The 57,671-nt window shown below is 36.8% G+C and carries 52 protein-coding genes (1 of these 52 running past the window's edge); 38 read left to right on the top strand and 14 right to left on the bottom strand.

Annotated elements, in window-relative coordinates; all coding sequences use genetic code 11:
* The 5 genes from DSM03_RS17295 to DSM03_RS17275 all read right to left on the bottom strand — a co-directional run.
* Window positions 1–167, bottom strand: partial view of a hypothetical protein gene (locus DSM03_RS17295; protein WP_128763411.1) — the 5' end (the start) only. 1,060 nt of this gene lie to the left of the window's left edge; 167 of the gene's 1,227 nt are visible here — the first part of the coding sequence; the start codon lies at window positions 165–167; its stop codon lies off the left edge, out of view.
* Between the two features lie 42 nt (window positions 168–209).
* Window positions 210–683, bottom strand: coding sequence for a DUF4625 domain-containing protein (locus DSM03_RS17290; RefSeq protein WP_128763410.1), 474 nt, complete (start codon window positions 681–683; stop codon window positions 210–212).
* 63 nt (window positions 684–746) lie between these two features.
* Entirely contained in the window at window positions 747–1,523 is a 777-nt protein-coding gene (locus DSM03_RS17285) for a DUF4625 domain-containing protein (protein WP_128763409.1), read from the bottom strand.
* 38 nt (window positions 1,524–1,561) lie between these two features.
* Window positions 1,562–3,925: a TonB-dependent receptor gene (locus tag DSM03_RS17280; protein WP_236643963.1), complete on the bottom strand. Its 2,364-nt coding sequence runs from the start codon at window positions 3,923–3,925 to the stop codon at window positions 1,562–1,564.
* Between the two features lie 196 nt (window positions 3,926–4,121).
* On the bottom strand, window positions 4,122–4,421 hold the full coding sequence (locus tag DSM03_RS17275) for a hypothetical protein (protein WP_128763408.1): 300 nt from the start codon (window positions 4,419–4,421) through the stop codon (window positions 4,122–4,124).
* An 872-nt stretch (window positions 4,422–5,293) separates the two neighbouring features.
* Between DSM03_RS17275 and DSM03_RS17270 the strand changes: the two genes are divergently transcribed.
* The 7 genes from DSM03_RS17270 (at window position 5,294) to DSM03_RS17240 (ending at window position 10,980) form a co-directional block, all read left to right on the top strand.
* Window positions 5,294–6,139 carry an alpha/beta fold hydrolase gene (locus DSM03_RS17270; RefSeq protein WP_128763407.1) on the top strand — a complete coding sequence of 282 codons (846 nt, stop codon included), beginning with the start codon at window positions 5,294–5,296 and terminating at the stop codon, window positions 6,137–6,139.
* Entirely contained in the window at window positions 6,139–6,615 is a 477-nt protein-coding gene (locus DSM03_RS17265; protein WP_128763406.1) for an RNA polymerase sigma factor, read from the top strand. The genes DSM03_RS17270 and DSM03_RS17265 overlap by 1 nt, the downstream gene beginning before the upstream one ends.
* Window positions 6,599–7,195 carry a hypothetical protein gene (locus tag DSM03_RS17260; RefSeq protein WP_128763405.1) on the top strand — a complete coding sequence of 199 codons (597 nt, stop codon included), beginning with the start codon at window positions 6,599–6,601 and terminating at the stop codon, window positions 7,193–7,195. The genes DSM03_RS17265 and DSM03_RS17260 overlap by 17 nt, the downstream gene beginning before the upstream one ends.
* Before the next feature lie 609 nt (window positions 7,196–7,804).
* Window positions 7,805–7,972 (top strand): BLUF domain-containing protein, encoded by a 168-nt coding sequence (locus DSM03_RS19315; protein ID WP_128763422.1) that lies wholly within the window; start codon window positions 7,805–7,807, stop codon window positions 7,970–7,972.
* A 442-nt stretch (window positions 7,973–8,414) separates the two neighbouring features.
* The gene (locus DSM03_RS17250) at window positions 8,415–8,900 is read left to right on the top strand and encodes an RNA polymerase sigma factor (RefSeq protein WP_128763404.1); all 486 of its coding nucleotides are present in this window, start codon (window positions 8,415–8,417) and stop codon (window positions 8,898–8,900) included.
* Window positions 8,901–8,906: 6 nt separating this feature from the next.
* Entirely contained in the window at window positions 8,907–9,500 is a 594-nt protein-coding gene (locus DSM03_RS17245) for a hypothetical protein (protein ID WP_128763403.1), read from the top strand.
* Between the two features lie 76 nt (window positions 9,501–9,576).
* Window positions 9,577–10,980, top strand: coding sequence for an alpha/beta hydrolase family protein (locus DSM03_RS17240; protein WP_128763402.1), 1,404 nt, complete (start codon window positions 9,577–9,579; stop codon window positions 10,978–10,980).
* 372 nt (window positions 10,981–11,352) lie between these two features.
* Here DSM03_RS17240 and DSM03_RS19155 read toward each other — a convergent pair whose 3' ends face one another.
* Both DSM03_RS19155 and DSM03_RS19150 read right to left on the bottom strand, forming a co-directional pair.
* Window positions 11,353–11,772 carry a DMT family transporter gene (locus tag DSM03_RS19155; protein ID WP_236638952.1) on the bottom strand — a complete coding sequence of 140 codons (420 nt, stop codon included), beginning with the start codon at window positions 11,770–11,772 and terminating at the stop codon, window positions 11,353–11,355.
* A gap of 36 nt (window positions 11,773–11,808) precedes the next feature.
* A complete protein-coding gene (locus DSM03_RS19150) occupies window positions 11,809–12,249 on the bottom strand; it encodes an EamA family transporter (RefSeq protein WP_236638951.1) in 441 nt (146 codons plus the stop codon).
* 837 nt (window positions 12,250–13,086) lie between these two features.
* Here DSM03_RS19150 and DSM03_RS17230 point away from each other — a divergent pair.
* From DSM03_RS17230 to DSM03_RS17220, 3 genes are all read left to right on the top strand, one after another.
* Window positions 13,087–13,617, top strand: coding sequence for a DUF1003 domain-containing protein (locus DSM03_RS17230; protein ID WP_128762870.1), 531 nt, complete (start codon window positions 13,087–13,089; stop codon window positions 13,615–13,617).
* Between the two features lie 588 nt (window positions 13,618–14,205).
* The gene (locus DSM03_RS17225; protein WP_128762869.1) at window positions 14,206–14,769 is read left to right on the top strand and encodes a Crp/Fnr family transcriptional regulator; all 564 of its coding nucleotides are present in this window, start codon (window positions 14,206–14,208) and stop codon (window positions 14,767–14,769) included.
* A gap of 164 nt (window positions 14,770–14,933) precedes the next feature.
* On the top strand, window positions 14,934–15,323 hold the full coding sequence (locus DSM03_RS17220) for a RidA family protein (protein ID WP_201740474.1): 390 nt from the start codon (window positions 14,934–14,936) through the stop codon (window positions 15,321–15,323).
* 335 nt (window positions 15,324–15,658) lie between these two features.
* Here DSM03_RS17220 and DSM03_RS17215 read toward each other — a convergent pair whose 3' ends face one another.
* The 5 genes from DSM03_RS17215 to DSM03_RS17195 form a co-directional block, all read right to left on the bottom strand.
* Window positions 15,659–16,582: a helix-turn-helix domain-containing protein gene (locus DSM03_RS17215; protein WP_201740468.1), complete on the bottom strand. Its 924-nt coding sequence runs from the start codon at window positions 16,580–16,582 to the stop codon at window positions 15,659–15,661.
* A gap of 37 nt (window positions 16,583–16,619) precedes the next feature.
* Complete coding sequence (locus DSM03_RS17210; RefSeq protein WP_236638950.1) at window positions 16,620–16,901, bottom strand: DUF3861 family protein; 282 nt, start codon at window positions 16,899–16,901, stop codon at window positions 16,620–16,622.
* A 10-nt stretch (window positions 16,902–16,911) separates the two neighbouring features.
* Window positions 16,912–17,685 carry an SDR family NAD(P)-dependent oxidoreductase gene (locus DSM03_RS17205; protein ID WP_128762867.1) on the bottom strand — a complete coding sequence of 258 codons (774 nt, stop codon included), beginning with the start codon at window positions 17,683–17,685 and terminating at the stop codon, window positions 16,912–16,914.
* A 96-nt stretch (window positions 17,686–17,781) separates the two neighbouring features.
* The gene (locus tag DSM03_RS17200) at window positions 17,782–18,300 is read right to left on the bottom strand and encodes a YybH family protein (protein ID WP_128762866.1); all 519 of its coding nucleotides are present in this window, start codon (window positions 18,298–18,300) and stop codon (window positions 17,782–17,784) included.
* A gap of 60 nt (window positions 18,301–18,360) precedes the next feature.
* Window positions 18,361–19,188: an alpha/beta hydrolase gene (locus DSM03_RS17195; protein ID WP_201740467.1), complete on the bottom strand. Its 828-nt coding sequence runs from the start codon at window positions 19,186–19,188 to the stop codon at window positions 18,361–18,363.
* Window positions 19,189–20,059: 871 nt separating this feature from the next.
* Between DSM03_RS17195 and DSM03_RS17190 the strand changes: the two genes are divergently transcribed.
* From DSM03_RS17190 to DSM03_RS17180, 3 genes are all read left to right on the top strand, one after another.
* On the top strand, window positions 20,060–20,437 hold the full coding sequence (locus DSM03_RS17190; RefSeq protein ID WP_128762864.1) for an IS110 family transposase: 378 nt from the start codon (window positions 20,060–20,062) through the stop codon (window positions 20,435–20,437).
* A gap of 92 nt (window positions 20,438–20,529) precedes the next feature.
* The gene (locus tag DSM03_RS17185) at window positions 20,530–20,865 is read left to right on the top strand and encodes a hypothetical protein (RefSeq protein ID WP_128762863.1); all 336 of its coding nucleotides are present in this window, start codon (window positions 20,530–20,532) and stop codon (window positions 20,863–20,865) included.
* A 30-nt stretch (window positions 20,866–20,895) separates the two neighbouring features.
* Window positions 20,896–21,423, top strand: a complete 528-nt coding sequence (locus tag DSM03_RS17180; RefSeq protein WP_338068114.1) for a transposase — start codon at window positions 20,896–20,898, stop codon at window positions 21,421–21,423.
* 153 nt (window positions 21,424–21,576) lie between these two features.
* Here DSM03_RS17180 and DSM03_RS17175 read toward each other — a convergent pair whose 3' ends face one another.
* Together DSM03_RS17175 and DSM03_RS17170 are read right to left on the bottom strand one after the other, a co-directional pair.
* Window positions 21,577–22,494: a helix-turn-helix domain-containing protein gene (locus DSM03_RS17175; protein ID WP_128762861.1), complete on the bottom strand. Its 918-nt coding sequence runs from the start codon at window positions 22,492–22,494 to the stop codon at window positions 21,577–21,579.
* A 15-nt stretch (window positions 22,495–22,509) separates the two neighbouring features.
* Window positions 22,510–23,292 (bottom strand): SDR family oxidoreductase, encoded by a 783-nt coding sequence (locus DSM03_RS17170; RefSeq protein WP_128762860.1) that lies wholly within the window; start codon window positions 23,290–23,292, stop codon window positions 22,510–22,512.
* 279 nt (window positions 23,293–23,571) lie between these two features.
* Between DSM03_RS17170 and DSM03_RS17165 the strand changes: the two genes are divergently transcribed.
* The 25 genes from DSM03_RS17165 (at window position 23,572) to DSM03_RS17040 (ending at window position 57,419) form a co-directional block, all read left to right on the top strand.
* Complete coding sequence (locus tag DSM03_RS17165; RefSeq protein WP_128762859.1) at window positions 23,572–24,417, top strand: SDR family oxidoreductase; 846 nt, start codon at window positions 23,572–23,574, stop codon at window positions 24,415–24,417.
* A gap of 11 nt (window positions 24,418–24,428) precedes the next feature.
* On the top strand, window positions 24,429–24,677 hold the full coding sequence (locus DSM03_RS17160) for an Atu4866 domain-containing protein (protein WP_128762858.1): 249 nt from the start codon (window positions 24,429–24,431) through the stop codon (window positions 24,675–24,677).
* Between the two features lie 16 nt (window positions 24,678–24,693).
* On the top strand, window positions 24,694–25,608 hold the full coding sequence (locus DSM03_RS17155; protein ID WP_128762857.1) for a helix-turn-helix domain-containing protein: 915 nt from the start codon (window positions 24,694–24,696) through the stop codon (window positions 25,606–25,608).
* Between the two features lie 254 nt (window positions 25,609–25,862).
* Window positions 25,863–27,077: a DNA polymerase IV gene (dinB, locus tag DSM03_RS17150; RefSeq protein WP_128762856.1), complete on the top strand. Its 1,215-nt coding sequence runs from the start codon at window positions 25,863–25,865 to the stop codon at window positions 27,075–27,077.
* A gap of 27 nt (window positions 27,078–27,104) precedes the next feature.
* Window positions 27,105–30,092, top strand: coding sequence for a DNA polymerase III subunit alpha (locus DSM03_RS17145; protein WP_128762855.1), 2,988 nt, complete (start codon window positions 27,105–27,107; stop codon window positions 30,090–30,092).
* A gap of 455 nt (window positions 30,093–30,547) precedes the next feature.
* Entirely contained in the window at window positions 30,548–31,339 is a 792-nt protein-coding gene (locus DSM03_RS17140; RefSeq protein ID WP_201740466.1) for a helix-turn-helix domain-containing protein, read from the top strand.
* 81 nt (window positions 31,340–31,420) lie between these two features.
* Window positions 31,421–32,251 (top strand): SDR family NAD(P)-dependent oxidoreductase, encoded by an 831-nt coding sequence (locus tag DSM03_RS17135; RefSeq protein ID WP_128763401.1) that lies wholly within the window; start codon window positions 31,421–31,423, stop codon window positions 32,249–32,251.
* Window positions 32,252–33,149: 898 nt separating this feature from the next.
* Window positions 33,150–33,710, top strand: coding sequence for a Crp/Fnr family transcriptional regulator (locus DSM03_RS17125; RefSeq protein ID WP_128762852.1), 561 nt, complete (start codon window positions 33,150–33,152; stop codon window positions 33,708–33,710).
* A gap of 76 nt (window positions 33,711–33,786) precedes the next feature.
* Complete coding sequence (locus DSM03_RS17120; RefSeq protein ID WP_128762851.1) at window positions 33,787–34,530, top strand: SDR family oxidoreductase; 744 nt, start codon at window positions 33,787–33,789, stop codon at window positions 34,528–34,530.
* 264 nt (window positions 34,531–34,794) lie between these two features.
* The gene (locus DSM03_RS17115) at window positions 34,795–35,532 is read left to right on the top strand and encodes an SDR family oxidoreductase (RefSeq protein WP_128762850.1); all 738 of its coding nucleotides are present in this window, start codon (window positions 34,795–34,797) and stop codon (window positions 35,530–35,532) included.
* Window positions 35,533–35,564: 32 nt separating this feature from the next.
* A complete protein-coding gene (locus DSM03_RS17110) occupies window positions 35,565–36,476 on the top strand; it encodes a helix-turn-helix domain-containing protein (protein WP_128762849.1) in 912 nt (303 codons plus the stop codon).
* 262 nt (window positions 36,477–36,738) lie between these two features.
* Window positions 36,739–37,671, top strand: a complete 933-nt coding sequence (locus DSM03_RS17105) for an AraC family transcriptional regulator (protein ID WP_128762848.1) — start codon at window positions 36,739–36,741, stop codon at window positions 37,669–37,671.
* A gap of 96 nt (window positions 37,672–37,767) precedes the next feature.
* On the top strand, window positions 37,768–38,610 hold the full coding sequence (locus DSM03_RS17100; RefSeq protein ID WP_128762847.1) for an oxidoreductase: 843 nt from the start codon (window positions 37,768–37,770) through the stop codon (window positions 38,608–38,610).
* 83 nt (window positions 38,611–38,693) lie between these two features.
* On the top strand, window positions 38,694–39,128 hold the full coding sequence (locus DSM03_RS17095) for a tautomerase family protein (protein WP_128762846.1): 435 nt from the start codon (window positions 38,694–38,696) through the stop codon (window positions 39,126–39,128).
* Window positions 39,129–39,622: 494 nt separating this feature from the next.
* Window positions 39,623–40,192, top strand: coding sequence for an RNA polymerase sigma-70 factor (locus DSM03_RS17090; RefSeq protein WP_128762845.1), 570 nt, complete (start codon window positions 39,623–39,625; stop codon window positions 40,190–40,192).
* Between the two features lie 175 nt (window positions 40,193–40,367).
* The gene (locus DSM03_RS17085; RefSeq protein ID WP_128762844.1) at window positions 40,368–41,504 is read left to right on the top strand and encodes a FecR family protein; all 1,137 of its coding nucleotides are present in this window, start codon (window positions 40,368–40,370) and stop codon (window positions 41,502–41,504) included.
* Between the two features lie 158 nt (window positions 41,505–41,662).
* On the top strand, window positions 41,663–45,004 hold the full coding sequence (locus tag DSM03_RS17080; RefSeq protein ID WP_161567117.1) for a SusC/RagA family TonB-linked outer membrane protein: 3,342 nt from the start codon (window positions 41,663–41,665) through the stop codon (window positions 45,002–45,004).
* A gap of 2 nt (window positions 45,005–45,006) precedes the next feature.
* On the top strand, window positions 45,007–46,485 hold the full coding sequence (locus DSM03_RS17075; RefSeq protein ID WP_128762842.1) for a RagB/SusD family nutrient uptake outer membrane protein: 1,479 nt from the start codon (window positions 45,007–45,009) through the stop codon (window positions 46,483–46,485).
* A gap of 34 nt (window positions 46,486–46,519) precedes the next feature.
* Entirely contained in the window at window positions 46,520–47,254 is a 735-nt protein-coding gene (locus DSM03_RS17070) for a DUF4843 domain-containing protein (RefSeq protein WP_128762841.1), read from the top strand.
* A gap of 39 nt (window positions 47,255–47,293) precedes the next feature.
* Entirely contained in the window at window positions 47,294–48,763 is a 1,470-nt protein-coding gene (locus tag DSM03_RS17065; protein ID WP_128762840.1) for a PKD-like family lipoprotein, read from the top strand.
* Between the two features lie 188 nt (window positions 48,764–48,951).
* Window positions 48,952–50,109 (top strand): TlpA disulfide reductase family protein, encoded by a 1,158-nt coding sequence (locus DSM03_RS17060; protein WP_128762839.1) that lies wholly within the window; start codon window positions 48,952–48,954, stop codon window positions 50,107–50,109.
* Between the two features lie 269 nt (window positions 50,110–50,378).
* A complete protein-coding gene (locus tag DSM03_RS17055) occupies window positions 50,379–51,809 on the top strand; it encodes a redoxin domain-containing protein (protein ID WP_128762838.1) in 1,431 nt (476 codons plus the stop codon).
* 94 nt (window positions 51,810–51,903) lie between these two features.
* Window positions 51,904–52,350, top strand: a complete 447-nt coding sequence (locus DSM03_RS17050; RefSeq protein ID WP_128762837.1) for a protein-disulfide reductase DsbD domain-containing protein — start codon at window positions 51,904–51,906, stop codon at window positions 52,348–52,350.
* Between the two features lie 11 nt (window positions 52,351–52,361).
* A complete protein-coding gene (locus tag DSM03_RS17045; protein WP_128762836.1) occupies window positions 52,362–54,311 on the top strand; it encodes a protein-disulfide reductase DsbD family protein in 1,950 nt (649 codons plus the stop codon).
* 312 nt (window positions 54,312–54,623) lie between these two features.
* Window positions 54,624–57,419 (top strand): M16 family metallopeptidase, encoded by a 2,796-nt coding sequence (locus tag DSM03_RS17040; RefSeq protein WP_128762835.1) that lies wholly within the window; start codon window positions 54,624–54,626, stop codon window positions 57,417–57,419.
* The last annotated feature ends 252 nt before the right edge of the window (window positions 57,420–57,671 follow it).

Raw genomic sequence — 57,671 nt, 5'->3', positions numbered from 1 at the left:
TTGAGTGCCGTCGAATTCGCATCAGAAACTAATAGGGATACATTCCCGTGATATTCGGGATTGTGATTTTCTTGGTCCTCCTGGTTCATATCATCGTCATTTGAGCAGGATACTGCTGATATAAAAAGGAATAAAAGGACTAAAAATTTTAATTGTTTGGTTTTCATAGTGTTGAATTGATTAAAGGTATGTGTTTATAGAGTGGTGAATTACTCAATGATTTTAATATCACTAGAAGTTCTGCTTTGCCATCCGGTTTCATCTGTTACGGAGTATGAACAGTGGTAATCGCCTGTGTCAATATCATTAGGTATGCTTACCGAGATCTCGATCTCATATTCAGTTTGCCCGCTTAGGCTAAAGTTTTCCATATAAATAAGCGGATTTATAGCTTGCTTGATTTCTTCAAGATCACATTGTGCGCCTTGATCATCATGCGTATGATGGTCAAAGTTGTGGTGCAGATTAAGACTGTATGCGGCAAGGGCAACATTATCTGTTATCTTCGCTTTAAAGGTGTAGATCTCACCACGCTTTAAGGTGGCGCATGCCTGCGGAAAACCTTCAGCATAGTTAATGGTGATCGTAGGTTTAATCTCATCTGTAGTAGTGTCGCTGTCAGAGGAACATGCACTGGTAAGCAATGCGATAAAAGCTACTGTGGCGATTATAATTCTTCTCATTTTTTTTATTTGGCTTAAAGCCAGATGCCTACACATCGCAGGCATCTGGCTATTATTATAAGATTATGCTGTTACGTCAATATGCGTGTCGATCTCCTGCGTATTACCCTCTTCATCTTCAATAGTGATAAGCATGTGGTATTCACCTACTGGCGCAGTAGCAGGAACATCAATATGCTCGTGAAATTCTACTGAAGTTTCCTCATGAAGACCTTCTTCAAATTCCTGCTCAAAATCCCATTCTACTTCACCGGCACCTACAGTCAATCCGTGTGCGTGGATGTCAACCACTACGTGATGCACGCCATGTATTGCTTCGATCATAAATTCAGCGTGAAAATCATTACCACGCGCTACACTTTCGTCTATGGAAATATCGCTAATTGAGATCGGGTCCTCTATATGAATATGACCTTCTACTTCGGTGCTGTTTCCATTGGCATCAGTTACCGTCAAAGTGATGTGGTATTCACCAGCTGGTGCAGTTGCAGGAACATCTATATGCTCATGAAAAGTAGGATTAATGGCCTGATATTCGGCATCATCCCAGATTTGCTCAAAATCCCATTCTTCTTCACCTTCACCTACTTCAAGGTCGTGTGCATGAATGTCAAGAGCAATGCTGCTTACCGTTGCTTCAGCAACAATCTCTGCTTCTAAGTGAATGTCAGATCCTTTATAAGCTACCTGCTCATCACCGTGTGAGCTTCCTTCTCCAAACTCAAAGTTTGAGATAACAGGAGCTTCTTCTACGACAAGTTCATTGTCGTCATCGCTACACGAGCTCAAAGTGATGCCCGATAGTACAAAAAAGGCTAAGTGTTTAATGTTTAGTTTCATAAAATTTAGATTTAGTGTTTATTAATTAATAAAAGAGTTTAAAAAGGCATGGTTAATGAAACCGATAGGTTTCTACCGGCTTCAGGGACATCGATGAGCCTGTAAAAGCTGGTATGATCGTAATATTCGGTATTGAACACATTGTTGAGTTTTATTCGCAACAAGGTGGGGTTGTTTTGATTATTAAACAGGTTGAGCTTACTCATCACGGCTAGGTTGAGCATTTGGTAACCCGCTGTGATCTCTTCCGGAGGAACAATGTCTGTTTGTGCTGCTGCGACGCGTAAATCTGCATTAAGATTCACATCTTTAAAAAGACTCCAATTGCCCAGATTATAATTTGCGGAAAGCATTCCGATTAATGGCGGAGAAAACGGAATCGTAAATCCCTCTTTAGGACCGCTGGTTTGTCTTGAGTACACATATTCTGCGGTGGCGTCTAAACGAAAATCTTCCGTTACCTGCATTCCTGCAGCGACTTCACCACCGGTTCTGAATACCTTGGCTTGTGTGTATTCATAGATCTGAAGCGTTTCAAAATAGTTTGAAGTAGGGTTGAGGTAGATGTAATTTTCAAAGTAGTTGAGAAACGGACTTACTCCAAAATTGAACCTGCCACTCGTATGAGTCACTTCGGCGTCTAATTGGTATGAGGCTTCAGGCTCTAGGTCAAGATTTCCGCGCTCGTAGCGATACATATGGTAATTCACCCCGTCTGAAGCAAGTTCGTGCGCAAGTGGCATTCTAAAACTCTTGCCAGCATTCAGTTTATAGGTGGTATTTCCGTGGATATAGCTAATGCCAACCGAACCGCTAAAACTTCCAAAATCAAGCGTTCTGTTTTCTGCGCGTTGCAAATACACGTTAGAAGTTGATCCATCAGGATTATTGCGTGGAGAGCGGTACCAGTCGTAATGTGATTTGGTATTTACGCGGCCTGCGTCAAAACGCAACCCGCCTTGCAGGTGCAGGTCTTCAGTAAGTTCAAAATGATCAAACAAATAGGCGCCGGCAGTATAACGGTCGTATGCAGGGATCAAAAATCCCCAACCGCCAATGTTGTTGTTTTGCAATTCGGTATTGATACCTGCGGAAAGCGTATGCTTTTCAATTTTAAAAATATCCTTAACATTTAGCGAATACGTGTTCTTGGTAAATACGCGTTCTCTGCTGTTGGGCGGCGTAGGCATATACCCGTGCGGCACCGGTTCTGAATGTTCTTCCCGCTGATTGTTTTGATAGCCCAGATCAAAATGCAACGTATGCTCATCTAGATTTACCGTGGTATTATTAGTGACTTTAAGGTGATTTACCTGGTGAAAAGGTAGATCAATATCCCGGTTTGAGGCGTCATAATCAATTCTTGAAGAACGTACCTCAAGTCCATGTGCGTTGGCGAAAAATCCATTTTTTGCATTGACATTGCTTACAAAGGTTTCAGACCTGAAATTGGCGCTCACATATCCAAAGCTGAAACTTCCATTTGCTTCGCGACCCGCGGTATTTCTTAAATCGTTGTCATATAACTTAAAAACATAATTCTCATAATTGATGCGGTCAGTAGGCACTTTAAAGTCAGCATAATCACGATAGGTGAGCCGTGCACGATAATACCATTTTTTCTTTCTGCCTTGCACGCCTGCTGAGACTGCGAGAAGGTCGTTATTGGTTTCCCCCAGAATATTGACTTCTCCACCAAACGAATTGATCGCAGGTGCTTTTGAAGGTTGAATATCAACGACACCCGCAATGGCATCAGAGCCATACATTAAAGAGGCCGGACCTTTTATAATGCGAATATCCTGAATACCGTATTGGTCAATTTCGAGTCCATGATCGCTGCCCCATTGTTGCGCCTCGTGCTTGATCCCGTTTTGAACCACACTAACCCGATTAAATCCTAATCCCCTGATCGTAGGTTTAGATTGCCCGGAGCCAATAGTCATCGTGCTTACCCCAGGAATTTTTCTAAGTGTTTGCATCAGGCTGTTTTCGCGATTGGCATTAAGAAATGCTTCATCTACCGATACTGAAACCGTTGCCGATTCCTTTTGGAGGCGCATATTGGTTTTTCCGTTTACAGAAACCTCGTCAAGAGCGGTGCTGCTGGGTTTAAGTTTGATGACCAGCGGTGCATTCCGGGAAGCGATAAGGGTAAATTTTGCAGAAGCGTAACCCAAATGCGAAACCTCAAAAACCTGCGATTTTTCAGGTAATTTCAGTTGAAACTCGCCTAAATCATTGGTAACAGCATAGGAATCAGTTCCTAGAATTGTGACTCCCGAAAGTGGCTTTAAGGAAACTGAATCTACAACAGAACCTTCTATAATTGAAGTTTGTTGGGCAATAGCGCATACGCTCAAGTTCAGGACAAGAGACAGCATTAACAATCTAATAACCATAAGGTTTTACAAAAAAGTAGTAAGTAGAAAAATGTTTTTTACAAGAGCCTTACTAGAGAGTAAAGCTTATTTGGTAGAATTGCAGGGGTCAGCCGAAGACATATTAATACATACGTTAATTCTTTTAACGGCTAAATCAAATGAAATACATACGATTGCTTTGGAGGGCCTAGCCCTGCAATAATGAAATGAAAATCTAAATCTGTGGAGGAGGCCGCGAGAATAGATGGTAGGAGTGTGAACTTCCTTTGTAAACTATAGTTCGGTTTACGTGCTGCCTTTCTAGAAATACAGGATAGCAGGCTTCAGGAACAAATTCAGCTGCTTTTTGTAGAATTATTGCAGTCTGCTGCTCGGTAACCCAGACGTGGCAAATAGCACAGTCGTCATTTACATCGGTATCGTCATGCGTAAATACGTGAAGACCGGCCAATTTCGTAGTGAGAAAAAAGGCCAAGAATAAAAGCGAAATACTCTGTTTTATTCGTGCGGTCATCATTTATTGTTAACTTGTAAAAATGGCTGAGAGCAATTTGATGTTGCTTAAATTGGTAATAAAGCAACAATGTTGCAAACATATAATTTCTATTTTTGTTTAAGCAACATTGTTGCAATAAATTTTACTGATAAGAAAGGCCGTAGCTATAAAGCAATTTTAAAGAGTATAAATTCATCTGAGGTCGCATGATCTCAGGCATAAATACAAGCAACGTAACCTGACGGATTTTGTAACCGAGTCACCATTTACAGAGTTCTTGATCGCTTATTGGAAGAAAAACGTATACATCAAGTTACCAATAGTGATGGTTCTGTGAAATATGCCAATGTCATGACTGTTCACATGAAAATAAGCTTAAGTATATACATTTTTAATTATGAAGTCTTTAAACTGGACTTGTAATCCGGATTTAAAGTCAGTGCGAAATTTAAAAAACAAGCTGGGTATCTTAATCCGCTTTCTACCGGCTTTTAAGTTTTGAGGTACTTCTTAAGATTATAAGCGATGTCAGAGAGCAGAGATTGCATATTGTTGAGAAGCCCGCGCTATGAAAGAAAGCAGTCCTAAAACAAAAAGAAACTTCATGTGATATGGAGATAGGGTAGTGGCTGGATGGTTTGCGAGGTGAGTCAGGTTTGATTACACACGATCTTACATTACAGCCTCAAGTCTTATCAGATCTCAACGGATAGCATCGTCACAAAGCAGTGATATCCTGTAAATTTTGAGGGAATAGGTATATATTTAGTGTTGATGTAATGAGTTTTGTGCAACTCAAATAAAAATCCTGCTAGTAAAGAAAACAGAAAAATTTTGTAACATTTTGTAGTCCTTCGTATCCAAAGGGTGAACATTAAAAATTCTACAAAATGAAAAATATTTTTTTATGCAGTATCTTAATTATGACCTCAACCTATGCTTTTGGACAAAAATCTTTAGATTATCCATTTAAAGTCGAAAAAAGCGGAGCCGGAAATCAGAGTATTCTACTTATTCCGGGATTTGCTTCTTCAGGCGAAGTATGGGATGCAACTGTAAAAACTTATAAAGAAAATTATACCTGTTACACGCTCACTATGGCAGGATTTGCAGGCGTTGAACCTAGTGAAAATAAAACTTTTGACAATTGGAAAAATAGAATAGTAGACTTTATTAAAGAAAAAAATATAGAAAACCCCATTATAATAGGACATAGTATGGGTGGTGGTTTGGCTATGGCTATTGCAGCAGATTATCCTAAACTTCTTAAAAAAATAGTTATTGTCGATGCTTTACCCTGTTTAGCAGCGTTGTCAAACCCAAGTTTCGAACATCAAGAAAACGTGGATTGCTCAGCTTCAATAGAACAAATTACAGCTATGTCTGAAGACCAGTTTTATCAAATGCAAAAAAATACAATTCCACAACTTACAACCAATCAAGAAATGGTAAAAACAATTGTCGAATGGAGTGTTAAGTCTGACCGAAAAACCTTTGCAGAAATGTATTGCTATTTTTCAAATACTGATTTAAGAGAAAAAATTGAAAATATTCAATGCCCAACGTTAATTCTCTTAGAGTCATATTTTAAAAATTTTAAGCCTGCTATTGAAAAACAATATAAGCATCTTAAAACCGCAAATTTGGAATATGCTAACAAAGGCCTTCATTTTATAATGTATGATGATAAAGAATGGTATTTTGAACAGTTATCAAATTTTATAGAAAATAACTAATTGTGTTTGAACATATTTATCAAAATCATTGGCAAAAAGTCTTTCGGTTGTGTATGGGGTATGTCAACGATGTGGACTTAGCAAAAGACTTAGCTCAAGAAACATTTGTGATTGTATTAAATAAACTTCCTGAATTTAGAAGCGAATCAAAAATAGGAACTTGGATTTTTCGCATTGCTTCTAATAATTGTTTGCGCCAAATCGAACGACAAAAGCGATATAGAAAAGTTCAACTTCCAAAGCACGTTACAGAAGAAAATGAACCTGAAATTGAAAGTGAAATAGCATTTTTATACAAATGTATATCAGAACTTAAAGAAGTAGACAGAATTATTATTTCGCTTGAATTAGAGAATATCCATCAGGAAGAAATCGCAAATATAGTTGGTCTTTCAAACAGTAATGTTCGTGTTAGAATTCATCGAATAAAGGAAAAGCTACAGGCAAAATTTAAAAATTATGAGCGAAAAATATAATCTAAAAGAATTATGGTTAAAACAAACCACAGAACCACCTCAAATGGATGATGTATTTGTAAAACTGAAGAAACTCAAAAGAAATAAAATAGCAGTTTTAATTGCTATTAATATTTTAATGGTAGTAACAATTGGCGTTATTATTATTATTTGGCTGTATTTTGAACCTAAGTTTATTACAACCAAAATTGGAATCATCATTACAATAGTTGGAATAATTCTCTATTTGTATGCATACAACCAAATATTACCAAATTTGATGAAAATTAGTAATGATAAATGTACTAACGACTTTTTAAAAACTCTTTTAAAAATCAAAAAGCGACAAAAATATATTCAGACAAAAATGTTAGGTATATATTTTATGACACTTTCAGTTGGTATTTGTCTTTATTTATTTGAGTATGTTTCTATGATGACTTTAACTTGGACAATTATAGCATACTCTTTAACTCTAATTTGGATTGGATTTAATTGGTTTTATTTTAGACCAAAAATAATTCAAAAGGAAAATGATAAATTAGATATAGTTATTCAAAAAATTGAAAAGATTAACTCACAATACCAACAAGAGAAGTAGAAGGCATAATAAAACAAATATCCTAGTTAAAAATCAAATCGTTTTAGCTCAATTTCGAAATAAAACCTTCATAGGGCATTCCGGTTTCTGCAATTGTGAAGGTCTGTTTTAGAGCTTGTTGGCCATTGCAATCAATGTTAGTTTTTTGCTCGTGTCTTCGGCTCTTTCTTAACTCAATCGTAGGAGACAAATAGCTACAATTTTTTATAAATAACACAAAAACCTACCATAAATCCTAAAATTCTCGATAGAATAGGCTGTTTTAAATGGCAAGGCTCTCAAAAGATGAGACCCGGTGAATTAGGTCATTGACCGATATCATTTTTTCAAACTTAAAATTCGATTTTCCATAGGCCTGCAATCATTTACCTTACCATCGGTAAGCTATTTGCAGAAAAAAATTAGATAATTCACTTGAGTAGTGTAAAATGAAAATAAATTGTTTTTAATTATAATATATTTGGAGTTTGGTGTGGTGGATTCTTTCCCCTTTAATCGCTCTGCATCAATTCTTAAAACCCAATTGGATGCGATCTATTAGGAATACCTCTGTATTTGTTACGAGGAAAAGAGTAGCACAATTTTAAAAATTCTTGCAAAAAGCCGCTAATAACCTACGCTATCTGTTATGTAAGCGATGCGAGTAAGGAGTTAAAAAATGAAGATATCATACCGCTCTATGAACAAACGGTTCAAAATAATTACAGATCACAAGTAACCGGAGTGCTCATCTATAAGGATGGAAGTTTCTTTCAAATTCTTGAGGGTGAGCAATAAACTCTGACTTCTTTATTTGAAAAAATAAAAAAAGATACTAGACATAGCCACGTAATTACACTTTTCAGTAAGGAAAGTGTTCGTGTTTTTAAAGATTATCAAACCGGCTTTAGTATTGTAGATAATTACGAAGGACTCGAAAGTCTCAGATCCTTTTTAGCTGATAAAAGAGTTAGCTCTACAACCTCGGCCTGTGTCGAAGGCATTATAAAATCGGTTTTAAAAGTTTAATTGAAACTACCAAGGCTTACAACCGGTTAGCTGGTGATGGTATTACGAGACTACTCATAAAACATTCAGGAGCTTATAAAAGCTCTTTTTGTATAACTAATTGTCATAAAGGGTGTTAGGCTAAATCCTCAAGCTTTCCTAAAAAAAATCCTTATAAAGTGTGATTTTTAACACCTACGATACACTAATAAAGGGAAGTTTAAATTTTAATATGAATCGTAAAGAGGACTTTACAAAAGCCATTTTAGCCCATCGGGGGTTACTTTTTAAAGTAAGCCTTATGTATACAGAGAATCCGCAGGATCGGGAAGACTTGTATCAGGAAATAGTTTATCAACTCTGGAAATCCTACGATAGCTTTAATGCCCTTTCAAAATTGAGTACCTGGATGTATCGGGTAGCATTGAATACCGCAATCTATCAGCTTAAAAAAAGCAAGCGAACACTAGCAACTACTGCTATAGATCCTCAGATGTATCACATTGCAGAACACAGGGATCAGGCTGATGAAGAAAACCTAAAACGCATTTACACCCAGATTCAGAAATTAAACCTCTTAGAAAAAGGGCTTATACTGCTCTATCTGGAGGGAAAAAGCCACGAGGAAATTTCAGAAATAATCGGTATAAGCAAAAGTAATGTGGGAACCCGAATATCAAGAATAAAAGAAAAATTAAAAACACAACTCACTAATTAACGTGTTATGGAATTGGAAGAACTTAAAAATTTATGGGAAGGTATGAGCGATAAACTGCAACAACAGGAGCAGCATACCAAAAAGCTATTGGAAGAAGTAACCGAACACAAATACCATTCTAAACTGCGTACGATAAAGACCTCAGAAACACTTGGAGCCGTAATCTGTTATCTGGGCGCGCTATACCTCATTCTCAATTTTCAAAAAATAGAACCTCTGGCGGAACAAATCTTCGCGATAATAGCTATTGTTTTGCTCTTTTCCCTTCCTGTAATTTCTTTAAGGAGCTTAAAAGCGATGCAACAGATGCCGGTATCCTCAAAAACCTACTTAGAGACCTTAACGAACTTTAGAAAGTCCAGAGTTCAATTCATCAAGTTTCAAAGATTAACGGTATCACTTGGGCTTTTTCTAGTTGTCATAGCCATTCCGGTACTTGCAGCAATCAAGGGAATTGACCTGAGTGAAACTGAACACTTTTGGACGCTGACCTTTCCTATTGGGATTATCGCATTTTTAGGCTTTGGCTTTTGGGTATTAAGATCCTACACCAAAACGCTAAAAGCTACAGAGCAGCTGCTCTCCGAAATCAAAAACTAAACACATTTTAAAATCAGGCTATTCCCCGCTGTCATTTAGATGGATGGGATAAGTATGCCTATATATCACGTAAATTATGAAACTCATTATCGCTACGCTTTTATTTGTTTTAACAGCTCTTGTCATTGCGCTGTCCGCTCAGAATTTAGAAGGAACCTGGCAGGCTGATCTGGAAGTACAACCCGGTAAAACCCTGCTTTTTATTTTCCACATCACTGAAAAGGATGAAAAACTGATTACAACAATCGATATTCCCAGTCAGGGCTTAAAAGAACTTGAACCTCTGGCTACACGGGTTACTCCAAACGATTTTGTAATAGACGGGTCAAACCTCGGTTTTAAATTTAATGGAATCTGGGATCAGCAAGCCAATACCATTACGGGTACTTTTCAAGAGGGTTTAAAAAGCAAACCTTTAATCCTTATAAAGAAAGATGCCGTTGAACCTGTAGCAACTCCAAAAAGGCCCCAGGAGCCAAGTAAACCGTATCCATACGCGGTTGAAGAGGTGACCATATACAATGCAGACGCCAAAGTAAACCTTGCCGCAAGCCTTACCTTACCTGTAAACCCGAATGCGGATCGTACGGTAGTCATATTGATTTCAGGAAGCGGACCTCAGGATCGGGACGAGACCTATATGGGGCACAAGCCTTTTCTGGTGCTGTCAGACTATCTTACCCGTAAGGGAATTGCCGTTTTACGATTTGATGAAAGAGGGGTTGGAGCATCAACGGGAGATTTTAATAAGGCCACAACTGCAGACTTTGCTGATGATGTACGACACCTAGTAACCTATTTAAAAAATAGAACAGATTTAGATTTTCAGAACATAGGTTTAATTGGGCATAGCGAGGGCGCTATTATTGCGCCAAAAGTGGCTAACAGCACAAAAGCTGTTTCCTTTGTCATTATGCTGGCAGGCACTGGAATGACCGGAAAACAAGTTTCGCTACAGCAGGCTTTAGACCTCCGGAATTTTGCTGTGGATGAGGAAGAAAACTATAAAGCCTATGTAGAACGGGCCATTGCGATCGCATCTTCCGGTCGGGAGGAAGACGAGATAAAAACAGAATTAAGAGCCTTTTATCAAAATTCTGAAGTTTTGGCTTCCCTGCTTCCTCAACATCTGGACAAAGCAGCATTTATCGAAAATCTGGTAAGCAGCAGAACAAATCCATGGATCCGCAATTTTTATAAGTATAATCCAGCTGATGAATTGCTGAAAATTACTGTTCCCGTTCTGGCTTTATACGGGAGTAAGGATACGCAGGTTCCACCTAAATACCATCTACAGCCAGTGAAAGAAGCTTTAGAAAATAGTAAATCTAAAAATAACCAAGTGGTATTGATACCTGAATTAAACCATTTATTTCAGGAAAGTGAAACGGGTCAAATTGCAGAATACCCACAAATTGAACAAACCATAAGCCCCATCGTTCTTGAGAAAATCAGCCGTTGGATTTTAAATGAGATTTAGGAGATCTGTCTGAATTATAGATAATTGAGAGTGCATAAAGTTCCCTGATCGCAAAATGGTATAACCTCCCTTTCTAGTGTAGTTCTTTACAACTAAGAGTATCCTCCTGAGATCAGTCTGAGCGCTACTAATTTATAACCACGTTGATACTGTATTCAACCACAAAAACTGTGGTAAAGTTTGGTAGGAGTGAGGTAGCACCTCGACTTTGTCTGCCTGTTAACTGCCAGCAATCTGGTAGCTAAATAGGTCTTTAAAAGGCTGCGGCGGTAATCAATGGACGAGGTCGTGAGATAGGTATTCCTGCTTATTTTCTCACCTTTTCCAAATCAGTCCACATTTGTAGAATGTGCTATAAAAAGTCTTAATACTTTATTTGGATTTAATAATCAGGAACAATCCCATCAAAAGAATTAAAGCTCCTGGCCAAAATAAGAAATCGGGAATTTCAGCTAGAAATATAATAGCTAAAAATGCGGCCAATAATGGCGTAAGTAACCTCAATGAGGTAACTGTGACTGAAGCCAAAACCGAAGAAGCATAGGCGTAACACAATGTCGGTAAAAGGGTAGCTAAGATTCCTAAGGCCAGGAAGAGATACAAAGCATTAATATCAAGAGAATTAATAAAAGCACCACTATCTCCGGAAAAACCAATGATAAGAATACTTATGGTACTGCCGACAAAGAATGTAAAAAAGCTTGCCAGTTGTGAAGAAGGCTTTTTCTCTAGGGGAATGTTCCTATAGATAATAGAATATAAGGCCATTGCTGCCCCTGCAATTAATGCCATAAAATCACCCAATAAATGCAACGGACCAGAAGAAAATTACGGAGAGGAATTTCCAGAGATCACCACTAAGATCACACCAATCATTCCCAAAGATATACCCCACATCTCCTGAGATGAAATGGAAAGCCCTTTACTTCTTTTGTAAATCAACGCAAATAAAGGGGTTGTATTGGTAAGTATGGAGACTTCTGCTACCGGAGCAATCTGATAAGAAATCACTACCAGCATAAAATAGCAGGCCATCAGGGTTCCCAATCCCCAGGCTTGTTTAGACTTCCATAATTTTTCACCCAATGAATAATGGCGAATTAGGAAAAATAAAAGAATAAATAGCAGACCAATACAACAACGTCCGGCTATAATTTCCAAGGCAGAGAAACCCTTTAAAAATCGAACGAATATACCTGTAGTTGACCAAGCCAATGCAGAGAATAAGGCAGCTAAGAAGCCTAATTGCTTGGTGTTTTTAAAACTCATAAGGATTAATTGATTTTAGTGCTAAGATGATGTTTTTTCAGAAGGCTGTTCTCCTTTGCTAAAAGAATTTATAAAAATACCCTATTGAAATATTATCTTCTGATTTTAAATACAGAAATTCTCAATCAGCACACACACACACACACCAAAAGAAGCCATAAGATTTTAGTATTTTAAAATTTATCGATAAAATATAAACGTGGTATTGATAGCATCATTGATCTATTACTAGGAGCTACTCAACACCCTTGGTTCAGGTATAGTGCCTATGGACCGGGAAACGCATTGCGCGGCACGCACTAGACCAAGTAGGGAAAAACAATGACCTTTGGAATCTTTTACATGCCGCCAAAAATGTATACGTTGCTAAAAGCGATAAGACCCCATCTCCCCAGCTTATAGAGCGACAGTGAGATACAATACTGGAATCCTGGGAACTGCTCTACGTGCATCAACAAAACACTTTAAAAAGAAATTCAGGTCGCTCTTTTGGGAAATCACGCTTTTGATACTTGGAAATAAAAGGGATCGCCCAATTGCAAAACAGTTTTAACTACCTGATCGAAACCCGGGGTTTTGAGGCGTGGGAGGTAAAGCCGTATTTGATAAAAAGGTGAATGGATGTAATATAGAAGTAGGGGAATGGTTCAGGTACTAAAGTAAGGCGTGTCAGTTTTGATTCTATGGTATTTTAAAGAACCAAGTTCTTATTAGAGCTCAATGTGTATGAGCGACAAAAAGTGTTGATATCCTGTAAATTTTGAGGGAATAGATATATATTTAGTGTTGATATATCGAGTTGTGGTGCATTTAAATAAAATGGATTAATGATAGAAAATGGACAAAGACATAAATAAACTTTTAACTGCCAAATCTGAGCAGGTAAAAAAACTGCAAGAAATTGTTAAGAAAGCAATTGAGGAAGAAACTTTAATTACGAACAATCTTTTAAATCCCCCTAAAGAAATACTTACTAGAGGACAAACCATATCTGATAAGGTTGCCAAATTTGGAGGTAGTTGGGCTTTTATCATTTCCTTTTTTACAATTCTAGTAGTATGGGTGCTGTTCAATACATTAACCCCCGTAAAGGACAATTTTGATCCATACCCATTTATACTGATGAACCTCATTCTTTCCTGTATTGCAGCATTACAAGCTCCGGTTATAATGATGAGTCAAAATCGACAAGAGGAAAAAGACAGAAAAAGAGCTGAAAATGATTACTTAGTCAATTTAAAAGCTGAACTGGAAATAAAAGCACTGAATCAGAAAATTGATCTTCTCATTCAAGAACAAGTTCAAACCTTATTTGAAACTCAAGAGTTACAATTGAAAATTCTAAAAAAACTTGAACAAAAGTTATGACAAATTCTTTTCTAGAAGACTTTAAAACGCTTACGATCATCTGAATTATAATTAGCCTAACAATTTGTTTTCCCCTTGATTTTTAAATAATTGTCCAAAAAGAAAATAAATGTTCTGGTTCAAACAAAACACAGCCACCCAAAAAGCTATTTTCTTGCCATAAAAGTCATAATCCACTTATATTTATTCTAGGTAGTTCATTTTAAACATTCCCTGAGCTCCATCCACCCAAGGTTTACCTGTAGTTCACCCGAGGACAGCACGTAGCAAAAGAGGTGTAACGGTATTCTAATATTATTGAAGGTATAAGGCTGAGGTTCTGATCCAGTAGTTTTGGATGCAAGGCTACCTTTTTAAGAAACATAACTCTTAGAAATTTATATGCCATAATGCTAAAATATTCATATCCTTTTTGGTGTGGTTATTTATTTTCGTAAAGTAATTCTTAAACAAATGCTTAGATTTATAAACACAACTCAAACGTGATTATATCCCGTAAATTTTGAGGGAATAGGTATCCACTATGTATTGATATAACAAATTGTGCGTCATTGTCACTCGTGGCATCCAAATTAGAATTCTTGTTTGATGAAAGAAAAATTAAAAGAACATATTGAAAATTTAATAGCTCTTACTGATGATGAGTTCTTACATATTCTATCACATTTCTCATTCGAAAACTATAAAAAAAATGATTTTCTTATTCAAGAAGGAGAACAGGTAAAGAACTGTTATTTAGTTGTTAGCGGACTTCTGAAATTAGTTTACGATGACAAAAACGGAAAACAACATATTGTGTCATTTGCAATGGAAGACTGGTGGGAAAGTGACTTTTCAGCTTATTTTTCACAAACTAAAGCTAAAATGTCTTTGCAGTGCATTGAAGACACTATAGTATTTTCCTTAAGTTTTAAAAATTATCAAAAACTATCAGCTGAATTACCCAAAATGAATTGTTTCTTTCTGGAAAAATCTAACTCAGGTCATATTGCTTCACAAAATAGAATTTTATCTTTTTTAACATCAAACGCTAAAGAAAAATATGAGCAACTATTGAAACAGTACCCTTTATTATTTCAACGAGTTCCCAAAACTCTTTTGGCTTCTTATTTAGGTGTTTCGCGCGAGACACTTAGTCGACTTTCCTCTTAATATTTAAACTTCTTTACAATTAGTGATGTATGTCACACGCGACTAATGCTATGATTCCAATATTTGTAGTGTAATACAAAATTGCAATTATGAGAATTAAAATAGTGGCAATTATAGTATGAACTACTGTGTCAACATTAGCACAAAATATAAAAGAAGAAAAAATGGAAAAACGAATAATTAATCCGTGGAAATGGCAAAATGAAAGAAGTTATGTACAAGCGGTTGAAGTTACAAAGCCAGAGGGCACCCTCTATATTTCTGGGCAAACAGCTATAGATGATGATGGAAAATCAAGTACTTCCGATATGAAAGCCCAATTAATTCAAGCTATAGAGAATTTGGAAAGAGTTATAAAGGAAGCTGGATATGAATGTAAAAATATTGTGAGATTAAATATTTATACAACTTCATCTGAAGAGCTATTTAATTGTTTTGATGTTTTCCAAAATTGGGTAACTGAGCATAATATAAAACAGGCAAGTACTGTATTGGAAGTTAAAAGTCTCTTTGAAACATTAAAAATAGAATTAGAAGTTACAGTAGTAAAATAGTATTTGATTAAGGTGACCTCCTCCCATCTTTAGGTACTAGTAATAACTAGAGAATCAGGGCTATTGACCTCCTCCCATCTTTAGGTACTAGTAATAACTAGAGAATCTGGGCTATTTTCATTGATTTCAATGTACTCATTGGGTGACATGTCACCCAATGAAATGTGTGGTCTGAACCCGTTATTTGCCGGAATAAAAAAAAATAATTCGTAAAATAAGCTTAAATGATGGACATGCAGACTATTTAATATTCTCTCGCTTTTTTATAAAATTCTCTATTCTTGCCTTATTTATTTTCTAACGACCAAATTTGCTCCCCCCTTAGAACACAAAACTCAATTGAATAATTGCCTGAATTTAATAGGTGACTGATTGGTCTTTTTCTTGAAGAGATTGCTAAATGATTGCGGATAATCAAAGCCCAATTCATAAGCAATTTGACTTATAGACAAATCTGTTGTAGAGAGCTTTTGTTTAGCAATGGTAATTAATTTATCGTGGATATGCTGTTGTGTAGTCTGCCCGGTTAAGTGCCTCAATAAGGAACTTAAATAGGTTGGAGTTAAACACAATTGATCTGCAATATTCTTTACCGATGGAAGTCCTTGTTCAATATATTTTTCATCCTTAAAATAAGCGTTGATAATTTCTTCAAACCTTTCCAGAATATGGTGGCTCATTGGTATTCTGGTTGCAAATTGACGTTCATAAAAACGACTTGAATATGCTAAGAGTGTTTCGAGTTGTGTCACAATAATTTGCTGACTGTGCTTGTCTATAACAGATTGATACTCTGTTTCTAAATTAGCGGTGATGGTATTTAAAAGCTGTTCTTCTTTTTCGGATAAAAAAAGGGCCTCATGGGTGGCATAACTAAAAAAATCATATTTTCTAATTGCTTTAGCCAATGTGGTGCCCAATAAAAAATCAGGATGGATTAGGATCATCCAACCGGATTTTTCGTGTGAAGTTTCCTCATTTACATCGAAACTAAAAAGCTGTCCTGGTGCCATAAAGAACATAACGCCTTCATCGTAATCATATTCCTGCTGACCATAGTTCATTTTGATCGCAGATTCAAAATTCCGCTTCAATGCGATGGTGTAAAAATTGTAGGTCCAACTTTTCAAATTATCCTCTTTAAACACTTTTAATTGACTATAATCTACAATGCTGATGAGTGGATGTAGCGGTTTACTCAAACCACGAACTTTATGATATTGATGAATTGTATTTATATGATGAAGTTCTCTTGACATAATAACTTAAGATAATAGATATATAATCTAAATAGTTTTAATTTTTTTCATAAAGGTCTGGACCTCTGGAAAAAAAATCTTCAAACAGTGGATGTTTTCTGTTTCTAATCATAACTTCGGTAAATAACTTAATTCCGATAGCAAATTCAACAGCCTGATTTTTATCCCCAAAAGGATTTTTCTCTTTCAGACTTTCTATTATAATAAATATATCATCGTGATTTTCAAACGCTAATTTGATAGTAGAACTCTGGGCTAATTCGTCTTTTAGAGAAAGTGACTCGAGACTAAGTCTATAGGTGTTATTTCGTTTTAACATAACTAATAGCTTATCCGTTAGGTAGTTTTATATTCGTTAATGATTCACAATAGTCCATAAATCGATTCTGTAATTGGATATCGTTAGCAGCTAAAAGATAGCTTTTTGGGCGTTTATGGTACAAAAAATTACCAGAAATTTTAGCCTCTTTTTCCTCGGATGATGATAACCAAACTTGTGTTTCAGTAGCTTTTTCCAAATCATCGGGAGCATGCGGACCACCCATTTTAGTGGCAACCCATCCAGGGGATACTACATTGCAAAATACATCAGGCCAGCGTTTAGATATTGCAAATGCTAATAAAATATTCTGTAGTTTGGTATCGGAATAAGCTTGCGCAGCATTCCACTTTTTCACTTTCCAAAACAAGTCCTTCAGCTCTGCATCTCCCTGTTGATGCATACCTGAACTGGTATAGATTAAACGTTTAGGTTTATTTATCAAACACGTCAAAATGTAAGGTGCAAGACTATTTATTGCAAATACGTACGGGAGTGCGTCTTCTGTTTCTTGGTATGGTTCCTGAAAACCAACCCCTGCATTATGGATTACACTATCCATTGTTCCCAACTGGTTTACAGCTTCTGCTATTTCATAGGTTTGAGATATACTTGAAAGATCCCCGATTACAACAGCTTTTGCATTAGGAAGTTTTTGAAGAACAATTTCACCCTTGGCATTATTCCTGGCATGTAAAATTACTTGGTGTCCCTTTTCTATAAGTTTTTCGGCAGCCATAAAACCCAGACCATCAGTTGCTCCCGTAATAAATACTTTCTTCATCTTTATATGGTGCTAATTAGTAAAATAAAACATGTATGTTTTAAAACTGCCCCGTCATATTGGGGCAGTTATTTTAAGACTCCTTTCTTAACTTCGTTAAACCCCAATGGGTTTTAGGTCTGTTAAAGCCATACCGTTCTCAAAATCCATAGGTACAGAAATATGATCGTGAACGATTAGCCATTCACCATCTATTTTACGCAGTACATTAGATTCCCGAGCCCACATATCAACTTCATTTCCATCCATGGTTGTGGCCGTAAGTCTGGTAAGACCACGAAGTGCTGCTAGATTTCCCTCCTGAAATACGGTTAGATCTTCTAGCGTTATCTTAATTTCAGCTGGGAAGAATTTAAAAAAGTTAATCCAGTTATCTCTCCACATTTTCTCACCTTCAAACTGTATTGGAGCCATCAAGTCATACGATAAAATGTCATCAACATAATAAGACATAATAGCCTCTACGTCTCTGGCCTCAAAATCCTGTCTCCACTTTTCGCGCTTTTCTAGGATGATTTTCTTTTCCTCTTCACTTGCTACGAAGCCATTAATGCTTGGAGGTTGGGAAATGTTGTTATCCTTAAAATTTGATACTTCTTTCTTTACTTCTTTCATACTATTAAATTTTACTTATTTGAATTTGTTTTGTTGGTATAAGATTTAGCGATTTATTAATTACATGTGCTGATCGAACCATTTTAACATCGGTTCAGGCCTTCTTTGAAACTCCAGGTAACCATCCCAACGGGCAGTAGTATCATAAATCCATTGAAGTTTTTTATCCTTTAGGGGGATGTCATCGTACATGCCCTGTACATCTGCAGGATCCGTAAGCAAGTCATCGTTTACCTGATAAATAAAAGTGGGTATACATACAGCTTTGGCCCATTTCCCTGCATTTCTATCTTCAATGCTAAAGCTTGTTTTCATGATGATCTTATGATCTAGATCTTTAATGCGGTTTTTAGGAATATGTGCCAGCTCTAATTGTTTAGTGAGAATATATTCTTCGCTCAAAGGTTGTACCGCCACAAGACATCGTATGTGTTCAAAATCCTTAGGATTGTGCTTCATTGCGTATAACGTAGCATCAGCACCCAAACAACGACTAAACAGGGCGATTCTCATGGATTTGGTTTCATGCCTTTCGCGTACATATCGAATGGAACCCAAAACATCTCTAGATTCAAAAATTCCGGTAGAGATAAGTCCTCCATTACCTGTACCACTATGGCCATGGTTTCTCAGGTCATACGCTAGTATATTGAATCCCGCCTCATGAAGTATTTTTAAATCAGGTATAAAATTAACTTCCATATCATTTCCACTAGCCTGCCAGATAGATTTCCAAGGTTCCAGATGTGAAGGAAGACCAGAGCGGGTAAAGCCCATGGGATGATTGATTATAATAATTTTATCTGAACCCTCAGCCGGTATAAACCATCCTTCAATCGGAACTCCATCTATAGATGGGAATGTAATATCTTCGTAAAATAATCCCACTTCAGTAGGTTTGTGTAGAATTGGTGAGCGGGGCAGTTCTTTAAATGCATCACTCATATTTTCCAGAATTTCATCTATTTGAGAATCAGATAGATTTTCTTTTTTTGAACCAGACATATTTTGAATGTTTATAATTAAAGTCTCATTATTGGTGTTGCCAGAGACTGAATTAAAGAGCAGTGCGTATTTTCAAGTGCCGTGGTGGCCGTAGAAAAATGTTGCGTAGGCCTAACAAATAATATCTTGAACCTATGTTCTAGAGCTCTTTTGTTTTTATGAAGCAAAGATTGGGATAAATGAAAAGTAAGGCATAATCAAATCTATGATTGTTGTATTCAAAACTTAGATTCAATCTAATAATCGATGTTTGGTACTGATTTGCCGGAAAACTATTAGTAGTAATTCAATTTTGATGACTTAAGAGAAAGTGGACATATTGCTACTTCAGAAAGAAATAGTTTTATATAACCTAAACGAAGTGTTACAAGAGGTTATTTAAGCATATCAAAGAGTTTTGGGATGTGATTTACAAGACTCGAGAATTATGATGCATATATTGATAAAAGTTGTATCAAAAATAAACTTAAGGCCACTTTTACCCGTCCTAAAATTACAATATTTCCGACTGAGAAATCGAATATAGATGACAACTAGATTGATCATTTTGTAAATTGGGATATAACTTCAGAACGAAACCGGAATACTAAATGGCACTTATTTTAGTCCTTCCTAAAATCTAGTGCAGATACATAAAGTCTACACTTTTTAGTTGGGACATTTGACGAATAATTTGGTGATCCTTTTAAGGAATCCCGAACAGAAAACTTTTATAGATATAAATGTATCTCTCTGAAGTTTCTAAACCCAATAAATGATGAAAGATAAAAAAATGTTATTACCTATGATCAATCCTAAGGCTGCTGGAATTGATATAGGTTCACGTATGCATGTGGTTGCTGTTGATCAAAATACAGATAATGTTCGTTCTTTTGGTGTTTACACAAAAGTTCATCATGACATCATCTCTTATTTAAACTTGCACGGGATTACCACAGTAGCAATGGAAAGTACTGGTAGTTATTGGCAGAGTCTTTTTAGTGATTTTCAGAGGTCTTGTTTTGAAGTTATACTCACTTTTGGTAGTCAAACAAAAAATGTTAAAGGAAAAAAAACCGATGTAATTGATGCTATTTGGATTCAAAAGCTTGATTTGGTCTTCATTCAGGAAGTTTTTTACCTAATGATATGATGCAGGAGTTAAGATGTTATTATAACCATCGTCAACATTTAACAGAGCAGATAGCTCGCTATACACTTAAAATCCAGAAATCACTTAGGCTTATGAATGTAAGACTTGACGTCGCCTTACGCGATGTTACCGGTAAATCAGGTCTTACTATAATTGAAGCAATACTAGCTGGTAAGCGAGACCCGTACTATTTAGCTAGTATTGTCGATATAAGGACTAAGAAATCAACAGAGGAAATAGCCAGTTCTTTACAAGGAAATTGGAGAGCAGAACTATTATTTGAACTCAAGTCTTGCCTGGATATTTATCGATATTTTAATAGTGCTTTAAAAGAGTGTGATCAGGTTATAGAAAAGCTTTTACTTCAGTACACTCCTACTGCAGTTGTATCTAAAGAAAAAGAGAAATTGTTCAAGAGTTATAATTGAAAGAAAGCTAAAAATGCACCAAGTTTTAATATCGCAAGAACAGCCTATCAGTTTTTTGGCACTGATCTTTTTGCTATTAAAGGTGTTAGTCACAATACAGTACTGTGCTTTATGACTAATCTAGGCAATGATATTCACAAATTTCCTACAGCTAAAAGTTTTGCTTCTTGGTTAAGATTAGTTCCTAATAACAAAATCAGTGGTGGTAGAATATTAAGCAGTTGGGTAAAGCGAGGGAAAAATTCAATATCCATAGCCTTATGGCATGTAGCAAACTCTATTGGAAACCAAAAGGAATATGATCTGTTGCCCTTTTTCAAACGGATAGCGTTTAGAAAAGGGAGGGTCGCTGCAATCACTGCTACGGCAAGAAAACTAGCTATAATTATCTGGAACATGATTTTTAAAAAGGAAATTTACTCTTCACTTAGAATCCAAGTTGAAAATGAGAAATATAGATGGAAGCGAATTAAGCAGGCTCAGAAGAATATCCGTAGTCTATGTTTAAACAGAGAAGAGCTAAATAACCTAATCAATAATAGTGTTTTATTAAGGTAAATTAGGTGTTGTACAGAAATATGGCTATGGATTAAATTATGATTATTTTCGGTTAAGTACAGGCGTTAGCAATTCCGAGTGTATTTGGCGTATTCGAATCCGCCGTAATTGCGTTTATGCATCTTTTTTATGAACTGGCTATTTTCTTTTTTTTCAATTAAATGATTGTCTAAATGCCATTGGCGAGAGTTTGGTTTTTGTTTTAAAAAACTTGCTGAACGACTGCAAATGTTCAAAGCCAAGTTTGTAAGCAATTTCGCTAACTGATAAGTCTGTCGTTGATAATTTTTCTTTGGCATTAGCTATCAACTTATCGTGTATGTGTTGCTGTGTTGTTCGACCAGTGAGGGTTTTTAGCAAAGTAAGTAAGTAGGTTGATGAAATATTTAACTGGTCTGAAATGTATTGAACTGTCGGCAACCCTGTGGTTGCTAAATTATTGCTTTCAAAATAGTCAGTCAAAAATTTTTCTAAGCGTTCTAAAATTTGATGATTTGCTTTTTCGCGGGTGATAAACTGACGATTATAAAAACGCTCGGCATAGCTCAATAAGTTTTCAAGATGTGTAACGATGATTTGTTTGCTAAACTTGTCAATATTTGAATGGTATTCTTGTTCAATATTTTTAACAATGTTGTTAATGATTATTTCATCGTTTTCCGAAAGAAAAAGAGCTTCATTTACCGAATAGTTAAAGTATTCGTAATTTTTAATGTTCTTTGCTAAAGAGGTATTCCAAAGAAAATCGGGATGTATCATTAGAATCCAACCCGATTGATTTGTTATTTCTTCTTTGAAAATTTCAATGCCAAACACCTGGTTGGGTGCAAGAAATGCCATTAGACCTTCGTCAAAGTCGTACAATTGTTGCCCATATTGCAACTTCCCACTTAAATTACGTTTTATAGAAATTGAGTAAAAGTCAAAAGTTGCTCTTAATTTTTGTCCCTTTTCTTCATCGCTGAATTTTAAATTAGCATAATCAATAATACTAATCAAGGGGTGTTCCGGCTTAGGTAGATTTCGCAACCGATGAAATTCAGAAATGCTTTTTATTCTAATAGGCTTCATATATGGAAATTTAATTTATTTATTCTTTAATTTTCCTTTTTCAAGCGTTTTATCCATAAAATTCAGAAAGAACTTAGGTGCAATCCTGCCCATTAACTTCAGTGCTTTTGACATTCCTGGTTTGATTTCAAATTTATCTTTTAAAAGTCCGTTAATGGCTACCTGCACCATTTTTTCAACTTTCATAACTGGACCACCATCCGAGCCTAAATCGTCTGTAAAATCATCCATCAAATCTGTTGCTGTTGCTGGTGGTGCAATTTCAAAAACCTTAACAGGGGTGTTTTTCAGTTGTAACCTCAAAACTTGCGAATAGGCGTGTATACCTGATTTTGCTGCGCTATACACTGGTGAGAGTGGAAAAGGTAAGAATGCTAAACCTGAAGAAATATTGACAATTGCAGCTGATTTTTTTGTTCTGAGATGTGGTAGAAATTGGTGATTCATTCTAATTACACCCGATAAGTTTATATCTATTTCACTGGTAATGCTTTCAATATCCAAATGTGTGTTTACTAAGAAAAGGTTACGCATAATACCGGCATTATTGATGACCATATTTAAGTCAGGAAACGCCTTTGTTACTTGCTGGTAAAGTTGTTCAATGTCATTCGGATTGCTTACATCGCTTTGAAAAATTTGAACATTCGGAAACTGTTTTTTAGTTGCGTTTAACTTGTCAAGATTACGACCTGTAACGATAATAGTTCCACCTTGTTCAGTAAGTTGTTTTACAAATTCTAAACCAATTCCGCTTGTTCCACCTGTGATAAGGATCGTGCTGTTTTTTAATTCCATCTTCTGTGTTTTTTAGTGTTTCAAAATTGCTGCGAATTAGAGACACTTATTTAGTCAAAACGACTTTTGTGTTAGTCAAAAAACGGATGATGTTTAAAACGGTCTCATTGGTGATTAAGCCTTTTTTAAGATAAATATCTAAGCGGTGCTAACTAGGAAAGGGTAGAAAAGGATTGAAATCATTCAATAAAATAGATTTGACTAAACCTTCCGGAGATATGGAACAGCGATAAACTTCTTATAGTACCAATTTTGTATCCTAATTTAAAATTAAAGAAAATGAATACAAAAAAAGTATGGTTTATTACAGGTGCCTCAAAAGGATTAGGGCTAAGCCTAACTAAAAAATTACTGGCTAATGGTTTTAGTGTTGCTGCTACTTCAAGAAACAAACAATCCCTGATTCAAGAAATAGGTGAAGAAAATGAAAAGTTCCTAGCCTTGGAGATGGATTTGACCCATAATGAAAACGTCAAAAAAGCTATTGAGACCACCAATGCGCATTTTGGTAAAATTGATGTGATAGTCAATAATGCAGGTTACAGTCAAATAGGAACTTTAGAAGAACTTTCTGCAACCGAAGTAGAAAATAATTTTAAAGTAAATGTATTTGGTTCACTGAATGTGATTAGAAACGCTGCTCCCTATTTACGAAAGCAACAATCTGGGCATATTTTCAACATTTCGTCTGTAGGCGGATACACCGGAAATTTTGCCGGTTTTGGGATATACTGTTCAACGAAGTTTGCTGTTGCCGGGTTTACAGAAGCATTGGCGGAAGAAATGAAATCCTTTGGCGTTCATACCACTTTAGTGTATCCTGGATATTTTAGAACTAATTTTTTATCAGAAGGTTCTGTTCAAACCCCAGCACGCCAAATTGAAGAGTACAAAGCTGCTCGTGAAATGGAACAAGCCCATTTAAACGACATTAACGGTAATCAACCCAATGACCCCGAAAAAGCAGCAGACGTATTTATTTCATTAAGTGAACAAGAAAATCCACCAGTACATTTCTTTATGGGAGAAGATGCCTACCATTATGCAACTCTCAAAATTGAGACCATTCAAGAAGCTATGGCAGAGAATAAAGCCTTAGGAACATCTACAGGATTTAAAAATTAAATTTTGAAGGAATGACTATAGAAGAATCAAAGGAATATGTTGGAATTTGGGTAACAGAGGATGGAAACATTCGTCACGAATTATCGCCTAATAACCGATATGATGAAGCACGAGGTACTAGAAAAAGCGCGTATCAGGGAGTTTATAAAGTTTCAGGAAATCATATTGATTATAAGGATGATACAGGATTTACGGCAGATGGGGAATTCAGAAATGGAATCCTGTATCACGCAGGAATGGTCTTATACAAAGAAATTTAATGCTTACTTTTAAAGAATGAAAACCATACTTCGATTTAAATCCCTTAATGAATTTCATAACTATAGCAATTTAGCCAAGCCAGAGCATCCCTTAATTAGTTTAGTTGATTATAGTAAAGTTAGTTATGCAACAGATGTCAGTGAAATTAAATGGATACAAGATTTTTATTCTATTGGTTTAAAGCGAAATGTAAGCGAAAAGTTCAATTACGGACAGCAAAACTATGATTTTGACGAAGGTGTGTTGTCTTTTGTTGCACCCCAACAAACCCTGAATATTCAAATAAATCAAAACGTGAAAGTAAATGCATCTGGGTGGTTATTATTAATCCACCCAGATTTTTTATGGAATACACCTTTGGCTACAGGTATTAAAAAGTACGACTTCTTTGGTTATGCCGTTAATGAGGCGCTATTTCTATCAGAAAAAGAAGAACATAATTTAGTAACACTATTTAAAAACATTCAAAAAGAATATCAATCGAATATTGATAAATTTAGTCAGAATATCATTATTTCACAGATTGAGCTACTATTGAATTATGCGGAACGTTATTACGAAAGACAGTTTATAACTAGGAAAATTACAAATCACCAAATCCTCACCAGATTGGAAGAACGCTTAAATTATTATTTCAACAACTCGAAGATTCTAGCTAACGGAATTCCGACAGTTAGCCAAATTGCAAATGATTTAAATCTTTCTCCTAATTACTTAAGCAGTACTTTAAAAATAATTAGTGGACAAAGTACACAGCAACACATTCAGAATAAATTAATTGAAAAGGCTAAAGAAAAATTATCTACTACAAATTTAACTATTAGTGAAATTGCCTATGAACTTGGATTTGAATATCCTGCTTCATTTAGTAAACTTTTTAAAAATAAAACCAATAGTTCTCCTCTTGAATTTAGGCAATCTTTTAATTGACTAAATATTCTACAATATTTATAAGGATAGTCGATCAGAATCGATTTAAAAACCGACACACATTCATCAAGACAGTAGCAATTGGATCAACTATCTAAACACAACTAATTATTGCGCTAGTCATTTACGGATTCTTTTATATTTAAATTGGAGATTAATAGATACAATGCCTCGTATCATTAGTATTAGACATTCAAGTCATATTTAATATGGATTATATCCTTTAAATTGGAATAATTCCATATTTTTGAGGTATGGAACGATCTATATTACATCTCGATCTGGATACTTTTTTTGTATCTGTAGAACGACTTTTAAGCCCAGAATTACTCAAAAAGCCAGTACTGGTAGGGGGAACAGGGGGTAGGGGCGTTGTTGCCGCTTGCAGTTATGAGACCCGCAAGTTTGGGGTGCATTCCGGAATTTCCATGAAATTAGCGCGGCAGCTGTGCCCGGAAGCGATCTGTATTAAAGGCAACTCGAGTACCTATATGAAATACTCAGATCTGATTACCGAGATCATCAACGAGTCGGTACCCATCTTTGAAAAAACCAGTGTTGATGAGTTCTATGTAGACCTGACCGGGATGGACCGTTTTTTTGGTAACTATGCTTTTGCTACAGAGCTGCGCCAGCGTATTATAAAAGAATCTGGACTTCCCATATCCTTCGGCCTTTCTCCAAATAAGACCGTGAGTAAAGTAGCTACAGGTGAGGCCAAACCCAATAACCAAATGCGGGTAGACGCAGGTTTTGAAAAACTTTTTTTAGCCCCCCTCTCTATTCGCAAAATCCCCAGTGTTGGGAAGGTTACCGGTCAGAAACTGATCGCTATGGGCGTTGAACGTATTAAAACCATACAGCAAATGCCTGTAGAGATGCTTACAGCGGTCTTAGGTAAAAATGGTCAAAAAATATGGCAACGGGCACAAGGTATTGATGATAGCCTGGTCAAGCCTTACTCTGAGCGTAAATCGATCTCTAGCGAACGTACCTTTAATCTGGATACCATAGACATCACCCGGCTCAAAAATACGGTCACTACTATGGTAGATACCCTGTGTTTTCAACTGCGTCAGGCCAATAAAATGATCGGTTGCGTCTCTCTGAAAATTCGGTATTCCGATTTTCAGACGCATACCAAACAGTGTAAGATTCCCTATACCAGTGCTGAGCATATCATTCTACCGGTAGTAGAAGCGCTTTTTAAGTCCCTCTACCAGCGGCGTATTCTGGTGAGACTTATCGGGATTCACTTTAGTGATATCGTTTCGGGTCATTACCAGATCGATCTGTTTGATGATAATGAAAAGGAACTGAACCTGTATAAAGCTATGGATCATTTAAGGAAACGCTTTGGGGCCTCCAGTGTGATGCGGGCATCTACATTAGACGTAAAGACCATTCGCTCTGGTCACAATCCTTTTGATGGCAGTCCGCCGCTGCTATTGGCACACCGCAAAGCCTAGCTTGTAAACTTCAAATTCCCTAATAAAGTGTATCTCAATTGCCATACCTACTTTTCCCTGCGCTACGGCACGTTCTCAGAAACGGAGCTCATCAACCTAGCATTGAAAAATAATATAAAATACCTGGCCTTAACCGATATCAATTCGACCAGTGCGGCCATGCAGTTTATTAGGGAAGCATGTGAAACAGAACTTCACATTACCGTGGGAGTGGATGTGCGCAATATGCCCAAGCAGCTCTACATCCTATTGGCTAAAACGAACACCGGTTTTCAGGAGCTCAATAGCTTTCTGAGTGCACATCTGCACCAGAAGAAGGAGTTTCCTTTGACTGCCCCACAACTGAAAGACTGTTTTGTGATCTATCCCTTTGAACAGGCATTGTTCTTAGATAAGGAATCTTTTGCTGAATTTGAATACATCGGGATTTCGGTTCGGGATTTAAACCGGCTTCCGTTTAATAAACTCAAACAACTTAAAGATCGTCTGGTTATACAGCAGCCCGTTAGCTTTCGCAGTAAAAAAGATTTTAATGCACACCGGTTACTGCGCGCCATAGATCTGAATATTTTATTGAGCCAGTTGCCTCAGGAACAAGAAGGGAACCTACAGCATCAAATGCAGCCTTTAAGCGAATTGGAAGAAGCTTTTAGAGATTACCCCCATATTGTTGAAAATACGAAGAAGCTGTTTACTGCTTGTAAAGTGCGATTTAAATTCGATGCTCAACGCGAGAATCAGAATCAACAAACGTATTTGGGCAGTGTACAAGAGGATAAAGAATATTTGAGAGCCTTATGCCGGGAGCGTATAGGCATGCGGTATCCGCAGGTTAATACCGTGATCACAGAGCGCCTGCAACGTGAACTTAAGTCGATAGAAGATTTAGGGTTTACCGGGTATTTCCTGATCAATTATGATATTGTAAGCTATGGGCGATCTAAGGACTATCCCTATATCGGCAGGGGATCGGGGGCCAATAGTATGGTGGCTTATATTTTGGGGATTACCAATGTGGATCCCATTGAGCTGGATCTGTATTTTGAGCGGTTTATCAATGTCTACCGCAGTTCACCCCCAGACTTTGATATTGATTTCTCGTGGAAAGACCGTGACGATGTGACCCGCTACATCTTTGAGCGTTTTCCCCATTGCGCCTTGATGGGTACCTATGTAACCTTTCAATACAAAGCGGTGGTGCGGGAATTGAGTAAGGTCTTTGGTATTCCAAAATACGAAACCGACGCCTTTTTAAACGGCAATACCAAGGGGAACAAAAATCACGATACCTACCTGCAACTGGTTCAAAAATATGGAGAATTGATTCACGGTTTTCCCAATTACCTTTCGGTGCATTCCGGGGGAATTCTCATTACCCACAAACCGGTGCATTATTACGGAGGAACCTTTTTGCCCCCTAAAGGTTTTGCTACTGTACAGTTTGATATGAATATCGCCGAAGCGGTAGGCATCTATAAGTTTGATATCCTGGCGCAGCGAGGCCTCTCCAAGATCAAGGATGCTTTAGCTCTTATCGCTCAAAATCAGCCGGAGGCCAAGATTCTTGATATCGATCAGGTTTATCAGTTTAAGAAGGATACACAACTCAATAATCTTTTAGCAACCGGCGATTGTATGGGCGTGTTTTATGTGGAAAGTCCTGCGATGCGCGGACTTATGACTAAGCTGCGTACCCACAATTACATCGGCCTGGTGGCAGCCAGCTCCATTATACGCCCGGGGGTGGGCAATGGAGGGATGAAAGAAGAGTTTATCAAACGCGAGCGTTTCCCCGAAACCAGAACGGAAGCTCATCCGGTATTAGCTGAAATCCTGCACGAGACTCATGGGATTATGGTCTACCAGGAAGACGTCTTGAAGGTCGCGCATTATTTTGCTGGTTTAAGCCTCGCTGAAGCCGATGTACTGCGACGCGGAATGAGCGGTAAAGGCCGTTCAAAGATGCAGTTTGCAATATTAGAAGGTAAATTTTTAAAGAACTGTAGGGAAAAAGGTTACCCCGAAGATGTTATTCAAAGCGTTTGGGATCAGGTAAAGGCTTTTGCCGGCTACGCTTTTGCTAAGGGGCATTCTGCTTCTTACGCTGTAGAAAGTTACCAGAGCTTGTACTTAAAGCATTATTTCCCTCTTGAATTTATGACCGCAGTACTCAACAATGGGGGTGGTTTTTATCGGGTTGAAGATTATCTAAACGAAATTCGTAAATGTGGCGGTCAGCTCGAACTTCCCTGCATCAATACCAGTGATCATCCTAATAGCATCATAGGGACAAAAATTTACTTAGGCCTCGGGATGATCAAGGGTTTAGAAGCGCGGGGGATTGAAAAATTGCTTACCCAGCGGCAGTTGTATGGGAGATTTACCAGTCTGGAAGATTTTGTAGAGCGTGTTCCCTTAGGTCTGGAACAGCTGGTGCTGTTAATACGCATCGGGGCCTTGCGCTTTACGGGAAAGGACAAAAAGGAATTGCTTTGGAAAGCCCACCTGCTGACAAACCCTAAAACCGCTTATGATGCTCCTAGGCTGTTCAGCACAAAACCTGTCGCGTATCGATTACCTGATTTTAAATCTACAGGTATCGAGAATGCCTACGATGAGGTCGAATTGCTGGAGTTTCCCCTGTGTTCGCGTTTTGACTTATTGGAAGCTGAACTTCCTAAAAGCATAGTGACACGCGAACTCCAGGATCATATCGGTCAAACGATAAGTATCTGCGGAGTGGTGGTCACGGTCAAACGGGTACCGCTCGATGGCGGACGAACCATGTTTTTTGGTACTTTTTTAGACAGGGAAAGTGTGTTCTTTGATACGGTACATTTCCCAGATTCTGCAGCCCATTCGTTTATGAGTGGTAAAGAAGTCTATCAGGTTATCGGTAAGGTGACTCAGGAGTATGAGCTTTGCAGCATCATCGTAGATCGGGTGATTCGGCTTCCCAGAAAGTCAGATCCCCGGTTTTCTGATGCAAGCGATTTTAAGAGAGTGGTGGGGTAAATTAGTATTTCAAATTATCATTAAGTTTTACTCAATGATAATTTGTTAAACTGCCTTCGGGTTGGGTTAAGTGTTTAGCTGACTTAAAAGAGGTTTAAAATATGTAGCCTATGCAAATAAGCAAAGAGGGAGAGTTATCTATTTTTTAGTTGATTAAAATTTAGTATGAAACCAGAAGAGAATACTTTTACTGTAGAATAGAAGTATCAAAGTATTTAAATTAGTTCTTTAATAAAAAACTAGCAGCATAATCACTCATCTTAAAGTCCCGTTTTTTGTTGCAAGTCCAGGTCGACTAAAAATCCATTCGGAAAAGATATTGTACTTTGGTTTCGTTTATCCAAATAGTTAAAATGGAATCAATAGAAGAATTTTATAAGTACAAGTTCAATAAATATCCTGAAAATCTTCACAATACAATAGGACAATTTAATGTGTTTCAGATTGAAAACCGAATGAGAAAAAGCGAAGAATTTCCAATTCACATTCGTAGAAATTTCTTTAAAATAATGCTTTTTTCAGGCGAAAATACTTTTAGATATGGAAATCAAAATATAAAAGTAAGCGGTAACACTTTAATGTTTTTCCACCCGAATATTCCTTATTCGTATCAACCTTTATCAGCGATAACAAAAGGTGCTTTCTGCGTTTTTAAAAGTGAATTTTTTCAAAGCAATTACAAGTTGGATTTAGACAATCTTTCTCTTTTCAAATCATCAAATCCACCTATTTTTAAGTTATCAAAAACCAGCTTTCAAGAGGTAGAAAATTTATTCTCAAAAATGCTTCGAGAAGTGCAGGGAGATTACATTTACAAGTATGATTTGATTAGAAATTATGTGAGCGAATTATATTTTTTGGCAATGAAATGGATCCCGCCAGAAAATTTTTTTCAATATGGGGATGCAAGCAAACGGATTACAATGATCTTTACAGAATTATTGGAACAACAATTCCCTATTCAATACAAGTCTGACAAGCTAAAAATTCGCTTGCCTAATGAATACGCAGAGAAAATGTTTGTTCACGTTAATTATCTAAATAGATGTGTAAAAAAAGTAACAGGTAAAACAACGAGCCAACACCTATTTGAACGAATAGGTACAGAAGCAAAAATTTTGCTCAAACATACCGATTGGACAATTTCGGAAATAAGTGAAACTTTGGGTTTTGGCGACCCTGCACATTTTAATAAATTCTTTAAAAAACAAACAGGAATAAACCCGACTTCTTTTAGATTGGTTTGATTTTTACAAATATTGATTTCTATCCTACTTCCCACCCCCAAGAAATCCATTCTAATTTTGTAACCACAAAAAAGTATAAAAATGGAAAATTCAAAAGTTTGGTACATCACGGGAGCATCCAAAGGTATTGGGCGTTCTTTAGTAGAACAATTATTATTAGAAGGAAAAAAAGTTGCTGCAACTTCACGAAAAATTTCTGCTTTTTCGAGCATCACGAATGAAAATTTTTTGCCTTTGGAAGTTGATTTAACAGACGAAAAATCAATTGCAACATCATTCGAAAAGACTAAGTCTTCCTTCGGAAAAATAGATGTCGTTATAAACAATGCAGGTTACGGAATTGGCGGAGCAGTAGAAGAATTATCTGACGAAGAAATAAACGACAATTTCAATGTCAATTTTTTTGCTGTTGTAAAAGTCATTCAGCAAGTATTGCCATACCTACGCAATCAGCGTTCGGGACATATTATTAATATTTCATCAATCGCAGGTTTTGCACCAGGACTTGGTTGGAGTATTTATTCCGCAGCAAAATTTGCGGTAACTGGTTTGTCTGAAGCATTGGCAAATGATTTAAAACCATTAGGTATAAACGTTACAGCGGTTTTACCCGGTTGTTTTCGCACAAATTTTGCAAAACCAGACTCGATTAGTTTCGGCAAAAAACAAATTGACGATTACAGTTTTTTGAGAGCTGCACACCAAAAAATGAATGAAATAGACGGAAAACAACTAGGCAACCCCGACAAAGTTGCTAACGCTTTTATTGAATTAGTAAATAGTCAAAATCCTCCAGCACTATTGTTTTTAGGAAGTGATGCCCACACAAGAGCAAAAGAAAAAATTGCTCAATTATCACAACAAATTGATGGATGGAAAATTCTTTCTTTATCAACAGACTTTGACGAATAAGCAAGTTGCAATGAAATAAAGACGAGCCGATAATATTGTCTATAAGCAATAGTGGCTAAAGTAATAAAATCAAAGTATAATCATAAAACAAAGGACAATTAAAAACCGTAAGATTTGTGAGTTAAAAATCACTATCGGGCATACATGATACCGTTAAGCATAATTATGTCCCGTGCTTAATAAAGGCTACTTAACTTCAAACATTATGTACAAAAATGAAAAAGTAGTAAGATGGTATTCCGAATCTTTCAAACTAAAGATTTTAGAAGGACTTACTGCAGGAAAACTAAACAAGTATTAACTAGGGAAAGCTTAAGGTATTGCACCAACCACCACTGACGAGTGGATCAGAAAATGCAATCTTAAAGACCTTATGAATACCAGAGTAAGCGTGAAGACCAAAGATGAGAATAAACGTATCAAACAGCTTCAAAAACAAATTGAAGAGCTTAAGAAACTCCTTTTGAAAAGTATATGAATATCCTTACAGTTGACTTTTATCTTGAAGTGGCTGTAGAACAGCTCGGCTATAAATCAGTACTAAAAAACGATGATAACGCTCTAAAAAAGCGCGAATTAACCTCAATTTTTTTCATTTTGATGTACTTGAAAATGCCGGCTCGCGTGTATAATATATATATATTAACCTCAGCCCTCTCTTTTGTTCTTTCGGATTAATACATTAATTTAAAGAGAATCAAACTTAATACGTATATAATTTATTGCTAGTACTAGCTTACTTACAAAAATCCTCGCAGATTTTTATCTGTGTTTAATTGGTTGAATTAAATGCTTAAACACGCAACAAAGCATCTAAAAACACATTAGCGATCATTGCAACTAAACTTTTTTACCAAATGATAATTTTTCTGAATTTACTTATTACTAACTTTCACTAATGGAAGAAATGATAGAATATATTTTACAATTTGGTGATTTGAACAAACAACAAATCCGTTTGATTTCAGATAAGGCAACAGAAATCACGCTGAGTAAAGATGACTATTTTGTAGAAGCAGGAAAATTATTTAATGAAATTGTATTTGTTTCGGAAGGCGTTCTGCGTATTTATTATTACAATAAAGATGGTGAAGAAATCACAAAATACTTTGCTGACGAAAAACACCTTTTTTCCAACCCCTATAAAGATGAACCCCTAACCGAATATTTACAAGCAATAACAGATTGTAAACTCATCATAATAACTCAAAAGAATTGGGAAGAACTTTCCAATACAATTCTTAATTGGGACAGTATTTTGAATAAAATACTTCAAAAGGGAATAGTAGAAAAAATGGATAGGAGAAGTTCTTTAGTTTCAGAAAATGCCACAACACGTTATTTGACTTTTTTAGAAAAATTTCCCAATCTCGTTAACCATGTACCCCTATCATATATAGCTTCTTATTTAGGAATTACTCAACAGTCCCTCAGTAGGATAAGAAAAAATATATCCTGATTGCTTTTTACCAAATGGTAAACATTGTTCTTTTTAAATGAGACAATTTTGCTGTATTAATTTTAAAAACAATAAAATGAAAACAGCGTTAGTAACAGGAGCAAACAAAGGTATTGGCTTTGAAATAGTCAAACAACTTGCCGAAAAGGGGATCTATGTTTTTATAGGAAGTCGCAATTTAGAGAAGGGTCAGCAAGCGGCAGAAAAATTAAAAGCAGAAGGATTAACAAATGTTGAAGTTATCGAATTAAATGTAACTGACGATAATTCTGTAAAATTAGCTCGAAAAAAAATTGGCGAAAAATTTGAAATTCTAGATATACTAATTAATAATGCAGGAATTAGTGGAGGACAGCCACAAACAGCTGTTGGTGCAACTCTTAATCAATTTAGACAGACTTATGAAACAAATGTTTTCGGAGTGGTGAGTGTTACGCAAGCATTCATTGATTTGATGAAACACGCTGATGAACCGAGAATTGTTATGGTCAGTTCCAGTCAAGGTTCTATTACCTTACATAGTGATCCATCTTATGACTATAAATATTACGATTACAAAGGAGCTGTATATCTTTCGTCTAAATCTGCTTTAAATATGTATACGGTAAATCTAGCATATGAACTTAAAGATTCATTATTTAAGATAAATGCAGTAAGTCCGGGTTTTACAAAAACAGATTTTACTAACAATATGGGAACCGGTACAGTTAAAGATGCTGGTAGCAGAATTGTAAAATATGCTTTAATTGGTCAAGATGGACCTACAGGTAAATTTTTCTGTGAAGAAACTAATCCAGAAACAGGGGAAATTCCGTGGTAAAAACAACAAAATACTAATACTGTATAAAAAATATCTAGATAAGCTCAAGCCCTAAGGTTTAAGTTTTTTATTCTATTAGTTGATCCAAAAATAGTGTATTTGATTGCGCTACTTTTCATATACAGACACAGCATCGGTAATGTAAGAAAATCTAAATATTCCTGATTTCATTCTCATTTTGACTACAGGATTCCTCAATTAGAACACATACAGCAAGCTTATGCATACGACCTTTGTAGTTCAGAATTTTAAAAAATAAGAAATATGAAGAAGGTATTAATTACCGGGGCTAATAAAAGTATTGGCTTTGAAACAGCTCGACAGCTATTACAACAAGGATATTTTGTGTACTTAGGGAGCCGTAGTGTTGAAAGAGGAAATCTTGCCGTAGAAAAACTGAAAAGTGAAGGGTTTACAAATGTAGAGTTCATACAATTGGATGTAAACGATAGCACCTCGGTAAAAGCCGCAAGACTTGCATTGGGGAAAAAAACAGAGGTGCTGGATGTTCTCATCAACAATGCAGGGGTTAATGGTGGTATGCCTCAGGAAGCACTGAGCGCAACTATAGAACAATTGCAAAATGTGTTTAATACCAACTTGTATGGGGTAGTGCGGGTTACACAGGCATTCATAGATTTAATGCGTAAATCAGAACAGCCTCGCATTGTCAATGTATCCTCAAGTGGTTGTTCATTAACTTTGCATAGCGACCCAACCTGGAAATATTATGACCATAAATCTGCAGTATATGCACCTTCCAAAGCAGCGATGAATATGTACACCATTGCATTGGCTTATGAATTGAAGGATACAAATTTTAAAGTAAATGCTGTTTGTCCCGGTTTTGTTGCTACAGATTTTAATGGGCATCGTGGCACTGGGACGGTTCAAGAAGCCGGAACGCGTATTGTAAAATATACCACCATTGGTGAAGATGGGCCAACTGGAAAATTTTTTAGTGAAGAATACAATCCAGAAACCGGCGAATGTCCTTGGTAAAGTGTCAATCAGATATACCATAAATTTATAGTATGAAAAGATCAGAGGAGAATTTTCAAATATTCCAATCTTTATCTGACTTACATCGGGTGCTTGGCTTACCAAAGCCTCTGCACCCGATGATAAGTTTTACAGACATTAAAGATGTCAAAATCTTACCTGAAGAATTAGGCAATGCTTACATCCTTAACTTCTACAAAATTGCCTATAAGACAGATCTTTGCGGTCAGGCTAAATACGGGCAGCATTATTATGATTTTGGCGAAGGCGGTTTGGTTTATACCGCACCCAATCAACTTTTTGAATTAAATCACAAACCAAGCACTGGTTTTTTAGTGCTCATTCATCCCGATTTTTTGTTAGGCTATTCATTGGCAAAAAAAATCAAACAGTTTGGATTCTTTGGGTATGCAACCAATGAGGCATTGCATGTTTCAGATAAAGAAAAAGAAGCTATATTTTCAATTTTTAAAATTATCGACGATGAATTACAAAGTAGAATTGATGATTTTAGTCAAGATGTAATCATCTCTCAATTGGAAGTATTATTAAATTATAGCAACCGTTTTTATAAGCGACAATTCATTACCCGAAAAGCGATAAATAACGACTTGTTACAAAGTTTGGAAGAAATTGTGGACGACTATTTCAACAAGGAAAAATCATTAACGCAAGGAATTCCAACTGTACAGCTTCTGGCGGAAAAACTCAATATTTCACCAAGTTATTTAAGCGACCTTTTACGTGCTTTAATTGGGCAAAGTGCAAAGCAATATATCCATAGTAAAATGATTGAGAAAGCAAAGGAAAAATTATCTACTACAGATTTGACGGTGAGCGAAATTGCCTATGAATTGGGTTTTGAACATTCACAATCATTTAGTAAGCTTTTCAAGAAAAAAACCAACCGTTCACCTTTGGAATTCAGACAGTCTTTTAATTGAATCGACTGCCGTAAAAAAGCATTATAATCTATAGCGAACTTATGTGAGAACCGATGTTGCATCTGTATTACATTTGATACATTAATTTTCTGTGCACTAGTAAATTTTCTAATATTGGTATTGTTTTCATAAGCTTATAAAAAGCACAAAAGGTAAATTGATCAAAGACAGTGTGTCATTCACAAATACTGTAATTGAAGCAATTGAACACTAAATGTTTTCTATAATAAGTGAAAGAGAATAATTTTTTAACTTTATTCTGATGGAAAGAACGGCAAAAATACCTCGTCATAATTTGATTGATTTCGCTGAGCAAAACTTTGATTTACCATTTTTCTCTGTAAATCAATATCCCCTCGATAGTAAGCTTTTTGTAGTGGAAAATAGAAATAACTATCCTATCGAAGATTATATTTCACCCGGGAGAAGGGATTTTTACAAGGTCTTTCACATTTCATCCGGTACAGGTATTTTAACGGTGGGATTACATAAGTATGAGATGCAAACCAATCAAATCGCTTTTGTTCACCCTGATGAGATTATGTCTTGGCAAACCACTTCGGAAGAAGCAGGAGGTCATTTTTGTTTAATACATCCTAATTATTTTGAAGGATATTCTCACGTTGCAAAACTATTCAGAACATATCCTTTTTTTCTAGAAGATAATGCAGTAATTAAATTACCCAATAACGTTTCAGTATCGATAAATACGAATTTCTCAAGAATACTCTCAGAAGAGCGGAGTACGAATGAAGACAAGAAAGATGCTATTATAATACATCTTCAGATGCTATTATTAGAGGCAAAACGGGCAGGTAAGAATATAGCTAATACGCCTGTTTCCGAATCGTATAGCTATATCCATAATTTTCTTTCGTTATTAGAGACGAATTTTCAGATACATCACAAAAACACGGTGGTTCGTCTAAAAACTGCTTCCGAATTTGCTGAAGAATTACACCTACATCCTAACTATTTAAACAATTTAGTTAAAACTCAAACAGGAAAAACGCTGAGTAATCATATTCAGGAACGATTGATGTATGAGGCGAAGGCACTTTTGATTAAAACAGACTGGGATATTAGCTCCATTAGTTATAGTTTAGGTTTTTCAAACCAGGCAGCTTTCACTTCATCCTTTAAAAGAATGGAGCGTATTACACCATCCCGTTTCCGAAAAAACATGCTCTCTTAGACGAATATTTGATATTCATAAATTCTTCTTTCGTACACATAAAGAGTTAGGTTATAACTCACTGTTATTTTGCACCATAATAATAACTAAATAATTATGGATAAGAATCGAAAAACATGGTTTGTGACTGGTGCATCAAAAGGTATTGGACTGGTACTCACAAAAGAATTAGTATCTCAAGGTTATAATGTTGTGGCAACCAGTCGAAGCAAAAATGCACTTCAAGAAGCTGTAGGAAACTTTGATAATTTTTTGGCTACCGAAGTTGATCTTGTTAATGAAGAAAATATCTCAATAGCTGTAAAGGCGGGAATCGAAAAATTTGGAAGTATTAATGTATTGGTTAACAATGCGGGTTATGGTCTCATTGGAGGTATAGAAGAAGCTGGCGATAAAGAAGTTCGAAATAGCTTTGATGTTAACGTCTTTGGTGTATTGAATACAACCAGAGCTTTGTTACCACATTTTCGTGAACAAGGAACGGGTCATATATTCAATTTGTCCTCCGTTTTTGGGCTGATAGCCGGAGCCGGGTGGGGTGTCTATTGTGGTAGTAAGTTTGCTGTTGAAGGAATTTCCGAAGCACTTGCACAGGAAGTAAAACCTTTTGGAATTAATACAACAATTATTGAGCCTGGGTATGTGCGCACCAATTTCCTAGAAAGTGGATCTATTGTTAAACCGGCTAATCCTATTAATGCCTACGCAGCAATTCAGGAAGAAAAGCGTAAACATTTAGAGGAGATTCCAGGAAAACAGTTGGGCGATCCCCAAAAAATTGCAGATGCCATCATTGAACTCTCTAAACAAAAAGAAGCACCTATGCGTGTATTACTGGGAAGCGATGCATTAGAGTTTGCAAACTACAAAGTGCAGATGTTAAAAGAAGGCTTTGAGGCTAATAAAGAAATCACGCTTTCTACCGATTTTGCATCATAGTTAGTTTATAATCCACTTATATAATAAAGCCTCTACACTGTTGTTTTGTTAAACAATTGTAAGAGGCTTTTTAATTTAAAGATATGCCACTTATATATTTCAACTGTCCGGAGGGAACTTTTAATCAGCAAGCTAAAACAAAAATGGCTAATGAGTTAACTAAGATAGCACTCGACATCGAAAAACTTCCTAAAACAGATTTTGTGAAAAGTACGTGTTGGATTTACTTTAACGATTATTCAAAAGAAAATGTATATCACGGCGGTTCTAATGCCGGAACTAGCGTAATCAGTTTAGAAGTAAATGCTTTTAAAGGCGGACTCGATCAAACACAGAAAAAAGACTTTATAATTCAATTTACAAATTGTATCCACAAATATGCAGGTTTAGATACCAATGAAGTTTCGCCCGTTTATATAATATTTAGAGATGTAGAAACATATAATTGGGGAGTTTTTGGAAACACAATTCAACTGGAGGATTTAAAAAATGCCCCTGTCAATGCAAAACCTGTTTAAATTATAGATAATGGGAAATATAAAGAGTTTGTCACTTTAGAGTAAGCGATTTGTAAAAATCATTCTGAATAATCCTTGGGTTTATTCACGTTTTTTTTAATTATAAACACCTTTTTCCCTTTTATAAAAGGGTTTAATTGTAAGTCTTTAAATAAAAAGCGATGAGGTTTATATCTTATCTTTTTAAATAGGCCTAGTCTTATATTGAGCTCGGCTCTTTTGAAACCGTAGCCTTAAAAATTATTTGAAATTTTGAATAGAAAATTTGAATAAAAGCAAGCGAAATCTATCTATAAATAGGATTTTTCTTAAAATATTAATTAAAGAATTGTGAAAATAAACTGCTTTATTTTATTTGTTTCGCAGAAAAGCAAACCTTAATCTATAAAATGTAATAAATATATTAATTTTTGAAAAGAAAAGCTATTAGGAATTAATTTTCAGCGAGTTCAAATTTTTTTACATGTTAAATTTAGTATAATTTTAACGTATCAATGGGAAGTAAAATGAGCAATAGAGATCTTGAATTAGTTGTCTCCCTCAAAGCAGGGAACAAGAAGGCTCTTAGTGTGCTCTACGATCTCTATTGGAAACCTTTATATCTTTCTTCCTATAACCTATTGCACGATAAGGAAACCTGTGAGGAAATCATTCAGGATGTTTTTATTGACTTATGGAATAAGCGCGATAAACTTCAAATTCAAACATCTTTGAAGGCATATCTTTTTGCATGTGTTCGTTACAAGGTGTTTGCTGAATTTAGGAAAAATAAAAATTTACGTTTTGAGCTTTTTGAAAATATAGAAGAGCGTCTTCAAAATACGACCCCGGAAACTGAGTTGATCCATAAAGAACTTCGAAAACAGATACGACTCGTAGTAAATAATCTTCCAGATAAATGCCGAACGGTTTACAAATTAAGCAGAAACGAACGTTTAACACATAAGGAGATAGCTCAAAAGCTGAATATTTCCACAAAAACGGTTGAAAATCACATAACCATTGCTCTTAATGCTCTTCGAGCCTCCTTAGGTATTAGCTTATTACTTCTCCTTTTTGAGTAAAATTAGTTCTTTTCTTCTCGACAGAGACGCTCGCTTTACATTACGATTTCGATGGATAAAAGTTCATTATACAACGTTTTTTATGTTAAAATTAGCAAATAGTTAAGTTTTTATTAGGGGATAAGTGAATTTTCATACACTTCATATATAAAGGCACTCATTAATTGCTTTTAGTATGAACAAAGAAGATTTTCAAATTTTAATAAAGAAATACCTGAAAGGGGAAGCAGATCTTACAGAACTACAACGCCTCATTAATTATTATGAGAGTTTTCAGGAAGAGCATGAGTGGGTTGAGGAATTAGGCTCAGAGGAGACCCTAAAAACTAAAATGCTAATCTCTATCCTAGAGCGTATTGAAGATACCGGGAAGGTAAAACGTATACCTTTTTACAGAACTAATTGGTTCACCTATGGTGTCGCAGCCTCGCTGGTTTTGCTGGTAATGATAAATATTTTTTACAAAGTAAATCTCCCTATAACAACATCAATCCAGGAGAATCAAATTGAAATAGGGAGTTCTAAGGCGACACTGACTTTGAGCAGTGGGGAGGAAATTTTTTTAGCAGGGGAAAAAGACTTTCTATTCAATACTGCAAAGAGTAACGGAAAAGAACTGATTTATGAAAAGACACCGGCCTCATCGACTCAACTATCCTACAATACATTAACGATACCGCGAGGAGGACAGTTTTATGTAGAGCTTGCAGATGGAACCAAAGTGTGGCTCAATTCTGATTCTCAGCTTAAATATCCTGAGTCTTTTGCTGTAGGAGAACCCCGTACCGTAGAATTGGTATATGGTGAGGCGTTTTTTGAAGCTTCACCCAGCTCAGCCCATAATGGGACTCGCTTTAAGGTCAATACCAACAACCAGGAGGTAGAGGTATTGGGAACCGAATTTAATGTCAAAGCTTATAAAGAGGAGGCTAACGTTCTTACAACTCTTATTGAAGGAACTATTCAACTCAACACACATCATCAAAAAGCTGAGGTATTAAAACCAGGACAGCAATCTGTACTTAACAAGCAGAATGGTAACCTCCTTGTCAGTAAGGTTGATACCGACTCTGAAATCGCCTGGAGAAACGGATTGTTCAGCTTTAATGATAAATCTTTACTTGAAATTATGAAGGTATTGTCCCGGTGGTATGATGTAGATGTAAATTTTGAGGACGAAACGCTAAAAGAGGTCACCTTTAATGGACAACTCAAAAAGAATCAAGAATTGTCAAGCATTCTAAAATTAATCAAAAACACCAATTTTATTACAGACTATGAGATAAAAAACAACACAATCATTTTAAAATAAAAAAGGGTAAGGTTTCACTCGCCAAAGTAATACGCCTTACCCTTATTAATCAATCATTAACAGTTAATGAAATTAACTTATTAACGACTTTCAAATTTATGGAAATAAACTTTACTAATGCCCTACTGATTTTTAAAAGAAGGGTTATCCCTGTTCTTATGAAAGCTTTCATTTTCTTCTTTTGTATTACTGTTTCTGCTTTTACACCCAACTCTGCTCTTTCTCAAGATGCTCAGATTATTATTGATGAAGACAAAATAGTTTCAGTAGATGAGGTTTTTAAATTAATTATGAAGCAAACCGATATTGTATTCCTCTATCAATCTGATATGTTTAAGGATTACCCTTCGGTCAAAATTCATAAAGGAAAAACGAAAGTGTCTGAACTTTTGAAAACATCTATTCCAAATAACAACATCGAGTTTTCATTATCGGAAGGCAACACCATTATAATAAGGCCCGTAATTAAGGACGCTCCTACAAATCAAAACCTGATAGATGTTACCGGAAAAGTTACAGATCAGGATGGTGTGCCTCTACCAGGTGCCAACATAACTGTTCAAGGTAGCTCTAAAGGAACCATGACCGATTTGGATGGGCTTTATACGCTGAAGGTGGAGACCGATGCAATCTTAAAATTCTCATTTTTTGGGTTTAAAGATCAAGAAGTTGCAGTAGACGATAGGAAATTACTAAATGTCGTTCTTCAGCCTAGTGTTGAAAGCCTTGAAGAGGTAGTAATAACGGGCTTGTTTGAACGATCGGAAAAGACGTATACCGGTTCAGCCGTATCTATTTCTCAGGAGCAATTGCAGGGTGTAAACAATGACAACGTGTTGGCTGCTATTCAGGTACTGGAGCCTTCTTTTCAGCTTACTGAAAATATCAATTTGGGCTCTGACCCTAATGTTACTCCTAGTGTGGTCATAAGAGGTGGTAATAGCCTTCCTGATTTAACCAGAGCAAACAATGGAGATGTTTTTAATTACAATAATGATCCTAATGTCCCACTTTTTATTTTAAACGGGTTTGAGGTGAACTTGCAACGCATCAATGACATCAACATGAACCGCATAAAAAGTGTGACCATCCTTAAAGACGCTGCCGCAACGGCTCTTTATGGTTCTCGGGCAGCTAATGGTATTGTGGTCATTGAGACCATCGTTCCAAAAGGTGGGACTTTTAGAGTAAGTTATACCGGTGGCGTTACCTGGGAAAATCCTGACCTTGGTAGTTATGATCTGCTAAATGCAGAACAGAAGCTCGAAATAGAGCAAGCAGCGGGAATTTACCGTTCAAACTTTCCATTTTTCAGGGAAGAGAATGACTTCTTATACAATCAACGCCTGGCCTCAGCCAGAAGTGGAGTCGATACCGATTGGCTAAAAATACCGGTACGTAACGGTATAGGTACCCAACAAAATGTTTATATAGATGGTGGCTCTTCAGATAACGTGCTTTATGGTCTGGGTTTAAATTATCAGGAAAATACTGGTGCGATGAAAGGCTCTAGTCGGGAAAACCTTTCCGTTAACAGTTATCTCTCTTATCGGGTAAAAGATGTGCGCTTTCGTAACGAACTGGTTTTTATTTTCAATAAGGCTGTCAACTCTCCTTATGGTTCTTTTCGCAATTATGCACTTATGAATCCATATTGGGCTCCTTATGATGAATTTGGAGAAACCAAGTTTTTTTTAGAAAACGTAAGGTCTCCCAATCGGGATGTTTTTTTGAATTCACAAATAAACCCAGTATATAATACGACACTTAATACGGTTGATGAAAGCAAATACCGAAACTTCTCTAATAATTTTGTAGCCGAATGGAAGGCTCTTGACTGGCTAAGGTTTACAGGAAGATTCTCGTATCAGGTTCAAAATGATGAGAGTGATAATTTTAAACCTGCGCAACATACCGATTTTGCAACGATACCTTTGGAGCGTTTTTATGAACGTGGTTCGTATCTAAAAGGCTATGGAAGGATGACCCGAATGGATGGTTCGTTGATAGGAAATGTAAACAAATCCTATGAAGAACATGTTTTGTATGGTTCGGTAGGTATGAACATTATTGAAAATAAATTTTCAGAAGAATTAATTACAGTTCAGGGGTTTCCCAATTCACGTCTGGATCAATTACTTGCCGGTAATAGGTATCCGGAAGGTCTTAGCCCTACGGGTGACGAAAGCATTAGCCGTACAGCTGGTTATTTTGCCAATGGAGGCTACGCTTACGATAACAGGTATTTTGCTGATGCATCTTACAGGTATGACGGTTCATCCCAATTCGGGAGTAATAAACGATTTGCGCCATTTTGGTCTTTAGGTGCGGGATGGAATGTGCACGAAGAAGCCTTTATGGAAGCGGTAAAATCAGTAGACCGTTTGAAGTTACGTTATTCTTATGGATATACAGGTTCTCAAAACTTTCCCAGTTATATGGGGATTACTACGAGCAAATATTATACAGACAGAGACTATCGGTATAATATTGGTACCTACCTGTTGGGTTATGGAAATGACGATTTAAAATGGCAACGTACCATTAAGAGCAATTTTGGTATGGATATGGAATTCTTCAACAGAAAACTAAGTGTTACATTAGACTACTTTTCTGAAAAAACACAAGGTAGCGTCATTAGTGTTACTACAGCCCCTTCTACCGGTTTTAGTACGTATAGTGAGAATATAGGGGACGTTGTCAATAAAGGATGGGAGCTCAAAACCAGGTATACTCTTTTAAGTGATCCCAATTCCCGAAACCAGATCTCCCTATTTTTAAATGCTTTTCATGTTAATGGGACTATTGAGAAAATTTCTAATGCTTTAGAAGAAGCTAACGAGGCTAATGCAAACGCTTTGTCAACAACCCCATTGCCCAGATATGTAGAGGGTAGATCTACCACTGCAATCTGGGCCGTACCTTCTTTAGGTATTGACCCTTCAACGGGAAGAGAAGCTTTTCTCACCCGTGATGGCAGGTATACTACAGTTTATGATCCTGCAAATCAAATCGTCGCGGGCGATAGCAGGTCAGATATTGAAGGTACTTTTGGTACCAGTATGGAATACCAGGGGATTGGGCTTAATCTCTATTTTGGTTACAGACTGGGTGGACAAACTTACAATCAAACATTAGTGGAACGTGTTGAAGGAGCAGATCTTAATTTTAATGTAGATCAGCGGGTATTTAATGACCGTTGGAGACAACCTGGAGATCAGACTTTTTTTAAAGGTGTTATTGACCCAGAAGGATTCACAATTAATTCTACCACTTATGCCAGTACCCGGTTTGTACAGGATTACAATTGGCTAAGTCTCAATAATGCTGCACTCTACTATAGGTTTTCTGAAAAGCTGAATAAAACGCTTGGAGTACAGAATACTAAAATCACCTTGTATACCAGCGATGTTTTCTTTCTTTCTTCCGTAAGAAGGGAGCGAGGACTTGATTATCCCTACAGTCGCTCCTTTACACTTCAACTTCAAACCTCATTCTAATTATGAAAAAAACAATAAGTATGTTTAGATCATTCAGCATAGTACAGCTCAGAATCACGCCCCTAATTATGGCCATTTTTCTTTTCACTTCTTGTGAAGATTATTTAGACGTAAACCCGGCTTCTGAGGTTAAGGAAGTTGAATTATTTGAAGATGAACAAGGTTATAAAGATGCACTTTATGGAGTTTATCAAATGGTTTCAGATAAATCATTGTATGGAGATAACCTTACAATGGGTTTCGTAGATGTTTTGGCTCAACAATACAATACCAGATCTTCAAGCCATATGTTTTATAATGCTGGTCTTTATAGATATGAAGACAATGCAGTGGAGTCCAGAATTTATGATATCTGGAGTTCTATGTATACCGCTATCGCCCAGATCAATTTTATTTTAGAGAATATAGATGCAGACCGTAACGTTTTTTCTTCTGATCAACTTTATAGTACCGTAAAAGGTGAGGCTCTGGGGTTACGTGCTTTTTTACATTTTGATCTGGTGCGCTTATTTGGCCAAGCTCCCATAACTTCTAGCGGTGCTGCGACGATACCTTATAGAGATGAGTTTTCAGTTAAAAACGAAGCCAGATTAAGTATTGAGGAAATTCTTAAGAAATGCGAGACAGACTTTAAAGAGGCAGAGGCTTTGCTTGCACCTTATCCCGAAATGGATAAAATCCGAAATCCGCAAGGAAGTTTAGGAGGGACTGATAATTTTTTAGCCTTTAGACAAAATCGTATGAATCTTTGGGCAGTCAAGGGGTTGCTTGCCCGTTTATATCTCTATGAAGGAGATCAATCCCAGGCATTTTTATATGCAAATGAGGTTATAGACAGTGGGTATTTCAGGTTTATGTCTCAGGCAGAATTAAATACGACAGGAGAATTCAATGACCGCACCTTCTCTTATGAACATGTATTTTCATTAAGTGTATACGATCTAAGAGATACCTCAGATGAATACTTCAGATTTAGCAGTAGTGAATCAGGATCAACAGATACAAAATTGTTGGTTGAGGAAAACAAGGTAAAAAATGTTTATGAGGTTTCACAGGGTTATAGTAGTGATCCGCGTTATGATAAGTTATGGCAGTTTAGTCAGTCGTTTTTGGTTCACGCCAAATTTTGGCAGAACGATGAATTATCTCCACTCCTAAAGAATCTGGTTCCTATAGTACGCCTGAGCGAAATGTATTATATAGCTGCAGAAACTGCCACCAATACTCAGGCTGCAGTAGGATTCCTAAACAAAGTGAGACCGGAACGCTTTATTCCTGAACTTCCTGATACTATTGATGCAGAAGTTTTACAAAACGAAATTTTCAAAGAATATAGAAAGGAGTTTTACAGTGAAGGCCAACTCTTTTATTATTACAAGCGTACAGGTGCTCAAAATATAATTGATTCCCAGATATCTCCCATAACCGATGCAGAATACGTATTGCCTATTCCTGTGCGGGAAATCGAGTTTGGAGGTTAATGCCTAATCAATTATCAACTTTAAAAATTTAAAAATGAACAGGAAAATATATTCTTTAATGTTAAGCGCTCTCACCCTTGTGGGACTGTTAGCAATCTCTTGCTCCGAAAGCGAAGAGCTGATGTTTGATCTTGAAAAGCCAGGTGTATACTTTTATAAACTGGCCGGTAATGAATATCTGGATAGTCTCAATTACTCTTTTGTTGTTTATCCAGAATCTGTAGTCAAAGATACCTTAGAAGAGGAGCTTAGAATCCGGGTGATGGGAACTGCTGCCTCTTTTGACCGGGAGATTAACCTTACTGTCGAAGATTCCTCAACGGCTGTAGAAGGGAAGCATTTTGATTTGCCGAATTCCATTGTAATGCCTGCCGATGCCTACGAGGTATATGTCCCATTATACCTGTACAGGACTGAAGACCTCAAGGAGAGTGAAAAGAAAATTTATTTCACACTTAAGAGTTCCGAATATTTTAATGTTGGGTATACTGATAATCTACAGCATATCATAACAGTAACAGATCAATTGACCCGTCCTTCAGATTGGACAGGTGGGCTTACAGATGTCTTTTACGGGGCTTATTCAAAAAGGAAACACGAATTTATGGTGCAGACGTTGGGGACCGTATCTATTACCATGGGGACAGGATCATTCATTTCTGAAATGATGTCTTTTCAGCAAAAGATGCTTGTTGCTCTTGCGGAATATGAAGCGGAAAACGGACCAATGTTAGATGAAAACGGAAACCGGGTTTCGTTTCCTAATTAATTCATCACCAACTAATAATTAACAAAAAGAACTAAACATATGAAACGATTCTATGGACTTTGCCTTTTTGGGCTTTTTATCTGGCTTTTTTCCAGTTGTGAAATGGAAAATGATAATATTTATGACAATGCTAATTTTAATGAGGTTCAGGTAAATGTGGAAGAGAGTGAAGCTCCTTCTACAATACTTCAATTTGAGACCTTGGAAATTACTCCTTCAATTTCGCAAAGTCAACAGTCTGGCGAGAGCAATTTGTCTTATGAGTGGACCCTTCGTACCGATGAACAGTATCTCAATGCTCCCATAGATTCTGTAGTGGCCACCATTTCCAGAGAACGGGATTTGCAGTATCAGGTCAATCTCACAACTGGGGATTGGAAAATTGTTTTACGGGTAACTGATGACAATGCGGGAGTAACCGCTACAGGTCAATTCTTTATCACGGTACAAAATCAGTTTAGTGAGGGCTGGTTACTTTTGGAAGAGAAGAACGAGATGGGTGATCTGTCAATAATCCTTCCCGACGGTAACATTTTCCGTAATATTTATTCAAGTATCAATCCAGATGCTCCTTTAGAAACCCCATTACGGCAGCTGGTAGTAACCAATTTTTCTTATGGGGTAGATGAAATTGTGATTCTATCAGAGTCCAGCGGGGTAAGATTAGACTATAATGAACTTCTCAAAGTCTTTGATTTACAAGATCTTTTTTGGGAGACACCGGTCCCATTTAGACCTGAATATCACGCCTGGCATGACGCAATTAATGGTTGGGTTATTAACAATGGTAAAGTCCATATTCAGGTTCGTGGAGGGTTTCCCGGGGAGACAAAGTATGGCGCTGCTATGGCATTTCCGATAGTAGGAGATGATTATCACGCAGCTCCCTTTGTTGCACAGGGTTCAAATCCCTATGATGGACCATATCCGGCTGTAATTTACGATGAACAAGGACAATATTTTGTATATCTGTCAATTGCGCTGTCCCCAACCCTGAAAAATTTTCCTCCAGCCCCGGATGATGCTCCGTTCGATATGAATAATGTAGGTCTTGATATGGTTTATATGGAAATAGGAAATACAGAAAACCTCATAAATGCTATAATGAAGGATGATAGTGATGAATACTTTATGCTTCAGATTCAAGGGGATCAGGCAGACCCTGCAAGAAGCTACCGGGTTATGGATGAGGCCCCGGAAATAGCAGATCATACGGCCTTTGAAACGTCCAAGACACTAGATCGCGTGTATTATAGTGCAGGTAATACAATTTACCTTTATGATATTCCATCAGGTCTTATTATAGGAAGCCCTTTCTCACTGCCTGGTGGGGAAAGCGTAACTGCAATGGAAATAAGTTCCTTAGATCCTACGGTAATGTTAGTAACCACTTGGGACAATAGTGAAGGTCGAGTCTACAAACTTGCATTGTCTGGTACTGGTGAAATGTCTATTTCAAATGAATATGAGGGTTTTGGTAAGATAATCGATCTGGCCTATAAAAATTAAAGAAGTTGATTGAGCATACCATCATCGCTCAAAGGATGTGGCACGGAAAAGATTTAGATTCGAAGCACTTCCATCTAATTTAAAGAGAGAAAGACTGCCATATCAGTTCCTAACGTACCTGAGCCACTAGAAAACTTAAAAACAGGTGCATTTAAGTACTAATTAAAAAGAACTATAAGACATTTATAATGAGACATACTATTAAAGCTTTAATGTGCTTGGCTGTATTGACAGCAGTACAATGTAAGAATACAGGTTCAGAAGAAAAACCTGAAGCCACGGAGCAGTTCAAAATATCGGGAATCATTAAGGATAAATCTTCTGGTATGGTCTACCTGAAAGAGCTTAATGCTCCCGAAGGAACAGACCCAAAGTTAGATTCTGTAGAACTGCAAGAAGGTTATTTTTCCTTTACTGGTAGAGTAGACGCTGCTAAGTGGTACTCCCTAAAAACAGCAGATACATTAGAGCGGCCACTGTATTTTATTTTGTCCAATGATGACATTACGATAAAGGCGGTAAAAGATTCTTTATATACAGGAAAAATAACCGGGGCAATAGTAAATGCTGAATATCAGGACTATTACGATAATTATTTTAATCAGGTTCGTCTCAAAGCTCGACCAGTTTATGGTTTACTGGACTCACTCAACCAAGGTGGAAAACGTGAACTGTCTAAAGATGAGCGTACGATGATAGATAAACAATTTGAGGATCTTGGTATGCTCAGCGATAGCTTGAGTAAATTGTATGTTTCCAAAAACAACACCAGCCTGGCTGCTCCAATTATTATTAAAGAGCGCTATATTCAATATCCAGATCCGGAAAAGGCTCAGGAGTTGTATGACCTGCTTGAGCCTTCGGTCAAGGATTCCTATTATGGAGTTGAACTTGCTGAAGCCTTAGAAGGTTATAAAGCCGTAGCTATAGGCAGTATCGCTCCAGCTATTAAAAATCAGGTTGATCTGGAAGGAAAAAAAATAGGCCTTGAAGATTATAAAGGCAAATATGTGTTAGTAGATTTTTGGGCAAGCTGGTGCGGACCCTGTCGCAAGGAAAATCCTAATGTTTTAAAAGCCTATAATACCTATCACGACAAAGGCCTTGAGATTTTAGCAATTTCCTTAGATGATAAGCGGGATCTTTGGGAGAAGGCCATTGATAAAGACGGTCTTCCCTGGGAACATGTTTCAGATTTAAAAGGCTTCAAAAATCAAGCTGCTGAGGATTATTCTGTTTCTGCTATACCTCAGAATTTTTTAATTGATCCAGATGGGGTGATCGTGTCCACAAATTTACGGGAAGAAGGACTGCATCAAAAATTAGCTGAAATCTTTGATAAGTAGTTCGGCAAAATCATTCTAATTCTTATTTCAAGCATTACTCTTTAAGAGTTCAAATGCTCAGGATTTTTTGGAAGAATAGATTTTCAAGTTTAAAAAGGCCATTCCTACAGATATCAACCTCAATCCGAACATCAACGCAGGGGATCAAAATCCTGGATACTAATTATTCCTAACTCGTATTGTGGGGTTTAATTTTTAAACCCCACAATACCTTATTGAGCCAGGTTCTAACACCTGGTTGAATCGACTATTCCATATAAAAATATATTATGAAAAAAATTATAAGATATACTGTTTTAATATGCCTTCTGCTACTGTATTGCTATAAAGGGCTTGCTCAAAATTATGGTGGCAATCCACGCCTGCAGGCTTTATTAAATACAAAAGATTCCATTGCTGTTGAAAAGGAAATCAGCAAAATGTTAAAAAGTAACGATGAAGAGGGCTACTTACTGGCTGTTCAATATTATGACCGAAAAAATCAAAGGGCTAAAGCAGAAGCTCTGGTAGAAGAAGCTATTACTAAATATCCTAAAGGAAGGTTTTCATTCGTTCGTGCGGGGAATACCTTGGTTGGTGAAAAAAATCCTAAAGCTAAGGAAGCACTTCTAGTAAAAATGATAAAGCGTTTTCCCAATAAAAAGAGTGATGTGGGGATGTATTATTATGACGTCGTTGCCTCTTATGCACAAGCAGAAAATCTTGAAAAATCTAAAAAATGGTATGCTAATTTTCAGAGTGATGATATGTATCGCTATTTAGCTACAGGCTATGTGGCAGAAGTAATGAAAAAAAACGGTGAAGATCCAGAAGAGTTTTTAAAGAATGAAATAGCCGAAGCTACAGACCGAATTAGGCGTGCCGAACAAATAAAAAGCACAGTTGTTGGTTTACAATTGAAACGTGCGTGGAATAAACGGGAAGCCGGAGACAATGCTGCTGCTTTAGAGATCATTCAGAGGGCTTACGATTTGAACGAAAGAAGAGGTAACAACTTATTGAACAGTTACGCCATAATACAGGCAGACAACGGTAATTATGATAAGGCATTACCAATTTTAACCAGCACAGTAAAAAAAGGCCAGTCTGATGACCTGGTGATGGAGTATCTTAAAAAGTCCTATGAGAAGGTGAATGAAAATGGTTACGAAAAATTTTTAGGAGCCATTGAAGCGAAAATGATTGATAGTATTAAGACGCATCTCGATAAAATATTTATAGATACTAAAGCGCCCTCCTATAAGGTGACAGACAGTGAAGGAAATACCTTAACATCAGAGGATTTGATGGGCAAGGTATTGGTAATAGACTTTTGGGCAACCTGGTGTGGTCCTTGCAAAAAATCATTTCCTGCTATGAAAAAAGCTCTTAAAAAATACGAGAAAGATCTTGATGTCCAGTTTTTGTTTGTACACACCTTTGAAAGGGATGAGGCTCCTTTGGCCGCAGCACAAGAGTATTTAGACAAAAATGATTATGACTTCCCGTTGTATATGGATTATCAAAATAAGGAAACCAGGCTTAATCCTATGGCGGTAGCTTTTGAAGTTAATGCCATACCTACGAAGGTGATTATAGATCCTAACGGCCAAATACGTTTTCGCATCGCGGGATTCTCCGGTGGTGAAAATTCGGCAGTCGCTGAAATTTCAGCAATGATTGCTATGGCTAAGGAAGCTGCACAAATCAAAACACCCTAAAACAATCAAATGAAATAATAATGGGCCACTTATAAATAGAGTATTCATTTACTCGATTCTATAAAATGGACTCATGCTTAATTAATAATTGATTATGAAATATACGATTTTAGCTTTCGCTTTATTTTTCTTTGGGGCTGTACAGTCTCAAATATTGGAACCAGTTAAGTGGTCAACCTCGGTAGAAAAAGTTTCAAATAAGGAGTATGTCTTGGTAGCCACGGCAATCATAGAGCCTCATTGGCACCTCTATTCCCAAAATGTTCCTGAAGATGGTCCTGTACCAACCGTATTTACCTTTATAAACAACGGCAGTTTTCTCAAGAAAGGAAACACCTCAGAAGATAAAGGTCTAACGGTCAATGATCCCGTTTTTGAAATGCAGATTAAATATTTTGAAAACAAGGCCACCTTTAGACAAACCGTAAGACTAAAAAATGAAACGCCTTTATCTATTAACGGAAAGGTTGAGTTCATGGTTTGTGATGACACCAGGTGCCTGCCACCAACGGAAATAGATTTAGTATTTACGCTAAAATAAATCAGGGTACATTGAAGAAATTGTTTTTAGTATTAGCAGTTCTAGCCGCGACCATATCAGCTCAGGCTCAAGTGGTAAATCACGTAAAATGGGAGACATCGGTAGAAAAGATTTCAGAAACCGATTATGAGCTGATAACCAAAGCTACAATAGATGAAGGATGGTACCTCTATGCTCAGAATGTACTTGAAGGAGGTCCCACACCAACAACTTTTATATATGATGATAGTAACGGAAAATTCGTCATCGTAGGCAATACCATAGAAGAGAAAGGAAGGGTTGTTAATGATCCTGTCTTTGATATGGATATCCCTGTTTTTAAGGGGCAAGCTGAGTTTCGCCAAACAATCACTATCAAAGAATCTATTGATCGTATTGATGCTTTTTTAGAGTTTGCAGTAAGCGATACTGATCAATACCTGCCTCCGACTGAAGTGAATTTGACCTTTGAAATTGCAGATACAGTCACTAAATCAGATACGAGTTCGCAGGTGCTGGCTACAGAAAGCTCAGCAAATAAAGCGGATAATGATAGCAAACTGGGGCTTTGGTCTATATTCATTATTGCCTTTTTTTCAGGTTTTGCCGCTCTTTTAACGCCTTGCGTATTTCCCATGATACCTATGACGGTAAGTTTTTTTACCAAACAAAGCAAAACACGTATAGCGGGTATAAAAAACGCAATAATTTATGGAACCTCCATCATTGTAATTTATGTATTGTTAGGGGTTTTGGTAAGTGTAGTTTTTGGCGCAGATGCTTTAAATGCCTTGTCTACCAACGTATGGTTCAATGTGGTTTTCTTTATACTGTTGATTGTTTTTGCCGCATCATTTATGGGTGCATTTGAAATTATGTTGCCCAATAAATGGGCTAACAAAGTAGATTCTCAAGCTGATAAAGGCGGGTTTATTGGGATCTTTTTTATGGCACTAGCTCTGGCGATTGTCTCTTTTTCCTGTACAGGACCTATAGTAGGTACTCTGCTTGTACAGGCTGCCTCGGGTGGAGGTCACATAGGGCCTATTATGGGTATGCTGGGCTTTTCTCTTGCGATTGCATTGCCATTTGCTTTGTTTGCCGCCTTTCCAGGTTGGTTAAATTCTTTGCCTAAATCGGGCGGCTGGCTCAATACAGTAAAGGTGGTTTTAGGATTTCTGGAATTAGCATTTGCCTTTAAATTTTTAAGTAATGCCGATTTGGTGTTGCAATTACATCTATTGGAACGCGAGACATTTTTGGCGATCTGGATTGCCATTTTTGGAGGTCTGGTGCTTTATCTCTTCGGAAAAATCACGCTACCACACGATAGTCCATTGCCACATATATCTGTGGGAAGACTCGGTTTGGGATTATTTGTTTTGGCATTTGTAGTGTATATGATTCCCGGTCTTTGGGGAGCACCTCTGCAATGGATCAGTGGTTTTCCGCCCCCATCGCAGTATAGCGAGTCTCCGTATGGGGTAGGGAATACCAAAGGCGTTTCAGGTACTTCAATAGAGCTTCCTACTGATGCAGAATTGGGACCTTTAGATCTGATTACGTTTAAAGAATATGAAGCCGGAATGGCCCATGCTAAAAAGGTGAACAAGCCGGTAATGCTCGATTTCACGGGCTATGCTTGTGTAAACTGCCGCAAGATGGAAGAACGGGTTTGGCCTGAGCCTCAGGTTCAGCAGGTACTCCGGGATGAGCTGGTACTGATTTCACTTTATGTAGACGACAAAAAAGACCTGCCCAAAAGTGAACAGTATATTTCTGAAACCACCGGTAAGAAGATTAAGACTATAGGAAACAAATGGAGTGATTTTCAAATTAAACATTATAAAGCAAATGCTCAGCCGTATTATGTGCTGATCGATAACAATGGAGAAAACCTCAATGAGCCTACAGCTTATGATCCTGATATCGACTCGTATTTAAACTGGTTAAAGGAAGGAATTGAAAATTACAGGAATTAAATTTTGAGAAGCACACTCTAGATTAAAAAACATGGTGTAAAATAGCCTCAATTATTTAATAAAATTCCGTTCTATGCTTAAAAAAGTCTTTTTCAATAGTAAATAAAATAAATCGCCAGCTCATTAAGGGTTTTGCTTTCGAGAATCGTCTTTAATAGGAATACTGTTTATAAAACTAAAAGGCTTTACGCTAATTTGATAAGCATTAGCTTTTTTAAAATCTAAAAGTCTTGAATCAAGTTCTTTACCATTTATGTAATGCTAAATGAACTTTAAAATATCTCTTTTATAATTACTTAAGATCAAAAAACAATGACTAAAATAACAACCAGATTATTACTCTTCTTTATAATTCTAAGCACATCTCTAAGTGCTCAAAACGTATCTGATACTCCCGTAAGACCTGAAAATTTGGCAAGCGGGGTTCTTGAAAACGGGATGCATTATTATGTGTTTCATAACGAGGAGCCTAAAGATCGGGCCTCTTTTTATTTTGCTCAAAATGTAGGTTCTGTTTTAGAAAACGACACCCAGCAGGGTCTTGCGCATTTCTTAGAACATATGGCCTTCAACGGGACGCAGAATTTCAAAGACAAAGAAATGCTGGAATATCTGGAGAAAAACGGGATGAAATTCGGTTCTGAAATCAATGCGTTTACCAGCTTTGATGAGACGGTTTACAACATCAATCAGGTGCCGGTTACGAATGAAAAATTACTGGATTCGGTTTTATTGATCCTACATGACTGGTCGGGTTATTTATCGTTAACCGATGCTGAAATCGATAACGAGCGCGGTGTGATTAACGAAGAATGGCGGTCGCGTAATACAGCAGGTTTTCGAGCCAATTCTAAAGTCTGGCTCGATGGGTATTTAAAAGATTCTAAGTATAGTAAGAGAATGCCCATTGGTCTGATGGATATAGTGAATAATTTTGAATACGATGAACTGCGTGACTATTACAAGCGCTGGTATCGCCCAGATCAGCAAGCCGTAGTGGTTGTTGGCGATGTTGATGTAAAGGAACTTGAGGCTAAAATCAAGAAGGTATTTTCAGCTATTCCATTAAAAAAAGATCTGCCGGAGCGCCCTGTTTTTGATGTGCCCATCACCGCAGATTTTATATACATCAATTCTACAGACAAAGAATTGGGAGAACCTTCCCTTCAATATTTTGTAAAGCGCACCCCTCTTGATTTAAGTGTGGTTGAGGAAATTAAAGAAGGTATTACGGGGGGCTTTGCTTCCTATATTTTAAACAATCGTTTTTCTGAATTGATTTTAGAAGAGAATTGTCCGGTGTTGGGAGTAAGTTTTGGAGTACAGCAATTTGTGCGTCCCCTGGAGGTACTAAGTCTGAATGCACGTCCTAAAAAAGACAGTCTACTTAGCGGACTTCAATATATAGTGACAGAGTATAACCGTTTTGCAGAATTTGGTGCAACGCCGGGCGAATTAGCCAGAGCTAAAGCAGCTTTTAAAACCAATCTGGAGTCTTCAAAAGCAAACATAGCAAAACGCAGCAACGACAGTTATGCAGGTGAGATTTATCAGGATTTCTTTAATAAAGAGCCGGTAACTGATTATGCCTGGAAATTAGATTATCAATTAAGTCTTTTAGATAGGGTAACCAATGAAAGCATACTGGAATATCTAAAGCGTTTTAAAGGTGATACAGGCAGAGGGGTAAGTATTGTGGGTTCTGATACAAACACCTATCCGGATCAGGAAGCAATTGAAACCGCTCTTGACCAGGTTGAAGCAAAAAAACGCATTCCTTTTGAAGAAACCACCTCAGATAAAAAACTTATCAATACAGCTCTTGAAGGTAGCCCGGTAACAAAAACGGAAGCTATCGAAGGTATAGAAGCTAAATTATACACATTAGCAAACGGATTAAAACTGGCACTTTACCCTACAGATTTTGATAAAGAGCAGGTATTTATGACGGCTTTCAGTCCTGGGGGTAGTTCGCTACTTTCAGTAGAAGAATTACCAAATACGTTTGTCGCCTCTTATCTGGTAGGTCAATCTGGCATTGGGGATTTAAATAAAATTGAGCTTCAAAAATTACTTGCCGGGACAGAGACCTCTGTGGGCGCTTCTATAAATGCTTATAGCGAGAGTCTTAATGGAAGTAGTAAAACTAAAGACCTGGAAACTTTGTTTAAGCAAATTTACCTTCAATTTACCGCTCCTCGTTTTGATGAGCAGGCTTTTGAAATTATAAAACAAAATCTGGCGACTAATTTAATTGCTAAAGAAAAACGGGTAACCAGTGCTTTTCAAGACTCGCTTACACTTGCATCTACCGGTCACAGCAAGCGATCCGTTCTTTTTGATCAGAAGCTCATAGATGAGGTAAGCTTAGCGGGAGCTGCTAAAGTATACCGGGATCGAATTTCTAATGCTAACGATTTCACCTTTGTTTTTGTAGGGGATTTCGAAGAGAAAGAATTACTTGATCTTGCTACAAAATATTTAGGAAGCATCCCATCCACGTCAAAAACAGAAAAAGCTGTAGACCATAATATGCGTCCTGCACAAGGCAAAACCCCGGTTCATTTGACCAAAGAGATGGAAACTCCTCAGACAACCATCAATGTGAGTTTTAACGGCGATATGGAGTATTCTAAGAAAAATAACCTGGAGCTTTATGTATTATCTCAACTTCTTGATAAACGTTATATGGAGCGTATACGAGAGGAAGAAGGGGGGTCTTACGGTGTTCGAGTAGGCGGTTCTGTAAGCTGGGAACCTGTTGGGAACTATAATTTAAGCGTAAGCTTTAACTGTAATCCTGATAAAGCAGACGACTTGTTAAAGATTGTTTATGCCGAATTAAAAAAGATGGAAACCAGTATCGATGCAGAGGAATTGACTGAAATAAAAAGCAATTACAAGAAGGGTGTTTCCGAAAACCAACGCCAAAACGGCTTTTGGTTAAGAAATATCGCCAACAACCTTCAAAAAGGAACGCCGGTTTCTGACGAGGCAGATAGTATAGCTTTAATTGAAAGCATCAGGGTGGCAAACCTTAAAGCAACAGCAGCCTTAATCAATTCTAATGCGGCTATTGTAGAAGGTGTATTGATGCCAGTGGAATAAAATAATTATAACCCCATTCATTCTCGTAAAAGCAGCATTTGAATAGGTTTATTTATTTGAATTAGCCTTTAAATAAAGACTTTTAATGTATGTTGACTTTAATTTGAAGTGAGCTTGAATCATCAGATTTGGGCTCTCTTTTTTAATCAACTCAATACAGCTGCATTTTTAGAATCAAAGGTTCTATTTAAAATATCACGTATGTACTTACACGAAGAAACCTCAATCAGTTTGGAAAACTATTTTGACCAA

This window comes from Leeuwenhoekiella aestuarii (assembly GCF_004104055.1).
Classification (GTDB): Bacteria; Bacteroidota; Bacteroidia; order Flavobacteriales; family Flavobacteriaceae; genus Leeuwenhoekiella; species Leeuwenhoekiella aestuarii.
Note: the sequence above shows the minus strand (reverse complement) of the source record. Positions and strands in the feature narration are given on the sequence as shown.

Excerpts from the sequence above, each read along its gene's own strand:
- DSM03_RS17060 (WP_128762839.1), top strand. The coding sequence starts at position 48,952 with ATGAGACATACTATTAAAGCTTTAATGTGCTTGGCTGTATTGACAGCA.
- DSM03_RS17040 (WP_128762835.1), top strand. The coding sequence starts at position 54,624 with ATGACTAAAATAACAACCAGATTATTACTCTTCTTTATAATTCTAAGC.
- DSM03_RS17230 (WP_128762870.1), top strand. The coding sequence starts at position 13,087 with ATGGACAAAGACATAAATAAACTTTTAACTGCCAAATCTGAGCAGGTA.
- DSM03_RS17135 (WP_128763401.1), top strand. The coding sequence starts at position 31,421 with ATGGAAAATTCAAAAGTTTGGTACATCACGGGAGCATCCAAAGGTATT.
- DSM03_RS17155 (WP_128762857.1), top strand. The coding sequence starts at position 24,694 with ATGAAAACCATACTTCGATTTAAATCCCTTAATGAATTTCATAACTAT.
- DSM03_RS17080 (WP_161567117.1), top strand. The coding sequence starts at position 41,663 with ATGAAAGCTTTCATTTTCTTCTTTTGTATTACTGTTTCTGCTTTTACA.
- DSM03_RS17260 (WP_128763405.1), top strand. The coding sequence starts at position 6,599 with ATGAGCGAAAAATATAATCTAAAAGAATTATGGTTAAAACAAACCACA.
- DSM03_RS17250 (WP_128763404.1), top strand. The coding sequence starts at position 8,415 with ATGAATCGTAAAGAGGACTTTACAAAAGCCATTTTAGCCCATCGGGGG.
- DSM03_RS17055 (WP_128762838.1), top strand. The coding sequence starts at position 50,379 with ATGAAAAAAATTATAAGATATACTGTTTTAATATGCCTTCTGCTACTG.
- DSM03_RS17100 (WP_128762847.1), top strand. The coding sequence starts at position 37,768 with ATGGATAAGAATCGAAAAACATGGTTTGTGACTGGTGCATCAAAAGGT.
- DSM03_RS17105 (WP_128762848.1), top strand. The coding sequence starts at position 36,739 with ATGGAAAGAACGGCAAAAATACCTCGTCATAATTTGATTGATTTCGCT.
- DSM03_RS17200 (WP_128762866.1), bottom strand. The coding sequence starts at position 18,300 with ATGAAAGAAGTAAAGAAAGAAGTATCAAATTTTAAGGATAACAACATT.
- DSM03_RS17290 (WP_128763410.1), bottom strand. The coding sequence starts at position 683 with ATGAGAAGAATTATAATCGCCACAGTAGCTTTTATCGCATTGCTTACC.
- DSM03_RS17165 (WP_128762859.1), top strand. The coding sequence starts at position 23,572 with ATGAATACAAAAAAAGTATGGTTTATTACAGGTGCCTCAAAAGGATTA.
- DSM03_RS17185 (WP_128762863.1), top strand. The coding sequence starts at position 20,530 with ATGAATGTAAGACTTGACGTCGCCTTACGCGATGTTACCGGTAAATCA.
- DSM03_RS17175 (WP_128762861.1), bottom strand. The coding sequence starts at position 22,494 with ATGAAGCCTATTAGAATAAAAAGCATTTCTGAATTTCATCGGTTGCGA.
- DSM03_RS19155 (WP_236638952.1), bottom strand. The coding sequence starts at position 11,772 with ATGGCATTAATTGCAGGGGCAGCAATGGCCTTATATTCTATTATCTAT.
- DSM03_RS17215 (WP_201740468.1), bottom strand. The coding sequence starts at position 16,582 with ATGTCAAGAGAACTTCATCATATAAATACAATTCATCAATATCATAAA.
- DSM03_RS17190 (WP_128762864.1), top strand. The coding sequence starts at position 20,060 with ATGATGAAAGATAAAAAAATGTTATTACCTATGATCAATCCTAAGGCT.
- DSM03_RS17225 (WP_128762869.1), top strand. The coding sequence starts at position 14,206 with ATGAAAGAAAAATTAAAAGAACATATTGAAAATTTAATAGCTCTTACT.
- DSM03_RS17085 (WP_128762844.1), top strand. The coding sequence starts at position 40,368 with ATGAACAAAGAAGATTTTCAAATTTTAATAAAGAAATACCTGAAAGGG.
- DSM03_RS17065 (WP_128762840.1), top strand. The coding sequence starts at position 47,294 with ATGAAACGATTCTATGGACTTTGCCTTTTTGGGCTTTTTATCTGGCTT.
- DSM03_RS17070 (WP_128762841.1), top strand. The coding sequence starts at position 46,520 with ATGAACAGGAAAATATATTCTTTAATGTTAAGCGCTCTCACCCTTGTG.
- DSM03_RS17240 (WP_128763402.1), top strand. The coding sequence starts at position 9,577 with ATGAAACTCATTATCGCTACGCTTTTATTTGTTTTAACAGCTCTTGTC.
- DSM03_RS17280 (WP_236643963.1), bottom strand. The coding sequence starts at position 3,925 with ATGGTTATTAGATTGTTAATGCTGTCTCTTGTCCTGAACTTGAGCGTA.
- DSM03_RS17095 (WP_128762846.1), top strand. The coding sequence starts at position 38,694 with ATGCCACTTATATATTTCAACTGTCCGGAGGGAACTTTTAATCAGCAA.
- DSM03_RS17075 (WP_128762842.1), top strand. The coding sequence starts at position 45,007 with ATGAAAAAAACAATAAGTATGTTTAGATCATTCAGCATAGTACAGCTC.
- DSM03_RS17120 (WP_128762851.1), top strand. The coding sequence starts at position 33,787 with ATGAAAACAGCGTTAGTAACAGGAGCAAACAAAGGTATTGGCTTTGAA.
- dinB (WP_128762856.1), top strand. The coding sequence starts at position 25,863 with ATGGAACGATCTATATTACATCTCGATCTGGATACTTTTTTTGTATCT.
- DSM03_RS17140 (WP_201740466.1), top strand. The coding sequence starts at position 30,548 with ATGAGAAAAAGCGAAGAATTTCCAATTCACATTCGTAGAAATTTCTTT.
- DSM03_RS17220 (WP_201740474.1), top strand. The coding sequence starts at position 14,934 with ATGGAAAAACGAATAATTAATCCGTGGAAATGGCAAAATGAAAGAAGT.
- DSM03_RS17170 (WP_128762860.1), bottom strand. The coding sequence starts at position 23,292 with ATGGAATTAAAAAACAGCACGATCCTTATCACAGGTGGAACAAGCGGA.
- DSM03_RS17245 (WP_128763403.1), top strand. The coding sequence starts at position 8,907 with ATGGAATTGGAAGAACTTAAAAATTTATGGGAAGGTATGAGCGATAAA.
- DSM03_RS17205 (WP_128762867.1), bottom strand. The coding sequence starts at position 17,685 with ATGAAGAAAGTATTTATTACGGGAGCAACTGATGGTCTGGGTTTTATG.
- DSM03_RS17090 (WP_128762845.1), top strand. The coding sequence starts at position 39,623 with ATGGGAAGTAAAATGAGCAATAGAGATCTTGAATTAGTTGTCTCCCTC.
- DSM03_RS17125 (WP_128762852.1), top strand. The coding sequence starts at position 33,150 with ATGGAAGAAATGATAGAATATATTTTACAATTTGGTGATTTGAACAAA.
- DSM03_RS17160 (WP_128762858.1), top strand. The coding sequence starts at position 24,429 with ATGACTATAGAAGAATCAAAGGAATATGTTGGAATTTGGGTAACAGAG.
- DSM03_RS17285 (WP_128763409.1), bottom strand. The coding sequence starts at position 1,523 with ATGAAACTAAACATTAAACACTTAGCCTTTTTTGTACTATCGGGCATC.
- DSM03_RS17115 (WP_128762850.1), top strand. The coding sequence starts at position 34,795 with ATGAAGAAGGTATTAATTACCGGGGCTAATAAAAGTATTGGCTTTGAA.
- DSM03_RS17210 (WP_236638950.1), bottom strand. The coding sequence starts at position 16,901 with ATGTTAAAACGAAATAACACCTATAGACTTAGTCTCGAGTCACTTTCT.
- DSM03_RS19150 (WP_236638951.1), bottom strand. The coding sequence starts at position 12,249 with ATGAGTTTTAAAAACACCAAGCAATTAGGCTTCTTAGCTGCCTTATTC.
- DSM03_RS17270 (WP_128763407.1), top strand. The coding sequence starts at position 5,294 with ATGAAAAATATTTTTTTATGCAGTATCTTAATTATGACCTCAACCTAT.
- DSM03_RS17050 (WP_128762837.1), top strand. The coding sequence starts at position 51,904 with ATGAAATATACGATTTTAGCTTTCGCTTTATTTTTCTTTGGGGCTGTA.
- DSM03_RS17275 (WP_128763408.1), bottom strand. The coding sequence starts at position 4,421 with ATGACCGCACGAATAAAACAGAGTATTTCGCTTTTATTCTTGGCCTTT.
- DSM03_RS17110 (WP_128762849.1), top strand. The coding sequence starts at position 35,565 with ATGAAAAGATCAGAGGAGAATTTTCAAATATTCCAATCTTTATCTGAC.